Consider the following 46,548-nt stretch of genomic DNA (forward strand, 5'->3'; position numbering starts at 1 on the left):
CCGATGCCCACCCCCAGGCGTGCCATGGGCTTCATGTCCCCCCGCCCCCCCTCGTCGGTCCCCGACGGTACCCATCGGCCCGTGTGCCGATGTCATGGCCCCGACGGAGTCGAGCCAACCGTCGGAGGGGACGTTCAGAGCAACATTTGAGGTTCCCGCCCCCGCGGATCCGCCCACGGCAGGGCAAGATCCGAAAGAGCCGGCCTACAGCCGGGACCGCAGCGCCGGATGGTCGGCGATCACCGTGGCGCTGCCCGGCGCGATCTCCGTGAACCCCGCGTCCCGCACCAGCGGCAGCCCGCTCCCGCTCAGCTCCGCCCACCGCTCGTGCGCGGCCGTCCGTACCGCCAGCCGGAAACCGGACTCCCGCCACGCGGTCCGCTCCGCCCCGGTCAGCTCCCACCAGGCGAGCTGTGCGGCGTGCCCGGCCTGGGCCATCGCCTTGCCGGCCGACATCTCCAGGTCCGGGTTGAGCCACAGCACCACGGTCCCGTCCGCCACCGGGGCGGGCGGGACCGGGTCGTCCAGGTCGGTGCCCGACACCTGGAGCTTGGCCAGCTCCTTGGGCCAGCCGTCCAGCGGCACCGGCGGGTAGACCCGTACCTCCGAGGTGTCACCCTGCACCGTGATGCCCGGCAGAGTGCCCGCCTTGCGCCACTCCGCCCCGCGCGCCCGCCGGACCACCTTGCGGATCCGCGCGTCCTGCCAGTCCCGTACGGCCTCGGCCCACTCGCCCTCGCCGGCCGCCCGCTCGTCGCTCAGCAGCACCAGCACCGCGCGGGCCGCCGTCTCCAGCGCGTCCGTGCGCGCGGGCGGCTCGGCCTTCTCGATGTGCACGACCAGGGGGAGGACGAACTGCGGCGCCTCGTCGCGCAGGACGTGCTCCCGGCGGAAGGGGCTGTCGGCCCCGACCGCCGCCGCGGCTGTGGTGTCGTTCGTGTGCTGGCTGCTCATCCCGCCAAGGATGCCAGCCTCCGCCTTCAGGATGATGCCGCAGGGGTCCTGGCCAGGTGAGGATCTTCCCCATGAAGAGCGATCTTTTTGCGTCCGAGAACCTGGCCCAGCCGTCTGCCGCTCCGGGGATGAGCCTGCAGAACGCCAAGTCCGTCAAGTACACCGGCAACGGTGAAATGCTGGCCCGCCAGGGCTCGATGGTCGCTTTCCGCGGCAACCTCCAGTTCGAGCGCAAGGGCCAGGGCATCGGCGGCATGCTCAAGCGCGCCGTCACCGGCGAGGGCCTGGCGCTGATGTCCGTACGCGGCCAGGGCGACGCCTGGTTCGCGCACCAGGCCGGCAACTGCTTCATCATCGACTTCGAGCCCGGCGACGCCCTGACCATCAACGGCCGCAACGTCCTGTGCTTCGACCCGACCCTGTCCTACGAGATCAAGATGGTGAAGGGCGCCGGCATGACGGGCGGCGGCCTCTTCAACAGCCTCTTCACCGGCACCGGCAAACTCGCCGTGGTCTGCGACGGAAACCCGATCATCATACCCGTCACCGCGCAGTCCCCGGTGTACGTGGACACCGACGCGGTGGTGGGCTGGAGCGCCCAGCTGGAGACCGGTCTGCACCGCTCCCAGTCGGTCGGCTCGATGATCCGCGGCGGCTCCGGCGAGGCGGTCCAGCTGAAGCTGAGCGGCGAGGGCTTCGTCATCGTCCGCCCGAGCGAGCTCACGGAAACCACCACGGCCCACTGAGGCGGCGGGAACCCGAGGAAGGAACACCGACACGGTGGAGGAGAGCGTGGAGCCGGCGGACCTTTTCGAGGAACACCGGGCCCATCTGCAAGCGGTGGCCTACCGGATGCTGGGTTCGCTCAGCGAGGCCGAGGACGCGGTCCAGGACACCTGGCTGCGCTTCGACCGCACCGACACGGGCGACGTCGAGAATGTGGGCGGGTGGCTCACCACCGTCGTCGCGCGCGTGTGTCTGAACCTGCTGCGCTCGCGCGCGACGCGGCGCGAGGACTCCCTCGACGAGTCCTGGGAGCCCGGCGGGAGCCGGATGCCCGACCCGGTGATCAGCCGCGGCGAGGTGATCGATCCCGAGCAGGAGGTCCTGCTGGCCGACTCGGTCGGGCTGGCGCTGATGGTGGTGCTGGAATCCCTGGCGCCGGCCGAGCGGCTGGCCTTCGTGCTGCACGACATGTTCGCCGTGCCGTTCGACGAGATCGCCGCGATGATCGACAAGACCCCGGCCGCGACCCGGCAGCTCGCGAGCCGTGCCCGCCGCCGGGTGCAGGGGCAGGCCCCGCCGCCGGACCCGGACCTCACCCGCCAGCGCGAGGTCGTCAGCGCGTTCTTCGCCGCCACGCGCGACGGGGACTTCGAGGCGCTCGTGGCCATGCTCGACCCGGACGTCGTACTGCGCTCGGACGGCGGCGTCGCGCGGTCCCGGCACACGGTCGTACTGGACGGGGCGCGGACGGTGGCCGGACAGGCGGTCACCTTCGGCGGCCTGGCCCCGTTCGCCCGCCCGGCGCTGATCAACGGCGCCGCCGGCGTCACGGTCGTCGTGGAGGGCCGCCCGATGTCGGTCATGGCCTTCACCGTCGTGGCCGGGAAGATCCTCGCCATCGACGTGATCGCGGACCCGGAGCGGCTGCGCGGGTTCGGCCTCGTCGGCGCGGACGCCTGACCGCGCGGCTCAGGGCCGCCGCCGCGCCGGGCGGCGGCCCTGAGTACGCTCGTAGGCATGGATGAGCGCGAGCACGGCGAGTCGTACTGCCCGGCCCCGGCGACCCCCGCCGGGCGCGTGGAGGGGCCGCCGTACGCCGACTGCCTGGAGTGCGGCAAGCCCACCGAGTACGGGGTCGCGACCCCGGGCGTGGTGCTGTGCCCGGTGTGCGAGTGGCAGGACGCGCAGCGCACGGCCTGCTCCGGCTGAGCGCGCCGTCCTGCCCGGCCGGATCCGGGGCCGGGCTACTTGCCGATCAGCTCGGACACCTTCACGAAGCGGTAGCCGCGCTTGCGCAGCTCCGGCACCACCTTGCGGACGGCCTCCTCGGTGACCGGGGCGGCGCTGCGCGTGCAGTGCATGACCACCACCGAGCCGGGCTTCACCCCGGAGAGCACCTGTTCGGCCACCGCGTCGGGATCCTTGGCGAAGGCGTCCCCGCTGACCACGTCCCACTGGACGGCCGTGACCTTGGCGGCGGACAGGGCCCGCAGCGCCTGGTCGTCGTAGCAGCCGCCGGGGAAGCGGAAGTACGGGACGGTGTTGACGGCCCCCGCCTTGCGGAAGGCGGCGAAGGCCTTGTCCACGTCGGCCCGGGCGGCGGCGCCGTCGAGCGCGGGGAGCCCGTAGCAGGGGGACTTGAAGGCGTGGTGGCTGTACGAGTGGTTGGCGACCTCGAAGTTCGGGTCGGTGCCGATGGACTTCGCCTGGTCCGGGTACTCCTCGGCCCAGCGGCCCGTCATGAAGACCGTCGAGGGCACCTTGAGCGTGCGCAGCGTGGAGATGAGCTGCGGGTTGTCGAAGTGCTCACCGCCCGCGGCGCGCGGGCCCTGGTCGGAGGTCATGTCGGCGTCGAAGGTCAGCGCCACCGTCTTGTCGGTGTGCTGCTTCGCCCGCTCGAAGACCGGGGTCAGACCGTTCGGACCGGGAGCCATGGTCGGGGCCTTGCCGGGCGGACCGGCCTGCGGGGACGCGGGGGCGGACGCCGACGCGGAGGCCGGGGCGGACGCCCGGGCGGAGGCGGAAGGGGAGGCGGATGCGGGGGCGCCGGGGGTGCCCATGCGGGCCTGGCTGCCGGCGTCCGACGTGCCGGTGCCGCCCCCGCATCCGGCGAGGGCGGCACTGAGAGCTGCGACGGCGGCCACGGCCGCCGCTCTACGCGCTGAGATGGTCACATACGCAAAATATATGACTATGTGGCAAGTAGGCGTGTGCGGCACTCGCCCACGTCGAAGTCACCCTTCGGGTACTGCGGATCGATGGCCTCCAGGTGCTCCAGCAGCAGCTTGCTGATGGCCCAGTTGCGGTACCACTTGCGGTCCGCGGGGACGACGTACCAAGGCGCCACCTCGGTGGAGCACCGCTCCAGTGCCAGCTCGTACGCCTCCTGGTACGCGGGCCACGCGGCCCGCTCGTCGATGTCGCCGGGGTTGAACTTCCAGTGCTTGTCCGGATCGTCGAGCCGCTCGAGGAGCCGCTCGCGCTGCTCTTCGCGGCTGATGTGGAGGAACACCTTCAGCACGGTCACGCCGTCGTCCGCGAGGGAGTTCTCGAACCGGTTGATCTCGGAGTAACGGCGGTCCAGCTGATGGCGCGGCACCAGCTCGCGGACACGGGCGATCAGGACGTCCTCGTAGTGCGAACGGTCGAAGATGCCGATCTCGCCCGGCTGGGGGAGGGCCTTCATGACGCGCCAGAGGAAGGGGTGGTTCCGCTCCTCGGGGGTGGGCGCCTTGAAGGCCTTGATCCGGCATCCGGAGGGGTTGAAGAGGCCGATCACGTGCTTGACCGTGCCGCCCTTGCCGCTGGTGTCCATGCCCTGCAGGACCAGCAGGACACGGCGGCGGCCGCCCGCCGTACTGGCCGCGTAGAGCCGCTCCTGGAGGGAGGCGAGGGGTTCGGCCATCCGGGCGGTGGCCGCGACGCCGGCGGCCTTGTCGCGGGGGCCGGCCGGGGTCGCGGAGGGGCGGAGGGCGGCGAGGTCGACGCGCTCACCGGCGGGTACGCGCAGGAGCGGGCCCAGGGGGGTGTCGCGGCCGGACTTCCCGGCGCCCCGGGCCGCCTTCTCCCCGCGCTGTTCCTTCTTCGCCACCGCCACCCACCTCGGTCCCGTCCCGTCGTCTGCCTCCGATCCTCCGGCAGACCGAACGAGAGCGCGAGGTGTCCGCTCACGGCACCAGTGCTGTGGCCGGAAAGGTTTGCCGGGGCGCGTCGTCCGGTGCGGTGCATCGCAAGGCGGAGGACCGCGTCTCGTACTGGACGTACTTGCGCGGTCCGACAACGCGGCGAGGTGCCGTACCGGGCGGCGCGCCCCGGTGAACCTTTCCGGTCGCAGCACTAGCGCCAGGGCCCGGTCACGGCGAAGGTGGTTCCGGGCTGGTAGGCGTTGACGTACATGGTCCGCCGGTCGGGCGAGAAGGTCACCCCGGCGAACTCCCCCCACTCCGGGGCCCCGGGCCGCCCGATGTCGTCGGCGTTGCGGGCCATCGGGTAGACCTCGCCGTCCAGGGCCACCCCGAACACGTACTGCGCGCCGCCGCCGTCCTCGCAGACCATCAGCCCGCCGTCCGGGGCCAGGCAGATGTTGTCGGGGGAGTCCCCGGGGAGCTGGACGTCGGCGGCCGGGCCGAAGACCACGTCCAGCCGGATCCGGTCGCGCAGCGGGTCGTGGAACCACACCTGGCCGTGGTGGTCGGCGGGGGAGCCCTCGCTGCCGCGGGCGTAGCTGGAGACGAAGTGGACGCCAAAGTCCCCCCAGTAGCAGCCCTCCAGCTTCTGCGCGTGCGTGATTCCGCCCCGCCCGAAGTCCTGGAGCCGGACGGGGGTCACGGCCGCCGAGGGGTCCGGTACGGGGACCCACTCCACCGGGAACTCGGCCCCGGGCTCGTCCACCACGGCGAGGTTCGCCACGCCCGGCACGCGCATGGCCTCCAGGGCGCCGCCGGCCCGCAGCGAGCCGAGACCGCCGAGCGGCCGCTCGGGCAGGAAGCGGTAGAACAGGCCGAAGGGCTCGACGAAGGCGTCCTCGGTCTCGTACACGACCCCGCGGTACGGGTCGACGGCGACGGCCTCGTGCGCGAAGCGGCCCATCGCGGTGAGGGGCACCGCGCCGGAGCGGTGCGGGTCGGCGGGGTCGACCTCGAAGACGTAGCCGTGGTCCTTGGTGTAGCCGGAGGTGCCGGTGCGGTCCTCGGTCTCCTCACAGGACAGCCAGGTGTTCCAGGGGGTACGGCCGCCCGCGCAGTTGACGGCGGTGCCTGCGAGGGCGACGCGCTCGGCCGTGACCTGCCCGGCGGGGTCGAGTTCGAGGAGGGTGCAGCCGCCGAGCGCGGCGGGGTCGTACGTGAGGCCGTCGACGGGCGGCACGCGCAGGGTGGCGTAGGTGCGGTTCTCGTGGTTGCGGACCAGGCGGACCCGGCCGGGGGCGCCGCCCGCGGCGAAGGCGGCCATGCCGTCGCAGTTGGCCGGTACGGTGCCTTCGCCGGAGCGCAGGGGATCGCCGGCGCGCGAAAGCACGCGGTACGTGAACCCGGCGGGCAGGTCGAGCAGGCCGGCGGGGTCGAGCACGAGCGGGCCGTAGCCGCGGGCGGCGGGGGCGGCCGTGGCCGGCCCGGCGAAGAGCGCGCCGAGCGCCCCGCCGAAGGTGACGCCGAGCAGGCTGCGTCGGGTGAGGGACATCTGCAACTCCCGGCGGTGGTACGGGCCATGCGACCGCCCCGTGTTACCACGCCGCCGGCCCCGTGACGCTCCCGCCGCGCCGCGCCCCTCCGGGGGGTCGCCTGCGGGCCTGCGTGGTGCGGGGCGGCACGGGAAAATCCAGCCTCGCCGGTGTTTGAGGCGGAGCCCGCGCGGACCCGAGCCCGGGCGGTACCGCCCCCGTCCGGCGCAGCCGAACCGGGCCGACCACCGAGCCCCCGGCAGGGGACCCGGCGGCCGAAGCCGAGCCGCCGAGCCCCTGGCAGGGGCAGGCGGGGTCAGGCGGGGTCAGGCCAGCTTCGCGCTCAGCGTGATCGTCGTGCCCGTCAGAGCCTGGCTGACCGGGCAGTTCTGCTTCGCGTCCTGCGCCGCGGCCACGAACGCGTCGTTGTCGAGGCCCGGCACCTCGCCCTCGACGGTCAGGTGGATGCCGGTGATGCCCTTGCCGGGCACGAAGGTGACGGCGGCCGAGGTGGTCAGCTTGGCCGGCGGGTTGCCCGCCTTCGCGAGACCGTTCGAGAGAGCCATGTTGAAGCAGCTGGAGTGCGCGGCGGCGATGAGCTCCTCCGGGCTGGTCCGCCCGTTCGCCTCCTCGTCGGTGCGGGCCGGCCAGGAGACGGGGTAGCTGCCGAGGCCGGACGAGTCGAGCGTGACGACGCCCTTGCCTTCGAACAGGTCGCCTTCCCAGACGGCGTGTGCGTTGCGGGTGGCAGCCATGGTGGATCCCTTCGCAGAAGCGGAAACGGCCGGTCCGCGGAAACGGGCCGGCGTCACCAAACCTACTGGGACACCAGGGGCTTCGCGTCGCGTGCCAGGGCGGTGAGCCGCGAGATGGCACGGAAGTACTTCTTGCGGTAGCCGCCGTTCAGCATCTCGTCACTGAACAGCCGGTCGAAGGGGACCCCCGAGGCCAGCACCGGTATCTCGCGGTCGTACAGGCGGTCCGCCAGCACCACCAGCCGCAGCGCCGTCGACTGGTCCGGGACCGGGCCGACATCCGTCAGGCAGACCGCCGCCATGCCTTCGGTCAGGGCGCCGTAGCGGCTCGGATGCACCCGCGCCAGGTGTTCCAGCAGCCCGGGGAAGTCGTCCAGGCTCGCGCCCGGGGTCGCGTACGCGGCCTTGGTGACCTGCTCGTCCGAGAAGGGGGCCGGGGCCTCGGGCAGGCCGCGGTGCCGGTAGTCCTGGCCGTCGATGCGCAGCGGCCGGAAGTGCGCGGACAGCCCCTGGATCTCCCGCAGGAAGTCCGCGGCGGCGAACCGCCCCTCGCCCAGCTTGCCGGGCAGGGTGTTGGAGGTGGCGGCCAGCGCCACGCCCTGCTCGACCAGACGGCTGAGCAGGGAGGAGACGAGGACGGTGTCGCCCGGGTCGTCGAGCTCGAACTCGTCGATGCACAGGAGACGGTGCCCGCCCAGGGTCTGCACGGTCTGCTGGAAGCCCAGCGCGCCGACCAGGTTGGTCAGCTCCACGAAGGTGCCGAAGGCCTTCAGCGCGGGCTCGGCCGGAGTGGCGTGCCACAGGGAGGCCAGCAGGTGGGTCTTGCCGACGCCGTAGCCGCCGTCGAGGTAGACGCCGCGCGGCCCGGCCGGAGCCGCGTTCCTGGGGGTCCTCGCGAACCACCGCCGCTTGCCGGCGCCGGTGGCGTGCGCCCCGCCCAGACCGGCCGCGAAGCCGCTCAGGACGGTGACGGCCTCGGTCTGGCTCGGCTGGGTCGGGTCCGGGTCGTACGTGTCGAAGCGCACCGAGTCGAACCGGGGCGGCGGCACCATCTCGGCCACCAGCCGTTCGGCGGGTACCCGGGGCTCGCGGGCGCACAGGGCCAGCGGCCCCGCGTCGGCTATCGGAGGCCGGCCGGAGAGGGATCCGGAGGGCGAGAGTGATGTTGACACAGCACTCAACTCTACGGGCCGTGGCACACTGCACCGATGCGACGCCTGTTCCCTGTGACCGATCAGACATCAGCCCCGGACCCGGCTTCGACCCGCGATGTGCTCGACCGCGAGTGGTCGCTGGACGAGCTCGCCGACGCGTACGCCTACCCGGCGATCGGGCCGGACGGCCACTGGCTGCGGGCCAACATGGTCTCCACGCTGGACGGCGCAGCCCAGCACGAGGGCCGCTCACAGCCCATCTCCGGCGAGAGCGACATGCGGATCTTCGGCACCCTGCGGGCGCTGGCCGATGTGGTGGTCGTGGGCGCGGAAACGGTTCGCCAGGAGGGCTACCGCCCCGCGCGGGCCCGGGAGGCCTTCGAGGCCCGCCGTGCGGCCGCCGGACAGGGCCCCGCGCCCGCCATCGCCGTGGTCACCGCGAGCCTGGAGCTGGACTTCTCGCTGCCGCTGTTCACCTCGCCGCTGGTCCCCACCCTGGTGGTCACGGGCGCCGGAGCCCCCGCCGACCGGATGGCGCAGGCCCGCAAGGCCGGGGCCGAGGTCCTGCTGGCGGGTGACGGCGCCGCGGTGGACCCGGCCCGCGCCGTGCAGGTGCTCGCGGAGCGCGGGCTGCGCCGCCAGCTGACCGAGGGCGGGCCGAGGCTGCTGGGCCAGTTCGTGGCCGCGGACGCGCTGGACGAGCTGTGCCTGACGATCTCGCCGATGCTCACGGCCGGTGCTGCCCAGCGGATCTCCGCAGGGCCCTCAGTCACGGTTCCGCACCGGCTCGCGCCGGCCTGCGTACTGGAAGAGGCCGGGTTCCTCTTCACGAGCTACCGTCGGATCTGACAAGGGGCGGAATTTGTCGTTCCGCTTAGCTTCCGTTGGGCACATATATCTCCGCAGGCCCCGTGCCACAGCGGGGCAGGATGGTTTCCGCAGGGGCCGGCCGGCCGGCCTCGGCCCATGAAGGAGAGGGCGTCCGTGTTCACGAGCGTATTGATGATCGAGCAGCCGCTGACCCCGGTCGACGTGGACTTCGTCACCACCCTTCACGGAGACGAGTCGGTCTCCTTCGTCGTCCTCATGCAACCCCGCGGCGACCGGGACCGGCTGCTGCGCGCCATCGACGACGTAGCGCTCGGTGAGCTTCCCGACGCCATCCGCGAGGGCGACGAACCCGAGGGCGACGCGGCCCGCGGCCCCGCCGAGCTGGCCCTGGAGCTCTCCCTGGCGGCCCTGCGCAAAAAGGGTGCGAAGGCCGTCGGGCAGATCGTCGAGGACCACCCCCTCGACAAGCTCAAGGCGGTCGTCGAGGAGACCGGCGCCGACGAGGTGATCGTCCTGACCGCCCCGCACTACGTGGAGGAGTTCTTCCACCGGGACTGGGCCTCCCGGGCGCGCCACAAGGTCGGCGTTCCGGTGCTCAAGCTCTTCGCCCACAAGGAATAGGGTGTAAGCGGCCGAACCCGCGCACCCGTGCCCCCCGGCTGCCCGCACGTACTCGATCCTGGAGCGACCTGAATGAAGCCCGGCCTGCCGACCGCCATGGAACGGCCCCACTTCATCGGCATCGGCGGCGCCGGCATGTCCGGCATCGCGAAGATCCTCGCCCAGCGCGGAGCAGAGGTGGCCGGCAGCGACGCCCGGGACTCCGAGACCGCCCAGGCGCTGCGCGCCCACGGCGCCACCGTCCACCTCGGGCACGCCGCCGGCCACCTCGCCGACGACGCCACCTGCGTGGTCGTCTCCAGCGCCATCCGCGCCGACAACCCCGAGCTGGCCCGCGCCGCCGAACTCGGCATCCCCGTCGTGCACCGCTCCGACGCCCTCGCCGGCCTCATGGACGGGCTGCGGCCGATCGCGGTCGCCGGTACGCACGGCAAGACCACCACCACCTCGATGCTGGCGGTGTCCCTGTCGGCCCTGGGCCTGGACCCCTCGTACGCCATCGGCGGCGACCTGGACGCCCCCGGCTCCAACGCCCACCACGGCGAGGGCGACATTTTCGTGGCCGAGGCGGACGAGAGCGACCGCAGCTTCCACAAGTACACCCCGCGGGTCGCGATCATCCTCAACGCCGAGCTCGACCACCACGCGAACTACGCGTCGATGGACGAGATCTACGAGTCCTTCGAGACCTTCGTCGGCAAGATCGAGCCGGGCGGCACCCTGGTCGTCGCCCACGGCCAGGCCGGCGCGGCCGAGATCGCCGGGCGGGTCCGGGGCAACGAAGGCCTGACCGTCGTCACGTACGGCGAGGAGCCCGAGGCCGACGTCCGGATCATGAAGATCACCCCGCGCGGCCTGACCAGCGAGGTCACCGTCGTCATCGACGGCCGGATGCTCACCTTCACCGTCTCCGTCCCGGGCCGCCACTACGCGCACAACGCCGTCGCGGCCCTCGCCGCCGGTGTCGCCCTCGGCATCCCGGCGCACAACCTCGCCTCGGCCCTCGGCAAGTACACCGGGGTCAAGCGCCGCCTCCAGCTCAAGGGCGAGGCGGCCGGCGTACAGGTCATCGACTCCTACGCGCACCACCCCACCGAGATGACCGCCGACCTGGAAGCCATCCGCGGCGCCGCCGGGGACTCGCGGATCCTGGTCGTCTTCCAGCCCCACCTCTTCTCCCGCACCCAGGAGCTCGGCAAGGAGATGGGCCAGGCCCTGACGCTGGCCGACGCCTCCGTGGTCCTGGACATCTACCCCGCCCGCGAGGACCCGCTCCCCGGGGTCACCAGCGAGATCATCATCGCGGCCGCCCGGTCCGCGGGCGCCGACGTCACGGCCGAGCACGACAAGGGCGCCGTCGCCGACGTCATCGCGGGAATGGCCAAGCCCGGCGATCTCGTTCTCACGATGGGCGCGGGCGACGTCACGGACCTCGGTCCGGACATCCTCGCCCGACTGTCGAGCTGAAGATCCGAGGGAGCGGGAGAGTCATGTCGTACGAGGTCGAGAAGACGGACGAGCAGTGGCAGGCGGAGCTGACCCCGTCCGAGTACCAGGTGCTGCGCCTCGCCGGCACCGAGCCGGCCTTCCGTGGTGAGTACACGGACACCAGGGCGGAGGGGGTGTACGCCTGCCGCGCCTGCGGCGCCGAGCTCTTCCGCTCCACGGAGAAGTTCGAGTCGCACTGCGGCTGGCCGTCCTTCTTCGACCCCAAGGACTCCGAGGCCGTCGAACTGAAGGCGGACGTCGCCCACGGCATGGTCCGCACGGAGGTCCTCTGCGCCACGTGCGGCTCCCACCTGGGCCACGTCTTCGAGGGCGAGGGCTACCCCACCCCGACGGACCAGCGCTACTGCATCAACTCCATCTCCCTGCGCCTGCATCCCCAGGCGCAGACCCCCGAGGCACAGACCCCCGAGGCCTGACCCGCTGCCACCAACGACCACTGCTCCAGGGCCGGTTCCGCTTCGCGGGGCCGGCCCTTCGGCATGACCTGATCCGGACGCCGAGAAGGGGAAGCGGGCGTGAACCGGTGCGCGAGGGGTTCCGTTCTCCTGGTGTACGGCGCAGTGTCACGCAAGCAACTCCGGCAGGTACACCGGGGGCGCTGTTCTTGGGGCGCCCCTCGACACCCCCCTCACCCCGTAGAGGTCGTCACGCCATGGCAGAACTGAACCGCCGCAGGTTCCTGCAGATCGCAGGCGGCAGCGCCGCCGCCGCGATGCTGAACGAGAGCATCGCGCGCGCCGCCGCCATTCCGGCGCAGGGCAGCACCGGAACGATCCAGGACATCGAGCACATCGTCGTGCTCATGCAGGAGAACCGGTCCTTCGACCAGTACTTCGGCTCGATGAAGGGCGTACGGGGCTTCGGTGACCCGCGGCCCGTCCTGCAGGACAACGGCAAGTCCGTCTTCTACCAGTCCAACGGGACGAAGGACATCCTCCCCTTCAACCCGCAGGTCAACGACCTGGGCATGCAGTTCGTCGAGGGTCTGAACCACGACTGGGCCGGCGGGCACCAGGCGTACAACAACGGCAAGTACGACAAATGGGTGCCTGCCAAGACGGCCACCACCATGTCGTACATGACCCGGAACGACATCCCGTTCCACTACGCGCTCGCGGACGCCTTCACCGTCTGCGACGCCTACCACTGCTCCTTCATCGGTGCCACCGACCCCAACCGCTACTACATGTGGTCGGGGCACACGGGCAACGACGGCGTCGGCGGCGGCCCGGTCCTCGGCAACCAGGAGGCCGGGTACGGCTGGAAGACCTACCCCGAGCGCCTGGAGGCGGCCGGCGTCTCCTGGAAGATCTACCAGGACATCGGCGACGGCCTGAACGCCGCCGGCTCCTGGGGCTGGATCAGCGACTCCTTCCGCGGCAACTACGGCGACAACTCCCTGCTGTACTTCAACAGCTACCGCAATGCCCAGCCGGGCAGCGCCCTGTACGAGAAGGCGCGCACGGGCACCAACGCCAAGGCGGGCGAGGGCTACTTCGACAAGCTGCGCGCCGACGTGGTGAACGGCACCCTGCCCCAGATCTCCTGGATCGCCGCGCCCGAGGCCTTCAGCGAGCACCCGAACTGGCCCGTCAACTTCGGCGCCTGGTACATCTCGCAGGTCCTCGACGCGCTCACCGCGAACCCGGCGGTGTGGGCGAAGACCGCCTTCTTCATCACCTACGACGAGAACGACGGCTTCTTCGACCACGTGGTGCCGCCGTACCCGCCGACGTCCTCGGCCTGGGGCCTGTCCACCGCCGACGTGTCCAAGGACCTGTACGCCGGTGGCGGCGGCTACACGGCCGGGCCCTACGGGCTGGGCCCGCGCGTCCCGATGATCGTGGTCTCCCCCTGGAGCAAGGGCGGCTACGTCTGCTCCGAGACCTTCGACCACACCTCCGTGATCCGCTTCATGGAGAAGCGCTTCGGCGTGCAGGAGCCCAACATCTCGCCGTGGCGCCGCGCCGTCTGCGGTGACCTGACCTCCGCCTTCGACTTCAGCAAGGCGGACGCCTCCCCGGCGGCCCTGCCCTCCACCGCGGGCTACATCCCGCCGGACCACAACGCCCACCCGTCCTACCACCCCGTCCCGCCGGCCACCGGCGCCCTGCCGAAGCAGGAGGCGGGCGGCAAGCCGACCCGTGCGCTGGGCTACAGCCCGTACGTGGACGGCAAGGCGACGACCTCCACCGGCAAGTTCACGCTGACCTTCTCCAGCGGCCCGTCCCTGGGCGCCCACTTCCACAGCACCGCGGGCAACCGCACGGACGGGCCCTGGCCCTACACGGTCGAGGCGGGCAAGACCCTGTCGGACACCTGGAGCACCAGCAGCTCCACCGGCAACCAGATCAACCTCACGGTCTGGGGCCCGAACGGTTTCCTGCGCACCTGGAAGGGCCCGGCCAAGAAGGCCGGACCCGAGGTCACCGCCCGCCACGTCGACTCCACCGGCAGCCTGGCCCTCACCCTGACCAACACCGGCAGCGCCGCCGTCAACCTCACGGTGACCAACGCCTACGGCGGGGCCGCCCAGACCTTCAAGGTCAACGCCGGCGCCACGGTCGCCCACACGGTCGACCTGCGCACCACCGGCCGCTGGTACGACGTCAAGGTCGTCTCCGACGCCGACACCACCTTCCTGCGCCGCTTCGCCGGCCACGTCGAGACGGGCGCCCCCGGCGTCTCCGACCCGGCGCTCAAGACCGTCTGACGCGGTCGTCCGGCGTACGCAGCAGCCGCCGCTCCAGGACCGCGAGGTCGCCCGGGCGGTGGCTGCGGGCGTGCCGGAGCAGCAGGTCGCGGGCCGTGTCGGGGACCTGGCGGCGGCGGGGGTGGCGGGTGGTGAACTCCTCGCTCGCGAAGAACCGCACGGCGCCTTCGAGGCCCGCCCGGTCCGTCTCCCGTACCGCCCGGGCGAGTTCCTCCGTGGACGCCCGGGCCAGCAGCCGCCCGGGGACCCCGGGTCGAGCAGCCGGCCGCGCCCGAGGTCGGGATGGAGGCTCTCGCAGTACTCGCCGACCGTGCAGACGCGGCCGTCTTCGACCGCGTGGGTCGTATCGGTGGCGGCGACCTCGCGGAGCCCTGGAGGCCCGAGTCAGTGGTCCGCGGCCTTGGGGAGCAGGCGGTCGATCAGGGCCAGTGCGATGGCCGAGACGATGAAGGCCAGGTGCACGATGACCTGCCACATCGTCTGTTCCCAGCGCCAGTTGGCGCCGGTGATCTCGATGAAGGACTTCAGCAGGTGGATCGAGGAGATCCCGATGATCGCCGTCGCCAGTTTGACCTTCAGCACGTTGGCGTTGACGTGGCTCAGCCACTCCGGTTCGTCCGGGTGGTTCTTGAGGTTGACCCGGGCCACGAAGGTCTCGTACCCGCCGACGATCACCATCAGCAGGAGGTTGGCGACCATCACCACGTCGACCAGGCCCAGCACGATCAGCATCGTGCGGGTCTCGTCGAGGGAGTCGATGTCGCCCACGAGGTGGGCGAGTTCCTTGAGGAAGATCCAGACGTAGACCACCTGGGCCACGATCAGGCCCAGGTACAGCGGCAGCTGGAGCCAGCGGCTGACGAACATCAGGGCACCGATGCGGTGCCCCATGGTGGGGGAGGGTTTGACGGGAGGCGCGGGCGGCATGCGGGACTTTCGACGGCAGGTCACGGGACCCTTCCAGGCTGCCCTCCGCCCCGGTCCGAAGACCTCGGCCGGAGGTACGGAAGTCCCGCGCCGCCTCCACCGATCGGACTCCCCCCAGAGGGCTACGGCCGCTTTCGCGCCCTGCGGCGGCGCAGGAGTACGCCGACGGCCGCGCCGGCCAGGGCGGTCACGGCGACCCCGGCCGCCGTCCACCAGGCGGCGCTGCGGTCCGTGGCGCCGGGCTCGGCCGCGGGCGTCGGGGAGGGGGGCCCGGCCGGGGACTGCGCCGGCGCGGGGGCCGACGGCGGGCTCGCCGACGGTGTGGCGGGCGCCGGTGTGGCGGGCGCCGGGTCCACCACGGGTACGGCCACTTCGCGGTCCCCGTGCCCCAGAGCCGGGAAGCCGACGTCCACGCTCACCTTCCAGCTGCCGGGCGGCAGTGTCTCGGCGGTGCTCCACCCGGCGGGCGGCGCGGCCGGATCGCGGACCAGGCGCCAGGGCCCGAGCGTGCGTGCGCCGTCGCCGCTCACCGCGTTCACGGTGGCGGCGACCGCGGACTCGACGGCGTCCCCGTCGTTCTCCCAGGTGACGTCGGCGGTGACGTGGCCGCCGCGCTGGCCGGTGACCACCACCTTCACGTTGTCGCCGTGGGCGTGCGCCGCGGCGGGGGACAGCAGGACCAGGCCGAATGCGGCCAGGGAGGCCAGGGAGGTCAGGGAGGCCGGGAAAGCGGTTCGTCTGTGCATCGTCGCTGTGCTCCGGGTGGGGTGAGGGGGAGGAAGGGGCCGGCTGGACGGCCGGGGGAGGCGGCCGTCCAGCCGGTGTCGAGCGGTCAGGCGGTCACGCGGTCAGCCGGCCGGTCAGCCGGCCTTCTGTACGGTCCACAGCTGGCCCGCGCCACCGTCGGCGCGCTGGAGTTCCAGCAGCCAGGTCCCGTAGTAGGGGCGGTTGCTCACGGTCAGGGCGAAGCCGCCGCCCGGGTCCGTGACGGTCACCGCGCCACCGCGGGACGTCAGCCGCCAGGCCTGGGCGCCGCCCGAGCCGCACGGCTGCTGCGCGACCCACATGCCCGCGGCGGGTGCGCCGCCGGGCTGGAGGCACTTGCCGGAGGCCGCGGAGCGGATGCGGACCTGGCCGCCGCCCGCGTCGTCGAAGAACCACTGCTGCTGCGCGTAGCCGTTGGCACGGGACCCCACGAGCACGGTGCCGTCGCCGCTGCGGCCTCCCCACAGCTCGGCGGCCATGCCGGTGCTGCCGTTGCCGAGCACGTAGCGGGTGCCCGGGGTGGTCGCGCCGCCGTCGGTGCGCTGCGTACGGAAGGACGCGGCCTGGCCGGCGCCGCTGTCCCGGCCGGCGCCGTCGCGGACGGAGACGGCGACCGAGTACGAGGTGCCGGGCTGGAGGTTGTAGATCCGCAGCACCTGGGACTGGACCCAGGTCAGGTGCTTACCGTTGAGCAGCACCTGGTACCAGGCGGCGCCCTCGACCTTGGGCCAGCTCACCACGACGGAGTCGGACCGGATCTGGCCCGCCGTCACGGCCGGTCCGCCGGTGGGCTTCTTGGTCGGGGTCGGCGTGGGCTTCTTGGTCGGCGTCGGGGTCGGCTTCGGACCGGGGTCGGTGCCGCCTCCGCCGTTGTCGCGCATCAGGAACTGGTTGTCGGCGATGTTCCAGTGCGTGGCCAGATAGCTGCCCGGCTTCGGGCTGGTGTGGAAGTAGTCGTCGTGGTTGCAGTCCAGGATGTTCTCGGACGCCTGGTTGGTGCAGACGTTGCGCATCTGCGGGTAGTACGGGGTGTCCGAGTAGCACATGACGTCGAACTCGTCGGTGCAGTGGGCGCCGCGGCTGGTGTTCGGGGCGCTGTTGTTGACCGCGCCCAGGTTGTGGCCGAGTTCGTGCGCGGCGGTGTGGCCGCCCCAGCAGCCGGAGTCCGTACGCCCGTAGGAGGGGCCGAAGTTGCTCTGGTTGGCCTGGCCGGGCCGCTCGTCGCCGTTGAAGGTGCCGATGCCGCAGTAGATCTGGGTGTCCGCGAAGATCATGTACTTGCGGTCCCGGCGGTCCAGGCCCTTCGCGGCGAGCGCGGCGTTGGTCGCGCTGAACTCGGACAGCGCCGAGTCCGGGAGCTCGATGTCGAGCACGGTCGGAGTGCAGTCGGCGGCCGTCACGTAGCGGATGTGGCGGATCCCGCCCGTCTCCTGGGCGCTCGTCGAGTAGATGAGGTCGGCGTCGGCCGCCCACTTGCGGAACGAGGCGGCGTACTCGGAGTAGCGGTCCCGGCCGGGGCCGTGGACGTACGCGACCTGCACGCGGTTGCCGGTGCTGCCGTCGCCGTCGCACTGGACGGTCTGGCCCGCGGGACCCGCGGCGACGGCCTTGTCGCCGGACGCGGCGGTGGAGGGGCCGGGCGCGGGCGCGGCGGCGGTCTTGGCGCCTGCGGCGTCGGCGGCGGCGGGCGCGTCCTGAGGACGCCCGCCGTCCTGCGTGGTCGCCGGGTCCTCGGCCGCGGGGCGGGCCGGATCGGCCGCCGCGGCCTTGGTGGCGACGGCCGGGACGATGTCCTTCTTGATGTCGACGCCCGTGGGCGGGGCGTCGGGGCCGTGGGTGCACAGGCCCGCTCCGGTGCGGTAGACGCCGGCGCACCGGTCGCCCTTGGGAGCGGCCTGGAGCCCGTCGTAGACCATGCCGCGTCCGCCGTCGTTGGCGGGCGCGCCCACGATGGGGTCCGGGTCCTGGTCCCGGGCGGGGGCGGCGGCCGGGGCGGCGTCCGCGGCGGCTCCGGATGCCAGTGCGGGCGACGCGGCCTGGGCGCCGTCGCCGATTCCGGAGTAGGCGATACCGGCGGCGATCACCGCCGCCGTGGCCGTGGCGGCGGTGAGAAGTATGAACCGGCGGGGTTTGCGCCGGTGTTCCCGCCGTCTGCGACGTCCTGTCATGCGCACCTCAAATCGTGATCGGAGTGACCGGGTGCTGCGGAAGCCTGCCAGACGGATGCGGAGGAGAATTCGGACAAACGGGAGTGGGCGTCAAGAAATCATTCCGTTACCTGTCGGCCGGATTTGACGAACACTCAATTGTCAATGAAATCAAGGGAGTTGAGCATCCCTTGAGGTAATGGTCCAGGCCTTCATGGCGGCGCAGTTATCGAATCGAAATAATCGACGAGGGTTTATTGACGGGAATTCAGTCAGGGATTCATCTAATTGCTACCTGCCGAATTGGGTCCGTCACGACCCGTCACGAACCGGGCCGGTCGAGCCCACCGCGCCGGTTTCCCAGGCCCAGGCGGCGATCTCCACCCGGTTGCGCAGCCCCAGCTTGGCCTGTACCGAGACCAGGTGGGTCTTGACCGTGGACAGCGAGATGAACAGCTCGCCCGCGATCTCCTGGTTGGTCAGCCCGCGCGCCACCACCCGTACGACGTCCAGCTCCCGCTCCGACAGCGGCTGCCGTCCGCCGCCGCCCGCCGCGTCCGCCGCACCCGCACCCGTGACCGCACCCGCACCCGTGACCGGGGCCGGGCCCCGGCCCGGCTCCGGGTGCTCGCCGAGCCGCCTCAGCAGCCGGACCGTGACCGCGGGCGAGATCAGCGCGTCCCCGCGCGCGGCCGCCCGTACCGCCTCCACCAGCAGCGCGGGCCCCGCGTCCTTGAGCAGGAAGCCGCAGGCCCCGCCGCGCAGCGCCCCGTACAGGTAGTCGTCCTGGTCGAAGGTGGTGACGATCACCACCCGGAGCGGATCGGCCACCCCCGGCCCGGCCAGCAGCCGGGTCACCTCGATCCCGTCCAGCCCGGGCATCCGTACGTCGACCAGGCACACGTCCGGGCGCAGCCGCCGGGCCAGCTCCACGCACTGCGCGCCGTCCCGGGCCTCGCCGACCACCTCGATGTCGCCCTGTGCGCCCAGGATCAGCGCGAAGCCGGTGCGAACCATCTCCTGATCGTCGGCGATCAATACCCGGATGTCCCTGTTCATGCCATTTATCCTGCCAGGCCGGGCAGCAGCGGGAACACGCCGGTCACCCGCCAGCCCCCGCCCTCCGCCGGACCGGCGGTGAGCTCGCCGTCCACCGCCTCGATGCGTTCGCGCAGCCCGATCAGGCCCAGTCCGCCGCGGCCGCCGGGCGGAGTGTGGCCGCGCCGGTCCCCGGCGTCGTTGACGACCTCCACCGTCAGGCGTACGCCGTCTGTGGTGAGCCTCACCCGCGTGGACCGCGCGCCCGGAGCGTGCCGCGTCACATTGGTCAGCGCCTCCTGGACCAGCCGGTGCACCGAGGTCTCCACCTCCGGGGCGAGCTGCACGCCCCGTACCGTCTGCGCCAGCTCCAGTACGGCCCCCGGCCGGTCCGCGACGAGCCGGCTCAGCTCGGCCGGCAGGTCCTGCGGCCGGACGGATCCGGAGTCCTGCTCCCGCAGTACGCGGACCAGCCGGCGCATGGAGTCCAGGGTCTCGGCGCCCGCCTGCTCGATGGAGCGCAGCAGCGGGTCCAGGCGCTCGGGGGCGCTCTCCCGGATCGCCTGGGCGGCCTGGGCCTGCACGACGATCCCGGTGACGTGGTGGGCCACGAAGTCGTGCAGGTCACGTGCGAGTTCGTGCCGCTCGTGCTCCCGTACGGCCGCGACGGCCCGTGCCCGGCGCTGGTCCAGGATCCGCAGGTAGCCGCCGAACCCGGCCGCCGCGGCCGCGGCCAGGGTCAGGGCGAACGCGGCGCTCTCCGCGGTGTCGTCGCTCGGCATCCGCAACGGCGCCGCGGCGGCCGCGGCCCACAGCAGCAGGCACAGCGCGATCACCCGGCGCGGGGGGCTGTGCCGGGCGCACCGGGCCAGCAGCACCAGCAGCGCGGCCGACTCCAGCAGCCCCCAACTGCCTCCGGTGCCCCGGTCCGGCAGCAGCAGCGCGGCGGTGACCGCGAGGGACACGGGGGCGGCGAGCAGCGCCCGGCGGTCGAGGGAGAGCCGGGTCCAGCGGCCCGGCAGCAGGGCCACCGCGCCGACGAGGGCGCCGGAGGCGAGGACGGTCCAGGCGCGCGGCTCGGCCACGGTGATCCAGTCGAGCGCCCACACCAGGACGCAGCCCGCCGCCACCAGCAGCGCGGGGATTCTCTCTCGGCGCATCGTTTTCCTGAGGTGGATACGGACCGTGGATGTGAAAAAGCCCGTGGGGGTACGAGGAAAACCTCGTACCCCCACGGGATCAACAGGGTGAGTGACGGGACTTGAACCCGCGGCCACCTGGACCACAACCAGGTGCTCTACCAACTGAGCTACACCCACCACGACGGGCGGCGGACCACCCGTTCGATGTGCATGCACAGCATAGCCGATCAGCGGGGTGGTCCTGCGACGCGTTATTGCGCCGCAGCGGGGCCGGCGTGCGAATCGGCGCGCGAGGCGGCGTGCTCGACGGCGGCCGCGGCGAAGGCCCGGACGATCGGGTGCGGCCTGGTCCCGTCCCCGGACAACTCGGGCTGGAAGAGGGTCGCCAGGAAGAAGGGGTGCCGGGGCAGCTCCGCGATCCGCACCTGGCCGTCCTCGTCGTGCCCCGACAGCCGCAGCCCGTGCTCGGCGAGCGCCGGCAGGTGGCGCGGCTCGGGCCCGTAGTTGCAGTGGTAGTGCTCCATCGACCGCTCGGCGCCGAGCACGGACTCGGCGAGCGACCCGGGCTCGGCCCGTACGAGGCCCTGGTGCCCGACCAGCGAGCAGGCCAGCGGGGCGATCAGCATGTCCTCGGCGCCGGGGTCGTTCTCGGCGTGTGCGACGGCCGTCAGTCCGCACACGGAGCGGGCGTACTCCAGCAGCGTGTGCTGGAAGCCGCCGCAGGTGCCGAGGAAGGGGATCCCCTCCTCCCGGGCCACCCGGATGGCGGCCAGCGCCCCGGCCTCGCTGGCGTACGGGCTGCCGGGCAGCACCCAGACCCCGTCGAAGCGGGCCAGTGATCCGGAGGCGACCCAGGCCTCGGCGTCGGCGGTCGGGATCCAGTAGGCGTCGACGACGAGGGCGTCGCGGGAGGCGAGCGCGTCGAGCAGCAGGGGGATCCGGACGTGCGACGTGACGTGCGGGGAGCGGTCGCCGACGAGGGCGACCCGGGCGATCTTCCCGGTCCGGGAGGCGGGGGAGGTCTGTGTGATGTCTGCGGCGGTGGTCATGCAGATCATCCTGCGGTCCGGATCCACTTCAGCGCCAACGATTGTTCCTGCACACTCCATAAGCAGCGCTGATGATGATCGGTGACAGGGTGGCCGCATGGATCCGCATCTGCTGCGCACCTTCACCACCGTGGCGCGCCTCGCCTCCTTCTCGGCCGCCGCCCGCGAGCTCGGGTACACCCAGTCCGCCGTGTCCCAGCACATCGCCGCGCTGGAGGGCGACCTGCGGGTGGAGCTGCTCACCCGGCGGCCCGTGGCCCCGACGGCGGCCGGCGCGCGGCTGCTGGAGCACGCCGGCCCGCTGCTGCTGCGGCTCGACGCGGCGCGGGCCGACGTACTGCGGCTGGGCGCCGCGCCGCCCGGGCGGGTCGTGCTCGCGGCCTCCCCGCTGTCCGTCGGGCCCCGGCTGCTCGCCGCCCTGCCCGCCTGCGGGGTCACCCTGCACGTGCTGTCCCCGGCCGATGTCCCCGCCGCCGTCGCCACCGGCGGCTGCGACCTCGGGCTGGTGGACGGGCTCGCCGCGATCAGCGACCCGCTGCGGCTGCCGGACGTGGCCCCGCTCACCGTCACCGGCGTGGCGCAGGAGCCCCTGGCCGTGCTGCTCCCGGCCGGGCACCCGTGCGCGGGCCGGGCGGGGCTGCGGCTCGACGATCTGGCCGACGCGCGCTGGATCGACGCCCCCGGCATCGGGACGGCGCCGCCCGGGGCCCGCACGGCCCTGCGCTACGAGGGCACCGATCTGCACGCGCTGTGCGCCTTGGCCGCGGCCGGGCACGGCCTGGTCGTACTGCCGCTGCGGGTGGCGCGGGCCGCCGGGGCGGGGGTCGCCGTACCACTGACCGGGCCGCGCCTGGTGCACCGCAGCGAACTCCTCTCGCCCGGAACTCCGACCGGCGCGGCCGCTGCGCTCGCCGCACGGCTCACGGCAGGATCCCCGTATGGAATCTGACGTGAAATCCGACGCCATTGCACCCGACGCCCCCGCATCCGACACCTCCGCACCGGACGCCGTCGCAGCGGAGGCGTTCACCTCCGTCGACTACGCCGCCCGCATGGCCGCCGCCGCGCAGAGCGCCGCCGATGCCGGACTGGCCGGCCTGCTGATCGCCCCCGGGCCCGACCTGACCCACCTCACCGGCTACCGGCCCGTCGACACCGAGCGGCTGACCGTGCTCGTGCTCGCCGCCGGGCAGGACCCGGTGCTCGTCGTGCCCGTGCTGGAGGCCCCCGACGCGGCCAAGGCGCCGGGCGCGGCCGCGCTGAGCCTGCGCGACTGGGCCGACGGGAAGAACCCGTACGCGGTGGCCTCCCCGCTCCTGGACGTGGCTGGGCGCTTCGGGGTCAGCGACAACACCTGGGCCCTGCATCTCCTCGGCCTGCAGCGGGAGTTGCCGACGACCTCGTACGTACCGCTGACCGACGCGCTGCCGATGCTCCGCGCCGTCAAGGACGAGCGGGAGCTGGCACGGCTCGCGGCGGCGGGGGAAGCCGCCGACGCCGCGTACGCCCAGATCCTGCACGTCCCCTTCGCCGGGCGGCGGGAGAGCGACGTCGCCGCCGACCTGGCCGCGCTGCTGCGCGTCCACGGCCACTCCCAGGTCGACTTCACGGTCGTCGGCTCCGGCCCCAACGGCGCCAACCCGCACCACGAGGCCGGCGACCGCGTCATCCGGCACGGCGACATGGTGGTCCTGGACTTCGGCGGCCTCAAGCACGGCTACGGCTCCGACATCTCCCGCACCGTGCACGTGGGCGAGCCCACGGCCGAGGAGCAGCGCGTCCACGACATCGTCCGCGAGGCCCAGCAGGCCGGGGTGGCGGCGGTACGGCCGGGCGCCGCCTGCCAGGACATCGACCGGGCGGCCCGCGCGGTGATCACCGAATTCGGCTACGGCGAGCGGTTCATCCACCGCACCGGCCACGGCATCGGAGTCACCACGCACGAACCGCCGTACATGGTCGAGGGCGAGGAGCAGCCGCTGGTCCCCGGCATGTGCTTCTCCGTGGAGCCGGGCATCTACCTCCCCGGCCGCTTCGGCGTCCGCATCGAGGACATCGTCACGGTCACCCAGGACGGCGGCCGCAGCTTCAACCACGCGCCCCGGGAGCTCGCGATCGTCGAGTAGGGCAGATCGTCGGGCAGGGCCGGGCGCGGGATCCCGTCACGGTCCGAGGATCACCGCCGACTCGCCCGGTACGCGGATCCGCCCGTCGGGACCCGGGTGGTCGGCGGGTGTCCAGGCGGCCAGCACCCGCACCCCGTTGCCGCCCAGTGCGATCGTCGTCGGCTCCCCGGCGAGGTTCACCACGACGCGGACGTCCCCCCGCCGGTAGGTCAGCCAGCGCCGCTCCTCGTCATGTGCGACCCGGAGCGCCGCCAGGTCGGGGTCGCGCAGGTCCGGGTGGGTGCGGCGGAGCGTGACGAGGGTGCGGTACCAGTCCAGCAGGCGGGCGTGCGGGGTCTGGCCCGGCTCGGCCCAGTCCAGGCAGGAACGCTCCCGGGTGGCCGGGTCCTGGGGGTCGGGGATCTCTTCGGCCTTCCAGCCGTGCGCCGCGAACTCCCGGCGCCGGCCGGTGCGTACCGCCTCGGCGAGCGCCGGGTCGGGGTGGTCGGTGAAGTACTGCCACGGCGTGCCCGCGCCCCATTCCTCGCCCATGAACAGCATCGGCACGAACGGCCCCGTCAGCGCCAGTGTCGCCGCGCACGCCAGCAGCCCGGGGGAGAGCGAGGCGGCGAGCCGGTCGCCCAGCGCCCGGTTGCCGATCTGGTCGTGGGTCTGCGTGTAGCCCAGGAAGCGGTGCGCGGGGGTGCGGCCGCGGTCCACCGGGCGGCCGTGGTGGCGGCCGCGGAAGGAGGACCAGGTCCCGTCGTGGAAGAAGGCCCGGGTCATCGTCTTGGTGAGGGCGGCGAGCGGGGCCTCGGCGAAGTCGGCGTAGTACGCCTGGGATTCGCCGGTCAGCGCGCAGTGCAGGGCGTGGTGGAAGTCGTCGTTCCACTGGGCGTGCAGGCCCAGGCCGCCGGCCGCGCGGGGGGTGGTCGTACGCGGGTCGCACTGGTCGGATTCGGCGATCAGGAACAGCGGGCGGCCGGTCTCGGCGGCGAGCTCGTCGACCGCCGCCGCCAGCTCCTCCAGGAAGGTCAGCGCCCGGCCGTCGGCGAGCGCGTGGACGGCGTCCAGCCGGAGCCCGTCGATCCGGTAGTCCCGCAGCCAGGCGAGGGCGCTGCCGAGGAGGTACGAGCGGACCTCGTCGGAGCCGGGCGCGTCGAGGTTCACCGCCGCGCCCCAGGGGGTGTGGTGGGTGTCCGTGAAGTACGGGCCGAAGGCGGGGAGGTGGTTGCCGGAGGGGCCGAGGTGGTTGTGGACCACGTCCAGTACGACGCCGAGCCCGGCGGCGTGGGCCGCCTCGACGAACCTGGCGAGCCCGGCCGGGCCCCCGTACGGCTCGTGCACCGCCCAGGGCGCGACCCCGTCGTACCCCCAGCCGTGGCGACCGGGGAAGGGGCAGACCGGCATCAGCTGGACGTGGGTGACGCCGAGGCCGGTGAGGTGGCCGAGGCGGTCGGCGGCCGCGTCGAAGGTGCCCTCGGGGGTGAAGGTGCCGATGTGCAGCTCGTACAGGACCGCGTCCTGGAGCGGGGTGCGGGGCGACGGCGTACGGGGGGTGAGGGAGGCGAAGTCGACCACCGCCGAGAGGCCTTCGGGTCCGTCGGGCAGCCGCCGCCCGCGCGGGTCGGGGCGTACGGGTCCCTCGGCGCCGCCTTCGCCGTCCGCCGGCAGGAATCCGTACCGGGACCCGTCGGCCGCCGGGGCCTCCACGACCCACCAGCCGTCCCGGTCCGGATCGCGCGCCATGTCGTACGTGGCGTCGTCAAGTCGCATGGCGACCCGACCTGTCAGCGGTGCCCACACCTCGAACTGCACGGACGGTCCCCTCGTCTGCGGCGGTACCCCAGCATGCCTGTCCGACCCATCATTCCGGTGCCGGCGGGGCAGTTCTGGACACTCCGGCCCTGACGGGCCGACAATCACCCTGTGACGTCCAGTTTCGAGTTCCCCGCCTACCCCGCGCCGCGGCTCTCCGACGCCGAGCGCGACAGGGCGCTGGGCCAGCTCAGGGAGGGAGCCGCGCTCGGCAAGCTGTCGCACGACACGTTTCTGCGCCGGATGGAACTCGCCCTGGTCGCCCGCCGCTCCGAGGACCTCGCCGTCCTCATCGCCGACCTCCAAGGGCGCGAGGGCGCCGAAAGTCCCTGGACCCATCGGCTGTTCGGCTGGGTGGGGCGCGCCTCCGCCGTGTCGGTGGGCGTGCGGCGCGCCTGGGCCGCCGAGAAGCTGCCCAAGCTGCTGCTGCCGCATCCCGCCGCCGGGCCGCTGCGGATCGGCCGCGACCCGGGCAACGGGCTGCGGCTCAGCCACGAGACCGTCTCGCGGGCGCACGCCGAGCTGAGCATGCGCGGCGGGGCGTGGGTGCTGACGGACCTGGGCTCGACGAACGGGACGACCGTCAACGGGCGTCGGGTGACGGGCTCGGCCGTGGTCCGGGACGGGGACCAGATCGGGTTCGGGCGGATGACCTTCCGGCTGTCCGCGAGCTGAGCGCGTCGGCCGCCGCGGACCCGGGCCGGGTCCGGGTCCGGCCCGGACCCGGCGGGGACCCGCCGGGGCCCGGCCTCACCGCCCGGCTCGGGGCGACCGGCAGGCCCAGGCGCCGGTACGCGCTGCCGGTGACCGGCTGATCACCCGCGGACCGCCGCGAGTCTTTCGTACGCCGCCAGGACGATCCGGGACTGGTGCTCCACCTGTGTGGCCACCGGCACCCAACGGGCCTGGAACCGTGCCGCGAACTCCTCGCACCACCCCGTCACGAGCCGGTCCACCCCGGACGCCGCCGGATGCCCCTGCGCCCGCAGGACCCGCAGCAGCATCGCGGCGGCGCGCAGCGACAGCCTCCGCCCGAAGGCGTCGATGCTCCCGATGTACGCCGAGGTCGCCTCGGCGGGGGCCCCGGGGCCCGTCCACTCGACGGTGATCCGCGGGATCAGCGCGAGCGTCCAGTCCACCGCGCGCAGCAGCGGGGCCGCCAGCGGGTCCGTGGTGCGGATCCCGCCCCGCAGGGCGGCGACCCGGCCCGCCTCCTCGGTGAGCCGCCCGGCCAGCATCCGCAGGGCGCCGCGCGGGTCGGGGTGCGGGGCGGGATCGTCCACCAGGTCCGAGGCCCACATCGGGACTTCGACGATCGCGGTCGTGCCGGCGTACCGGTGGGCGTGGTACCAGGTGCTGAGCCGGGTGTCCTCCGGGTGGAAGGCCCCGGCTGCCGGGGTGCCCGGCTCGGGCATCACGAAGATCCCGGGTCCGGGGGAGGGCCAGCCGGCCGCGTCGGAGGCCCCGGTCTCCACCGGAATGTGCAGCTCGGCGGCGGACTTGCCGAAGGGCTCGGCGAGGCCGGGTATGTCCCGGGTGAGCTGTACCCAGGAACCGCCGAGGTCGGTGCCGTGGAGGGAGACCTGGAGGGCGGGGCGCAGTTCGTCGATGAGGGTGGTGAGGGCGCGGGTTTCCGGCGGCAGCCGGTCCGGGGGCAGTAAAGACGGGGCCCACTCGGGCTGTTCGGGGCCGGGCGGCCGGAAGAAGTTGCGGTGGTAGTCGAGGAGGGAGTACGGGCGGGGCGTGCGGTGCAGGGCCGCGCCGTCGGGGTCGGCGCAGAGCAGGAAGTGCCAGCCGCAGCCGGCGCGGGGCGCGGGGTCGCGGATGACGCGGCGGGCGAGGGCGAGGGCGGTGGCGCCGCCGACGGGCTCGTTGGCGTGGGCCCCGGCGACGACGAGGACGTTGGGTGGGCGGTCTTGACGGTCTCGGTGGTCTCGGTGGTCTCGGTGGTCCGGACGTTCGTGGCCCCCCACGGACAGCAGCCAGAGCGGCTCCCCGGCGCGCGAGGCCCCGGCCTGGCGGAGCCGGACCAGGGCGGGGTGCTCGTCTGCCAGGGCGCGGGCGGCCAGGGCGAGTTCGTGGGGGGTGGGATAGCACATGTCACGGGTGAGGGTCACAGGAGATGCCATGCCCGCCGCGCCCGCCGCCTACCACTCCACACGCCCCGCACGTGCGTCCGCCCGGGTGTTTGAGGCGCGGGGGTCCGGGGGCGGTGCCCCGGCAGCCCGGCCGCGGAGACCCTGGCACCGCCGCCGTCGCCGGGCTACTCCCGGTGGACCAGGACCGTGACGGGCCGGTCCCGGAGCAGCTCGGCCAGCGCCACCTCGCCGTCGTACGAGGCTTCCTGCGCGGCCCCGGGCAGCAGCGGGACCCAGCAGCCCGGCGGCAGCGCGAGCGCCGTGTCCCGCCAGCCGCCCGCGCCCGCGAGCCGGTGCGAGAGCCGGGTCGCCACCGCCACCAGGCCGGCCGAGCGGGCGAAGGCCACGCAGTGCTCCGCCGCCGGGCCCCGCGCCGCGAGCGGGGTGTAGCCGGCGAACAGCCCGGGCCGGCTCCGGCGCAGCCGCAGCAGGGCGGCGGTGAGCGCCAGCTTCTCCTGCGCCGGGCCGCGCGGCGCGGCCCCCGCGTCCAGCCGGCCCAGTTCCTCGCGCGGGAAGCAGGCCGGGCGGCGGTTGTCCGGGTCGACCAGGGCCCGGTACTCGGTCTCCGCGCCCTGGTAGACCTCCGGGACCCCGGGCATCGCCAGGTGCAGCAGCGCCATGCCGAGCTGGTTCGCGCGGGCGGCCTCGGCGAACGCACCGTCGGCCGGGACCGACCGCACGGCCCCGACGTACTGGGCGATGGCGGCCTCGTACGCCGTGTCCTGCCCGGTCCAGCTCGTGTGCAGGGCCGCCTCCCGGGCGCCCTTGAGCAGGGCCTGCTCCAGCCGTTCGGCGCGCTCCGGGGCCTCGCCGAGCCCGAGCGCCGTCTGCCGGGCGACCCAGGCGAGTTGGGGATCCGCCCCGGTCGGCGTGCCCATCAGCTCCGGGTCCTGCGAGAGCACGGAGATCCGGGCCCGCACGTCCGCGCTGCGCTTCGTGTCGTGCGTGGACAGCACCGTCCCGGTCCCGGGCCAGTCCCGTGCGAGCCCGGCGCAGTACGCGTGGAACTCCGCCACCGGCACCGCCGGATCCCCGGGCTCCCCGCCCACCTCGGTGGCCGACAGCAGCGGGGCGTACTGGTAGAACGCCCGGTCCTCCAGGGACTTGGCGCGCAGGGCCGCCGACGTCTGGGCGAAGCGCGCCGCGAACACCGGCTCGCGCAGCAGCAGTTCGCGTACGCCGGCCACCGCGTCGGCGCCGGTCCGTGCGGCGGTCCGCTCCAGGGCCCCGGCCGGCAGCTCGCTCTCCCCGGGGTACGGACGGTAGACGGGGTAGGCGATCAGCAACTCCCGCACGGCATCGGCCAGTTCCGCCCCGGCCAGGCGTTGCAGCGTCGTCAGCTCGGCAGCCAGATCCCCGGTCAGCACCGCCCGGGCGCACGCCTCGGCCGTCTCCTCCCAGCCCGGCAGCCCGGTGAGCTCCAGGTACCGCTCGGCGAGTCGGCCGGTACCCGCCGGGTCGGTGAACACCCCGTCCACCCGGTGCAGCGCGTCGTACCCGGTGGTGCCCGCCACCGGCCACGCGGGGGCGAGCCGCTCCCCGCGGGCCAGGATCTTCTCCACCACCACCCAGCAGTCCTCGCCCACGGCCGTCCGCAGCCGCCGCAGGTACCCCTCCGGGTCCGCCAGCCCGTCCACGTGGTCGATCCGCAGCCCCTCCACGACTCCCTCCCGGACCAGCTCCACCACCTTGGCATGGGTGGCCGCGAACACCTCCGGATCCTCCACGCGGACCCCGATCAGCTCCGAAATCGTGAAGAAGCGGCGGTAGTTGAGCGCGGTCCTGGCCTCCCGCCAGCACGCCGGGCGGTACCACTGCGCGGCCAGCAGCTCGGGCAGCGCGAGGCCCGCCGTACCCTCGCGCAGGGGGAACTCCTGCTCCCCGTACCGCAGTACGTCCCCGTCGGCCTCCAGCTCTCCCCCGGCTCCCTCTTCGAGGGGGGCGGCGAGCACCGGCAGCAGGACCTGCCCGCCGCCCGCCTCCCAGTCGATGTCGAACCAGCGGGCGAAGGGCGAGTCCGGCCCGTCCCGCAGGACCTCCCACAGGGGCCGGTTCAGCCGCAGCGGCGACGGGACCGCCATGTGGTTCGGCACGATGTCGAGCACCAGGCCGAGCCCGTGCGTGCGGGCCGTGCGCGCCAGGGCCCGCAGCCCCGGCTCACCGCCCAGCTCCGCCCGTACCCGGGAGTGGTCGGTGACGTCGTACCCGTGCGTCGAGCCGGGCACGGCCTCCAGGACGGGGGAGAGGTGGAGGTGCGAGACACCGAGCGTGGCGAGGTACGGCACGGCCGCCTCGGCCGCCGCGAAGGGGAACTCAGGACGCAGCTGGAGGCGGTAGGTCGACGCCGGGGCGACCGCTGCCGGAACATCAGATTCCAATTCATGACCTGCGTACGACTGGCTCATGAGAACGTACGTACCCACCCTGCCGGATTCCGTGCCATTACCCAATGCATCCGAGTGACTGCATGGGGTTAACGTCGCTCAAGTGGTTGGAACCGTCAACACCTATCGAAAAGTCATCGCCCTGACCGGCCCCCTACTCCCCCTCGTCTCCTTCTTCGCCCGACTGCCCGTCGCGATGTCCCAGTTCGGAAGCGTGCTGCTGGTCGCCGAGACCAGTGGCTCGATCGCCACCGCCGCCATCGTCGGCGGCACCCTCTCCTGCGGCCAGGTCCTCTGCGGACCCGTCCTCGGCCGGCTCGCCGACCGTCACGGCCAGCGCCCCGTCGTCCTCACCGCGGCCGCGCTCAACTCCGTCGCGACCGCCGCTCTGGTGGCCGGCGCGCTCGGCCACCTCGCCACCCTCCCGCTCGCCGCCGTCGGCGCCGTCACCGGAGCCTCCGTACCGCTCGTCGGGCCGCTCGCCCGGACCCGGTCCGTGGCCCTGGCACACCGCGCCCGGTCCGAGGAGAGCGTGGTGGGCGCCGTCCACTCCCTCGAAGGCACCCTCGACGAGGTTTCCTTCGTGCTCGGCCCGGCCCTCGTCGGGATCGCCTCGATCGTCGCGCACCCCGCCATCGCCCTCGGGGGCGCCGCCCTCCTCGTCGCCGTCTTCGGCACCGCCTTCGCTCTGCACCCGACCGCCGCCGTCTCGGCCGGGGCCCCCGCGCGGGAGGATGCCGGAGCCCCGGCCCGGGCCCGGGTCCGGCCGCCGGGCGTCGTGTACGCCGTGCGCGGTTCCCTCGCGCTCCAGGGCGCCATGTTCGGCGCCTGCCAGGCCGGAATCGCCGCCCTCACCATGGAGTTGGGCGTCCGGGAGCAAGCCGCCGTCGTGTACGCCGCCATGGGCGTCGTCAGCGCCGCCGTCGGCCTCTCGCTCGGCGCGCTGCCCGCCCGCTTCGGACTGCGGCTGCGCTGGCGGGTGGCCACCGGGGCCGCGCTGGTGCTCTCCGTACCGCTGCTCTTCACCGACGCCCTGTGGCCGCTGTACGCGGTCGTCACCGTCCTCGGCGCCGCCTACGCACCCCACCTGATCACCGCGTTCGCGCTCACCGAGCGGGCCGTGGAGCCCGCCCGGCTCGCCGAGTCCATGGCCTTCGCCGCCAGCTCGCTGGTCGCCGGACAGGCCGTCGCGCTGCCGCTCTCGGGGCGGCTCGCCGAGTCGTACGGGCCGCCCGCCGCCTTCGCCGTGGCCGTGGGGGCGGCCGCGCTCTGCCTGGGCCTGGCCCTCTTCACCCGGGTGCCCGCCGCCCGTACGCACGGACCCGGGGCTTCGGGCCCCGCCCGGCGGACCGCCTCCCCGGCCGGGGACGGCGCCGCCTACGCCGGGCGCTGAAGCACCACCAGGCACCGTCCCGTCAGCGCCACCCGGTCGCCGGCCGCGTACTGCGGGCCGGTGCCGGGCGGCATCACTTCGGCCCGGGCCGTGTCGACGACCACCCGCCACTGCGCCCCGTGCCCCGCCGGGATGGTGAAGTCCTGAGGCTCGGCGCCCGCGTTGAACATCAGCAGGAACGAGTCGTCCGTGATGCGCTCCCCGCGGCTGCCCGGCTCCGAGATCGCCTCCCCGTTGAGGAACACCGCAAGCGCCCGCGCGTGCTGCGCCTGCCAGTCGCGGGCCCGCATCTCCTCGCCGTGCGGGGTGAACCAGGCGATGTCCGAGAGCTCGTCGTGCGTCCCCTCCACCGGCCGGCCGTGGAAGAACCGGCGCCGCCGGAACACCGGATGCTCGCGCCGCAGCCACACCATCCTTCGGGTGAACTCCAGCAGGGCGGGCGCAGGTTTGCCCGGCTCCGGCCAGGTCACCCACGACAGCGCGTTGTCCTGGCAGTAGGCGTTGTTGTTGCCGCCCTGGGTGCGGCCGAACTCGTCGCCGTGGCTGATCATCGGCACGCCCTGCGAAAGCATCAGCGTGGCCGTGAAGTTGCGCATCTGGCGCTCCCGCAGCTCCAGGACCTCCGGATCCTCCGTCGGCCCCTCCACCCCGCAGTTCCAGGACCGGTTGTGGGTCTCCCCGTCCCGGTTCCCCTCACGGTTGGCCTCGTTGTGCTTCTCGTCGTACGAGACCAGGTCGTTCAGGGTGAAACCGTCGTGGCAGGTGGTGAAGTTGATGGAGGCGAGCGGCCGCCGGCCGTCGTCCTGGTAGAGGTCGGAGGATCCGGTCAGCCGCCCGGCGAACTCCGCGAGGGTGCGCGGCTGCCCGCGCCAAAGGTCGCGTACGGTGTCCCGGTACTTGCCGTTCCACTCGGTCCACAGCGGCGGGAAGTTCCCCACCTGGTAGCCGCCCTCGCCCAGGTCCCAGGGCTCCGCGATCAGCTTCACCTGGCTCACCACCGGATCCTGCTGGACCAGGTCGAAGAACGAGGACAGCCGGTCCACCTCGTGGAACTGGCGCGCCAGGGTGGCCGCGAGGTCGAAGCGGAAACCGTCCACGTGCATCTCGGTGACCCAGTAGCGCAGCGAGTCCATGATCAGCTGGAGCACGTGCGGCGAGCGCATGAGGAGCGAGTTCCCCGTGCCGGTGGTGTCCATGTAGTGCCGCGGGTCCTCCGCCAGCCGGTAGTACGAGGCGTTGTCGAGCCCGCGGAAGGACAGCGTCGGGCCCAGGTGGTTGCCCTCGGCCGTGTGGTTGTAGACCACGTCCAGGATCACCTCGATTCCCGCCTCGTGCAGCGCCCGGACCGCCGACTTGAACTCCAGCACCTGCTGGCCGCGGTCCCCCGAGGCGTAGCGGTTGTGCGGGGCGAAGAAGCCGATGGTGTTGTAGCCCCAGTAGTTGCTCAGCCCGTCGTCCACCAGGCGGTGGTCGTTGACGGACTGATGGACCGGCATCAGCTCCAGTGCCGTCACCCCGAGCTTGGTGAGGTGCCCGATGACCGCCGGGTGTGCGAGCGCCCCGTAGGTCCCGCGCAGCTCCTCGGGCAGATCCGGGTGACGCATGGTCAGGCCCTTCACGTGGGCCTCGTAGAGCACGGTGTGGTGGTACTCGTGACGCGGCGGCCGGTCGTTGGCCCAGTCGAAGTACGGGTTGACCACGACGGAGCTCATGGTGTGCGGGGCCGAGTCCAGGTCGTTGCGGGAGTCGGGCCGGCCGAAGTGGTAGCCGTACACCTGCTCGCCCCAGTCGACGCTGCCGGCGATGGCCCGCGCGTACGGGTCCAGGAGCAGCTTCGCCGCGTTGCAGCGCTGCCCGCGCTCGGGCTCGTACGGGCCGTGCACCCGAAATCCGTAGCGCTGGCCGGGCATCACGCCCGGCAGATAGGCGTGGCGGACGAAGGCGTCGGTCTCGCGCAGTTCGACCGCGGTCTCCGAGCCGTCGTCGTGGAGCAGGCACAGCTCAATGCGTCGGGCAGCCTCCGAGTAGACCGCGAAATTGGTGCCGGCGCCGTCGTAAGTGGCGCCGAGCGGATACGCCTGTCCCGGCCAGACCTGCATAGATAACGACTCTTCCCTTCGGTGCATCGGGCGTGTTCGGCTGTCGGGCTGATGGTTCGGGCTGATCCGGCGTGGACCACGTCACTGGCAGATCTTCCCCGAAAGAGGGGCCCGACACGGGGACTTGGGATGGTCCTACCGGGTGACCCGGAGAGCTGATATGCGGGTCAGTGGACAATGCGCGCATCGGATAATGGGTCAACGGACAGCCGGTGTACGGACCATCAGGCTGCATCGGGCGGCGCGCGCGGAGTACCCTTCCGTGATCACTGGAGACGGGCGTCCAGACGCAGAAGGCGGTGCACGGGTGAGCTCGGGAGGTCTGGAGCTGCCCCCTGGTGACAGCAGTCACGAGGGCGGCCCGGCGGACGCCGCAGGCGCGGCCCCCGGCGGGATGCCGGCCGGGGCGGTGTCGCTGGCCCCGCCGGAGGCCGGGAGCGCACGGGCCGGGGCCGAGCTGGACTGGGGCACCGAGGCGTGGAGCGAGGTCCGTACGCGGGCGCAGCGCGCGGGCCGTGCGTACATCTGGCTGAACCTCATCGAACAGCGGCTGCGGTCGGTGATCGGGGCGGTGCTGCGGCCCGTCTACCAGCCGGTGCACGGCGACGACGACTGGGTCGTGGCGGCCGCCGGACCCGCCGGACAGGAGTGGGTGCAGCGGGCCGTCGCCGTCCGCGAGGTCAGCCGGCGCAAGGGCTACCTGCTGGACCCCGCCGACGACAACGTGCTGAGCTTCCTGACGCTGCCGCAGCTGCGCGAGCTCATGGTCCAGCACTGGCCCTGCTTCGAGCCCTACTTCGACGACCGGCGCGAGATCGAGCTGGCCCTCGACGAGCTGGAGGTCACGCGCAACGTCGTCTCCCGCAACCGGGCCCTGTCGCGGCCCGTGCTGGAACAGGCGGAGCGCGCCTCGGCGCGGCTGCTGGAGGTACTGGGCGGCGGCGCGGGCTCGCCGGCGGCGGACCGGCTGCCGATCGACGCCGTCGAGGACCTGGTGGGCGACCGGTACGCGGACGTCATCTCGGTCCACCCGGACCGGGTGCGGCTGCAGCGGCAGCTCCCGGCGGAGGACCTGTTCGGCGGCGCGCGCCGGCTCGACGCCATCGGCATAGGCCTGAACCTGCTGGTGCAGAACTTCTCCGGCCGAAGACTCGTGCGGCTCACGGAGGCAGGCTGCCGGGTGCGGCTGCTGTTCCTGAACCCGGCCAGCAGCGCCGTCAAGCGGCGCGAGCGGGAGCTCGGCCTGCGCAAGGGCGAGCTGAGCCGCTCGGTCGAGATGAACATCCTGCACGTGCGCCGGGTGCGGGCCGGACTGCGGGACCCCTCGCGCTTCGACATCCACGTCTTCGACGAGACCCCGCGCTTCACGGCGTACCTCGTGGAGGGGGAGTCCTCGGGCATCGCGGTGGTCCAGTCCTACCTGCGCCGGGCGCGCGGCATGGAATCCCCCGTCCTGGTCCTGCGCGGCGGCGGGCGCGGGGTTCCGAAGGACGCGGACCACGGGCTGTTCACGACGTACCGGGAGGAATTCGAGTCGGTGTGGGAGGACTCCCGCCCGGTCTCCTGAGGGGGCGCCGTCCGACTGTCAGAGGGCCGTGGCAGGCTGAAAGGCGTTGACCGAAAGTACGGGGACGTACGGGGGAGGGGCGCGGCATGGGGGACTGGCACGGCGGTGTGCTGATCGGGTTCGACCTGGAGACGACCGGCACGGAGCCGGGGGAGTCGCGGATCGTGACGGCCGCGGTCGTCGAGGTGCGGGGCGGCGAGGTGCGCGAGCGGCGCGGCTGGCTCGCGGACCCGGGCATACCGATCCCGCACCAGGCGTCGGCGATCCACGGAATCAGCACCGAGCGGGCGGTCGCCGAAGGGCGGCCGGCCCGGGAGGTCGCGGACGAGGTCGCGGCGGCGCTGGTGCGGCACTGGCGCGGCGGCGCGGTCGTGGTCGCGTACAACGCGGCCTTCGACCTGACCCTGCTGGCGGCGGAGCTGGCCCGGCACGGGCTGCCCTCGCTGGCCGACCGGCTGGGCGGTGCGCAGACCGGGCCGGTGGTGGATCCGCTGACCATCGACCGGGCCGTGGACCGCTACCGGCGGGGCAAACGGACGCTGGAGGCGGTGTGCGGGGTGTACGGGGTCACCCTCGACGCCGCGCACGACGCGGGCGCGGACGCCCTGGCCGCGGTCGGGGTCGCGCGGGCGATAGCCGTCCGGCACCCGGAGGTCGCCGGCCTCTCCCCGGCGGACCTGCACAGCCGCCAGGGCACCTGGCACGCCCGCTGGGCCCGGGACTTCCAGGCGTACCTGCGCGGCCAGGGCACCCCGGACGCGGTCATCGACACGGCATGGCCGCTGCGCGGGCTCGTACCGGCCTGACGCCTCACGGTCAGAAGGGGTGCCAGCGCATTGCGCGGTCGCCGGTGCGCAGGGAGGCCACGCGGCGGCGGAATTCGGCCAGGGCGCCCGGGTTGGCGGGGGCGTGCTGGGCAACCCAGGCGCAGCTCGCCGTCTCGCGGGCGCCGCGCAGGACCGGGCAGCCGTCCCAGTCGCGGACGTCCCAGCCGTACGCCGTCGCGAAGGCCTCGTAGTCCTCGGCGGGCAGGCCGTAGCGGTCGCGGGCGAGGGCCATCACGACCAGGTCGTGCTCCCGCAGGTCGTCGGAGACCGTCTCCAGGTCGACCAGGACCGGGCCGTCCGGGCCGACATGGACGTTGCGGGGGAGGGCGTCGCCGTGGATCGGGCCCGGGGGCAGGTGCGGGGTGAGGGCGGCGACCTCGGCGGCGTAGCCGTCGCGCCGGGCCCGCAGGTACGCGGCGTCCGCCGGGTCGATGGCGTCGCCGGCGAGCCGGAGCCAGCGCTCGACCCCGCCCAGCAGGTCGCGCGGGGGCAGGGCGAAGGGCGGTGCGGGCAGCGCGTGGATCTGCCGCAGCACTGCCGCGAGGTCCTCGGGGCCCGCCGGGCGGACCGCGTCCGGGAGCCGGTCCCACAGGGTCACCGGGTGCCCGTCCACCAGCCGGGGCTTCGGCTCGGCCGCGCGGACCGCCCGTACGCCCGACTCGGCGAGCCAGCCCGCCACGGCGAGCTCCCGCTCGGCCCGGGGCAGCAGGGATTCCTCCCGGCCCACCTTCGCCACGAGGCCTCCGACACCGAAGACGGCGTTCTCGCCGAAGGCGATCAGCGTGGCCCCGCCGCCCAGACCCGCCGCCGTCAGTACGTCCCTGGCCCGCGCCTCGTCCATGCCGTTCGTCTCGCCCTTCGCCGGATCGTCGTGAATCCGCCAAGTCTCGCATCCCGGTGTGCGCTGTCTTGACGCGCCATCAGGCCCTGCGCACGATGACCGGGGCGGATCCGGATGATCCACCCGGAAGGCGGTGAAAAGTGACCTCGGCCGTCACGGACCCGGCGCGCCCCCGCCGCACCGACCGCACGGGCGGGAGCGGTACGCGCCGCCGGCTCGACCGCAGGGCCGACAGCCACCCCGCTCACGCCGATCGCGGGGCCTGGTTCCTCGTCCTGCCCGCGCTCGTCCCGATCCTCCTGCTCAGCGTCGGCCCGCTCCTCTACGGCATCGCCCTCGCGTTCACCGACTCCCAGTCCGGCCGCACCTCCCCCACCCAGTGGGTCGGCGTCCTCAACTTCCGCGACCTGCTGCACGACCGGCTCTTCTGGGAGTCCTTCCGGATCGGCCTGCTGTGGGCCGTCGGCGTCACCGTGCCGCAGTTCCTGCTCGCGCTGGGCCTCGCCCTCCTGCTCAACTTGAACCTGCGCCTGCGGGGCCTGGCCCGGGCCCTCGCGATCATCCCCTGGGCCATGCCCGAAGTGGTCGTCGCCGTCATGTGGCGGCTCGTTTACCACCCCGACGCCGGGGTCCTCAACGAGACGCTGTCCGGCCTCGGCCTCGGCGGGGACACCGACTGGCTGAGCGGCCTGGCCACCGCCCTGCCCGCCGTCATCCTCGTCGGCGTCTGGGCCGGCATGCCACAGACCACGGTCGCCCTGCTCGCCGGCCTGCAGAACACGCCGCACGAACTCCACGAGGCCGCGGCCCTCGACGGCGCCGGGGCCTGGCGCCGCTTCCTGACCGTGACCTGGCCCGCGATCAGACCGGTCGCGCTGTCCGTCACCGCCCTGAATTTTATTTGGAACTTCAATTCCTTCGCCCTGGTCTACGTGCTGACCGGCGGCGGACCCGGCGGCCGCACCCGGCTGCCCATGCTCTTCGCGTACGAGGAGGCCTTCCGTTACGGCCAGTTCGGCTACGCCGCCGCCATGGGCTGCGTGATGGTCGCGGTGATCTCGGTCCTGCTCGCGGTGTACCTCGCCGGCCGGCTGAAGGGAGGGGACGAGCAGTGAACACCCGGACCGGGCGCCCCGCGCGCGCCGCCCAGTACCTGGCGCTCGCCGCCTACCTCGTCTTCCTCGCCTTCCCCTTCCTCTGGCTGGTCTCGACGGCCTTCAAACCGCCGCGCGAGCTGAGCAGCCTGCACCCCACCTGGATGCCGAAGGACCCGACCCTCGGCAACTTCCGCCAGGCCTTCGCCGAACAGCCGCTGCTGCACGCCGCCCTGAACAGCCTGGTCGCCGCGGTGTGCGCGGCCGTGGTGGCGGTGGCGCTGGCCACCCCGACGGCCTTCGTGCTGGCCCGCCGCCGGGGCAGGCTGTCCACCGCCGCCACCGGCTGGGTCGTGGTCAGCCAGGCCTTCCCCTTCGTACTGGTGATAATTCCGCTGTTCCTGGTGCTCAAGAACCTGCACCTGATCAACTCGGTGCCCGGGCTGATCCTCGTCTACGTCGTCTGGTCTCTGCCGTTCGCGCTGTGGATGCTGACCGGTTACGTCCGGGCCGTGCCGCGGGAGCTGGAGGAGGCGGCGGCGATGGACGGGGCCGGGCGGCTGCGCACGCTCGTCTCGGTCGTGGCGCCGCTGCTGGCGCCGGGGATCGTGGCCACCGCGCTCTTCTCGTTCATCACCGCGTGGAACGAGTTCTTCTTCGCCCTCGTCCTCCTCAAGTCCCCGCAGCGGCAGACCCTGCCGGTCGTCCTGACCCACTTCCTGGGCGCGGAGGGCGCCGCCGACCTGGGGCCGCTCGCCGCGGCCGCGTTCCTCGCCACCCTGCCCTCGCTGGTGATCTTCTCGGTCATCCAGAAACGGATCGCCGGCGGCCTGCCGGCCGGGGCGGTGAAGAGCTGATGGCCCGCTTCCGCAAGGCCCTGGCCGTCTCCGTCGCCGGGGTACTCCTGCTCGTGGCCGGCTGCTCCGGCGGCGGATCCGCCCGTACCGGCGCCGACGGGAAGATCAGGATCCGGTTCCAGTCGCTCGCCTGGCAGAAGGAGTCCGTCGACGCCAACAAGGCGCTGGTCGCCGAATGGAACGCCGCCCACCCCGACGTCCAGGTCCAGTACGTACAGGGCAGCTGGAACAGCGTCCACGACCAGCTGCTGACCTCCTTCGAGGGCGGCGAGGCCCCCGACGTCATCCACGACGCCTCCGACGACCTGGCCGACTTCGCGTACGGCGGCTACCTCGCCGACCTGCGGCCGCTGCTCTCCGACCGGCTCACCTCCGACATCCCGGCCGGGAGCTGGGAGTCCACCACCGTGGCCGGCGGGGTCTACGGGGTCCCCTTCCTCCAGGAGCCCCGGGTGCTGATGGCCAACACCGGGCTGCTGCGCGCCTGCGGTGTCCGCATCCCGACCCCCGAAGCCCCCTGGAGCTGGGCGGAGTTCCGCGCGGCCGCGAAACAGCTCACCGCCGAGGGGCGCTACGGCGTGGCCTGGCCGCTCAAGGACCCCGTCTCCGCCACCCTCAACCTCGGCCTGTCCACGGGCGGCCGGCTCTTCGCGCGCGAGCCGGGCGGGAAGGTCGAGATCCGCTGGGGCGAAGGCGACGCCGTCGTCCCGGAGACGATCCGGGCCCAGGTCGACACCGATCACAGCGCCTCGCGCGCGACCCTCGGGATGGGGGGTTCCGACACGCTGCCCGGCTTCTTCGGCGGCAAGTACGCGATGGTGCCGCTCGGGTTCTCCTACCGTCAGCAGATCGTCCGGCAGGCCCCGCCCGGCTTCGCCTGGCAGGTGCTCCCGCCCCCGGCGGGCGCCGACGGCACGGCCCAGGGAGTGAGCCCGCAGACCCTCTCGATCGCGCAGGACAGCCCGTACAAGAAGGAGGCCGCCGCCTTCATCGACTTCCTGCTGCGCCCCGCGAACATGGTCCGCCTCGCCCGCGGCGACTGGATGCTGCCCACCGGTACGCAGGCCCTCGCCGACCCCGCCCTGCGCACCCCGGAGCTGGGCTGGGCGACCGGCGCGGCCCTGGCCGACCGGCTGCGCCCGGCGCCGGCCCAGTCGGTACGCGGCTATCCGGAGTGGAAGGACAAGGTGGCGACCCCGGCGCTCCAGGAGTTCTACAGCGGCGCCATCGGTCTCGACGAACTGGAGAAACGCCTGGTCAGGGACGGTAATCGGGTACTGGCCCGGTACCAGCGCTGAGCCGGGATCCGGGAGCTCGTCGCCCGCGGTCACCGGGTCAGTTGTGCCGTCCCCGCCGCCTTCGCCCAGAAGATCGCGGAGACCGGCGCCACGCCCGTGATCTGGACCTCCACCCTCCCCACCGGGGACGATCCCGAGGCCTGGGGCACCGAGCTCATCGACAACCTCGAACCCTTCCTGGCCGACGCCCGCCAGGCGCTCCCGCAGCTCGCGGCCGCCTTCGAGGGCGACGAACCCGACCTCGTCATCCACGACATCACCTCCTACCCGGCCCCCGTGCTCGCCCACCGCTGGGGCGTGCCCGCCGTATCCCTGTCCCCGAACAGGGGTACGAGGAGGAGGTGGCCGAGCCGATGTTCGCCGAGCTGAAGGCGTCCGAGCGCGGGCAGGCGTACTACGCGGCCTTCGCCGCCTGGCTCACCGAGAACGGCCTCGCCGACGACGTCGACCGCTTCCAGTCCCGCCCGCGCCGCAGCATCGTCCTGATCCCGGAGGTGCTCCAGCCGAACGCGGACCGCGTCGACGCGTCCGTGTCCACCTTCGTCGGCGCCTGCCAGGGCGACCGCAGCGCGACGCAGGGCACTTGGCGGCGTCTCGCTCGGCGTGGCCCGGTACGTCCCGATGGACCGGGCCGACGCGGCGACCCTGCGGGCGGCGGTCCTGGACCTCGTCGCCGACCCCGGGGCCGCCGCCCGCATCGAGGCCCTGCGCGCCAGGATGGCCGCCGAGGGCGGCACGCGCCGGGCCGCCGACCTCATCGACGCGGAACTGTCATAGCCGCCACCTAGGGTGCGGCCATGACGAAGAAAGTCGGGACCAGGAAATACGCCGCGCTGCTGCGCGGGATCAACGTCGGCGGCCACAAGAAGGTCCCGATGGCGGAGCTGCGCTCCGTACTGGAGGGCCTCGGCCACGGCGACGTACAGACGTACCTGCAGAGCGGCAACGCCGTCTTCAGCGCCGCGCAGAAGGACCCGGCGGCCCTGGCCCGGGAGCTGGAGGCGGCCATCGAGGCGCACTTCGGCTTCCGGGTGGCGTGCCTGGTGGTGGACGGGGACCACCTGCGTGCCGTCGCCGACGCCTGCCCCTTCCCCGCCGCCGAACTGGAGGGCAGGCAGCTCCACGCCACGTTCTTCTCCGAACAGCCCGCCGCGGACCGGTTCGCCGCCCTCGCGGCGGCGGACTTCCTTCCGGAGGAGTTCCGCCTGGGCGACCGCGTCCTGTACCTCTACGCCCCGCAGGGCCTCGGCCGCTCGAAACTGGCCGAGGCCCTCGCCAGGCCCGCCGTCGTCAAGGGCATCGACGCGACCACCCGCAACTGGAACACCGTCGCCAAGCTCGTTGAGCTGACACGGGCCTGAGCGACCCGCGTTCTGGTCATTCTCACGGCCCCGCGGGCGGCCGGCGGCGGCCGGCCGGGGCGGGAGCGGCCTGATGAGGGGGCGGCCGGGCGGGCGCGGGCCTTGCGGGAATCGGCCAGAGAATTCGGCGGGGGGCCGTTGGCCGTATCGCGTCCTTCCCCGCCCCCGTCCTTTCGTGATGGCATGTGCATGTCTAATTCACAGCCCGGTCCGCACGAATGGAGAAAACGCGATGTTGCTCCGCAGACTGATCGTCGGCGCGGCGGTGGCGGCGTTATCGGCCGTGACCGCACCCGCGCAGGCCGATGCCGCGTACATCCCGCCCGGGAGAATTACGGTCGACGTGGTCGGAGTCAACGGCTCGGGGTGCCCGCAAGGGACCGCGGACGTGGCCGCGGCCTCCGACAACACCGCTTTCACCGTCACGTACAGCAATTACCTGGCCCAGGCGGGAGCCGGCGCGGGCGGGACCGAGTTCCGCAAGAACTGCCAGCTCGCCCTGCGGATCCACGTGCCCCAGGGGTTCACCTACGCCATCGCCCGCGCCGACTACAGGGGCTTCGCGCACCTCCAGCGCGGGGCCTTCGGCCAGGAGCGCGCGAACTACTACTTCCAGGGCGCCGCGCAGACGGCCCGCACGACCCACCAGTTCACCGGCCCGTACACGGACAACTGGCAGGCGAGCGACGAGACGCAGTACGCCGAGCTGGTCTGGGCGCCGTGCGGCGAGGAGCGCAACCTCAACGTCAACACCGAACTGCGCGTCTACGCGGGAACGTCGAACCCGCAGGCCCTGAGCTTCATGAGCATGGACTCGACGGACGGCAGCGTCAGCACGGTCTACCACTTCGAGTGGAAGGAATGCGCAGCAGTCTGACAGCGCGTGAGCGCAGGAACCCGACTCATGGTCAGGAGTGACAACGATGTCCCATTCCCTGTCCCGCACCCTGCTCACCGCCTGTGCGGCCGCCGCCCTGGTCGCCACGGCGACGCCGGCCGGAGCCGTCGGCCACGGCCCGCTGATCACCGTGCCGCCGGACAAGATCGTGATCGAGCTCGCCACCGTGAACGGATCGGGCTGCCGGGAAGGCACCGCCCAGGTGGCCGTCGCCCCGGACAACACCGCCTTCACGGTCACCTACAGTGAATACCTCGCGCAGGTCGGCCCCGGCGCCCCGCCCACCGCGTTCCGCAAGAACTGCCAGCTCAATCTCCGCGTTCACGTACCGTCGGGCTTCACCTACGCCATCGTCCAGGCCGACTACCGCGGATTCGCATTTCTCCAGCCGGGAGCGTCGGGCCAGGAACGGGCGAACTACTATTTCCAGGGAATGCCCCAGACTTTCCAGCGGACCCACCAGTTCAACGGGCCGCTGAACGACAACTGGCAGTCGACCGACAAGACGGAATACGCCGATCTGGTCTGGGCGCCGTGCGGTGAAAAACGCAACTTCAACATCAATACCGAACTGCGCGTGAATGCGGGCACGTCCGGCCCGACGGCCACCAGCTTCATGGCCATGGACTCCACGGACGCCAGCGTCAGCACCCTCTACCACCTCGCCTGGCAGGTGTGCCCGACCCCCTAGCACTAGGAGGTCTCCGCCGAGGGGGTGCATCCCGTTCGGATCAACCATGGCCCGACGGTGGCCCGGGGCCGCGGATGTGCCAGGCTCCCGGGTATGCGTTACATCATCATCGGCGCCGGGGCGATCGGCGCGGCCATCGGCGGACGGCTCACGGAAGCGGGAGCCGAGGTCGTCCTCGTCGCGCGGGGCGCGCACGCGCAGGCCCTGCGTGCGGACGGGCTGCGGCTCACGACCGCGCACGGGACGGCCGTACACCGGTTGCCCGTGGTCGGCGACCCGGCGGAGCTGGGCGAACTGCGGCCCGAAGACGTGCTGTTGCTCGCGGTGAAGACCCAGGACGCCCTCGCCGCGCTCGACGCGTGGGGTGACGCGGAGGTCGCGGGCGGCGGCACGGCCGCGCAGCGGCTGCCGGTGCTGTGCGCGCAGAACGGCGTGGAGAGCGAACGGCTGGCCCTGCGCAGGTTCGCCCGCGTGTACGGGGTCTGCGTGTGGCTCCCGGCGGACTTCCTGGAACCGGGGGTGATCTCCGCGAGGTGCGCTCCGCTGACGGGGATCCTGCACATCGGGCTGGCCGCCGGGGGCGCCGACGCGCGGGCCCGGAGCATCGCGGCCGACCTGGAGAAGGCCGGGTTCGAGGCGCCGGTGGTCGAGGACGTGATGCGGTGGAAGTACGCGAAGCTGCTGGGCAACCTGAGCAACGCGATCCAGGCGACCACCGGTGCGGAGCCCGATCCGGCGAAGGCGGCGCTGCTGCTGCGGGCGGTCCGGGAGGGCAAGGCCGCCTTCGAGGCGGCCGGGATCGCCTACGCCTCCGAAGCCGAGCAGGCGGCGGCCCGGGGCGGCAAGGTCGAGCTGCCGCCGGGGATTCGGGGCGGGTCCTCCTGGCAGTCCCTGTACCGGGGAACGGGCTCGATCGAGGCGGACTATCTGAACGGCGAGATCTGCTTGCTGGGCCGGCTGCACGGGGTGGCCACGCCGGTCAACGACGTGCTGCGGCACGCGGCCAACATCTTCGCCCGCGAGTCCCTTCCGCCGGGGGCGATGTCCATCGCCGACCTGACGGCCCTGGCCGACGAGGCCGCGGCCCGGTCACAGCACTAGCTAGCGGGGCTGATTTTTGCGCGGCATCAGCCAGACGGGTTACGCCGCCAGGGCCGGGAGTGCGGCCGGCGACGAGGACGCCGCGTCGAAGCGGCGCAGCAGCAGGCGGGCCAGTTCCGGGGAGGGGCCCAGGACGGCGGACAGGACGTCCGCCCCCGCGGCTTCGGCGCCGGCCGCGATGCGGTCCGGCAGCCGCCCGGGGGCGATGACGTACGGCGCCACCGCCACCCGACGCACGCCCTCGGCGCGCAGGGCCCGTACGGCATCCTCCGTACGGGGAAGGGCCGCGGAGGCGAACGCAGGCCGCACGGCGCACCAACCGGTGTGCCGCCACTCCCGCGCGATTTCAGCGATCACTGCGATCGCCTCCGGGTCTGTGGATCCGGCGGACGCGAGCACCACTCCCGTGGTGGCGCGGTCCGCCGCTGTGATGCCCGCCTCGGCGAGGCGCCGCTCCAGGGCCGAGATCAGGAGCGGGGACGGGCCGAGGACGTCCGCCACCGTGACGGACAGGCCGGGCAGGCGGGCGGCCGACTCGGCCAGCACCGCCGGGACGTCGGACTTCGCGTGGAACGCCCGCGTCAGGAGGAGCGGGAGGGCCACGGCCTCCCGTACGCCCGACCGGTGGAGCGAGGACAGCACCTGCCCCACCGTCGGCGTGTCGAAGTCGAGGAAGGCCGTCTCCACCCGCAGCCCGGGCCGCAGCGCCCGCGCCCGCCCGACGAGGGCGTGCACGGTCGCCGCGTGCCGCGGGTCGCGGCTGCCGTGGGCTATGACGAGGAGTGCGCGGGACACGGGACTCAGCTCTTGACCAGCAGGCCGCGGCTGCGCAGCACCCACCGCTCGACCGGGCTGAAGATGAGCAGGTCGATCGCGATGCCGACGACCAGGATCAGGATGATCGCGAGGAAGACGCCCGGGAGGTCGATGTTGTTGCGGCCGTTTTCCAGCAGCTGGCCCAGGCCCAGGCCCAGGTCGGGGGAGGAGGCGATGATCTCGGCGGCCATCAGCGAGCGCCAGGAGAAGGCCCAGCCCTGCTTGAGGCCGGCGAGGTACCCGGGCAGCGCGGCCGGCATGACCACGTGCCACGCGCCGCGCAGGCCGCTCGCGCCGAGGGTGCGGCCGGCTCGCAGGAACAGCGGGGGGATCTGGTCGATGCCGGAGACGAGGCCGTTGGCGATGGAGGGGACCGCGCCGAGCAGGATCACCGTGAACATCATGGTGTCCTTGAGGCCGAACCAGAGCACGGCCGGGGGCACCCAGGCGACCGAGGGCAGGGACTGCAGGCCCTGGAGGATCGGGCCGATCGCGGCGCGCACGAACTTCACCCGCGCGACGACGAGGCCGAGCGGGGTTCCGATGGCCAGGGCGAGGAGGAAGCCGAGCAGACCGCGCGAGACGCTGGTCCAGATGACCTCCAGCAGGGTGCCCTTGAGCCACATGTCGGCCAGGCTGTCCCACACCGCGGACAGTGCGGGCAGCTTGGTCTCCTCGGTGACCTTCATCGAGACGAGGATCTGCCACACCAGCAGCACGAGGCTGACGGCGAGCACCGGGGGCAGGATCTTCTTGGTGAGGATCTCGCGGAGCGGGGTGCGGTGGGTCTGGACGGCGTCGAGGGCGTCGAGGCCGGCCTCCAGGCCCGCCAGGTCGTCCGTCTTCGCCTTCGTGTCAGTGCTGGCCATGGCGGCGGATCTCCCCACGCAGGTGTTCGGTGATCTCGAGGGACAGCTCGGCGACGTCGGCGTCCTCGATGCGGCGGGGCTGTGGGATGTCCACGGTCCATTGCTTCGCGATTCGGCCGGGGCGCGAGGAGAGGAGGACCACGCGCTGGGCGAGGCGCACGGCCTCGCGCACGTTGTGTGTGACGAAGAGGACCGACAGGTTCGTCTCGGCCCAGATGCGGGTGAGTTCGCCGTGCAGCACGTCGCGGGTGATGGCGTCGAGGGCCGCGAACGGTTCGTCCATCAGCAGTAGTTGGCTGTCCTGGGCGAGTGCCCGGGCCAGGGCCACGCGCTGGCGCATGCCGCCGGACAGTTCGTGGACGCGTTTGCCGTAGGCGCCGCCGAGGCGGACCAGATCCAGCAGCCGCTCGGTCTCCAGGCGGCGCTCGGCTTTGGCCATCCCGCGCAGGCGCAGGGCCAGTTCGATGTTCTTGCCCGCGGTGAGCCACGGGAAGAGGGCGTGTTCCTGGAACATGAGCGCCGGGCGGCCGCCGGGGGTCGCGATGGAGCCCGCGGTCGGTTTGTCGAGTCCCGCGACCAGGTTCAGCAGGGTGGACTTTCCACATCCCGAGGCCCCCAGGATGGTGACGAACTCTCCGGGAGCGACATCGAGGCTGATGTCGTCCAGGACGAGCTGCGATCCGGCCGGGCCGGAGAAGGACTTCGAGACGTGCCCGATGCGGGCGGCGTGCGTCTGCTCCGCTACGGTGCCCTCGGCAGCCTTGGCAAGTGTGGTGGCCATGGTCGTCACCTCCTGGGGTTGCTGGACTGGACTGGACTGCGGGCTTACTTGGCGCCCAGACCGGCGTCGGAGACCGCGGGCTTGCCGGCGGCCTTGAGGACCTTGTTCAGGAGCGTCAGGTCGTAGATGCCGGCCAGGTCGGGCTGTTCGATGAGCTTGGCCTTGACCGCCCAGTCGGACTCGGTCTTCAGCGTGCCGGCGAGCGGGTCGTCGGTGACCAGGATGCTCGGCCACGACGGGTCGATGATCTTCGCGTCGAGCGGCTTGCCGCCGTCCGCCGCCAGCTTCGCGTTCGCGGAGGCCTTCGCCTTGTCCGGGTTGGTGTTGATCCACTCGTTGGTCTTCACCGTGCCCTTCAAGACGGCCTCGACCACGTCCGGGTGCTCCTTGAGGAACTTCTGCGACACGATGACGTTCGTGATCACGAACTTCTTGTCGGGCCACAGGGAGGTCTCGTCGAGGAGGACGGAGCCGCCGTCCGAGACGAGCTTGGAGGCTGTGGGTTCCGGCACCCAGGCGCCGTCGATCGAGCCCTGCTTGAAGGCGTCGGGGGTCACCTTGTTGTCCGTGCGGACGACGGAGACGTCACCCTTGCCGGACTCCGGGTCGACCGTCCAGCCCT

Annotated in this window: 44 protein-coding genes, 1 tRNA gene and 1 pseudogene (1 of these 46 cut by a window edge); 22 read left to right on the plus strand and 24 right to left on the minus strand. The window is 73.0% G+C overall.

All coding sequences use genetic code 11. The features are described 5' to 3' along the window. Together ACFWBF_RS12170 and ACFWBF_RS12175 are read right to left on the minus strand one after the other, a co-directional pair. On the minus strand, positions 1-35 hold the beginning of the coding sequence (locus tag ACFWBF_RS12170) for a DUF692 domain-containing protein (RefSeq protein WP_385599196.1). The gene continues 1,309 nt to the left of window position 1, outside the view; 35 of the gene's 1,344 nt are visible here — the first part of the coding sequence; the start codon lies at positions 33-35; its stop codon lies beyond the left edge, outside the window. A 169-nt stretch (positions 36-204) separates the two neighbouring features. Further along, positions 205-954: an aminoacyl-tRNA hydrolase gene (locus tag ACFWBF_RS12175; protein ID WP_385599199.1), complete on the minus strand. Its 750-nt coding sequence runs from the start codon at positions 952-954 to the stop codon at positions 205-207. Positions 955-1,025: 71 nt separating this feature from the next. On the opposite strand from ACFWBF_RS12175, the gene ACFWBF_RS12180 reads away from it, so the two are divergent. The 3 genes from ACFWBF_RS12180 to ACFWBF_RS12190 are packed head-to-tail and all read left to right on the plus strand — an operon-like array spanning position 1,026 to position 2,889. Next, complete coding sequence (locus ACFWBF_RS12180) at positions 1,026-1,700, plus strand: AIM24 family protein (RefSeq protein ID WP_385599202.1); 675 nt, start codon at positions 1,026-1,028, stop codon at positions 1,698-1,700. A gap of 34 nt (positions 1,701-1,734) precedes the next feature. After that, positions 1,735-2,640, plus strand: coding sequence for a sigma-70 family RNA polymerase sigma factor (locus tag ACFWBF_RS12185; protein WP_385599205.1), 906 nt, complete (start codon positions 1,735-1,737; stop codon positions 2,638-2,640). A gap of 57 nt (positions 2,641-2,697) precedes the next feature. Continuing rightward, a complete protein-coding gene (locus ACFWBF_RS12190; RefSeq protein ID WP_385599208.1) occupies positions 2,698-2,889 on the plus strand; it encodes a hypothetical protein in 192 nt (63 codons plus the stop codon). A gap of 35 nt (positions 2,890-2,924) precedes the next feature. On the opposite strand, the gene ACFWBF_RS12195 is transcribed toward ACFWBF_RS12190, so the two are convergent. The 5 genes from ACFWBF_RS12195 to zapE form a co-directional block, all read right to left on the minus strand. Further along, a complete protein-coding gene (locus tag ACFWBF_RS12195; RefSeq protein ID WP_385599210.1) occupies positions 2,925-3,854 on the minus strand; it encodes a polysaccharide deacetylase family protein in 930 nt (309 codons plus the stop codon). A 17-nt stretch (positions 3,855-3,871) separates the two neighbouring features. After that, complete coding sequence (locus ACFWBF_RS12200) at positions 3,872-4,771, minus strand: PPK2 family polyphosphate kinase (protein WP_385599213.1); 900 nt, start codon at positions 4,769-4,771, stop codon at positions 3,872-3,874. A 245-nt stretch (positions 4,772-5,016) separates the two neighbouring features. Continuing rightward, positions 5,017-6,357 (minus strand): alkaline phosphatase PhoX, encoded by a 1,341-nt coding sequence (locus tag ACFWBF_RS12205; protein ID WP_385599216.1) that lies wholly within the window; start codon positions 6,355-6,357, stop codon positions 5,017-5,019. Between the two features lie 306 nt (positions 6,358-6,663). Then, a complete protein-coding gene (locus ACFWBF_RS12210; RefSeq protein WP_385599219.1) occupies positions 6,664-7,092 on the minus strand; it encodes an OsmC family protein in 429 nt (142 codons plus the stop codon). A 62-nt stretch (positions 7,093-7,154) separates the two neighbouring features. Then, complete coding sequence (gene zapE / locus ACFWBF_RS12215) at positions 7,155-8,264, minus strand: cell division protein ZapE (RefSeq protein WP_385599222.1); 1,110 nt, start codon at positions 8,262-8,264, stop codon at positions 7,155-7,157. Positions 8,265-8,300: 36 nt separating this feature from the next. Between zapE and ACFWBF_RS12220 the strand changes: the two genes are divergently transcribed. From ACFWBF_RS12220 to ACFWBF_RS12240, 5 genes are all read left to right on the plus strand, one after another. Next, positions 8,301-9,095, plus strand: a complete 795-nt coding sequence (locus ACFWBF_RS12220; protein WP_385599224.1) for a pyrimidine reductase family protein — start codon at positions 8,301-8,303, stop codon at positions 9,093-9,095. A 135-nt stretch (positions 9,096-9,230) separates the two neighbouring features. Further along, a complete protein-coding gene (locus tag ACFWBF_RS12225) occupies positions 9,231-9,698 on the plus strand; it encodes an indole-3-glycerol phosphate synthase (RefSeq protein ID WP_385599227.1) in 468 nt (155 codons plus the stop codon). A 72-nt stretch (positions 9,699-9,770) separates the two neighbouring features. After that, complete coding sequence (gene murC / locus ACFWBF_RS12230; protein WP_385599230.1) at positions 9,771-11,165, plus strand: UDP-N-acetylmuramate--L-alanine ligase; 1,395 nt, start codon at positions 9,771-9,773, stop codon at positions 11,163-11,165. A gap of 23 nt (positions 11,166-11,188) precedes the next feature. Beyond that, positions 11,189-11,623, plus strand: a complete 435-nt coding sequence (gene msrB / locus ACFWBF_RS12235; RefSeq protein ID WP_385599233.1) for a peptide-methionine (R)-S-oxide reductase MsrB — start codon at positions 11,189-11,191, stop codon at positions 11,621-11,623. 236 nt (positions 11,624-11,859) lie between these two features. Further along, positions 11,860-13,920, plus strand: a complete 2,061-nt coding sequence (locus ACFWBF_RS12240; protein ID WP_385599236.1) for a phosphocholine-specific phospholipase C — start codon at positions 11,860-11,862, stop codon at positions 13,918-13,920. On the opposite strand, the gene ACFWBF_RS12245 is transcribed toward ACFWBF_RS12240, so the two are convergent. The 8 genes from ACFWBF_RS12245 to ACFWBF_RS12280 form a co-directional block, all read right to left on the minus strand. Then, positions 13,907-14,080 carry a hypothetical protein gene (locus ACFWBF_RS12245; protein WP_385599239.1) on the minus strand — a complete coding sequence of 58 codons (174 nt, stop codon included), beginning with the start codon at positions 14,078-14,080 and terminating at the stop codon, positions 13,907-13,909. The two genes, ACFWBF_RS12240 and ACFWBF_RS12245, sit on opposite strands and share 14 nt — an antisense overlap. A gap of 224 nt (positions 14,081-14,304) precedes the next feature. Further along, a complete protein-coding gene (locus ACFWBF_RS12250; protein WP_385599242.1) occupies positions 14,305-14,811 on the minus strand; it encodes a TIGR00645 family protein in 507 nt (168 codons plus the stop codon). Positions 14,812-14,969: 158 nt separating this feature from the next. Beyond that, positions 14,970-15,593, minus strand: a complete 624-nt coding sequence (locus tag ACFWBF_RS12255; RefSeq protein ID WP_385599245.1) for a hypothetical protein — start codon at positions 15,591-15,593, stop codon at positions 14,970-14,972. Between the two features lie 114 nt (positions 15,594-15,707). After that, on the minus strand, positions 15,708-17,780 hold the full coding sequence (locus ACFWBF_RS12260; protein ID WP_385599247.1) for an RICIN domain-containing protein: 2,073 nt from the start codon (positions 17,778-17,780) through the stop codon (positions 15,708-15,710). 291 nt (positions 17,781-18,071) lie between these two features. Then, positions 18,072-18,818, minus strand: coding sequence for a response regulator (locus ACFWBF_RS12265; RefSeq protein ID WP_385599250.1), 747 nt, complete (start codon positions 18,816-18,818; stop codon positions 18,072-18,074). A 5-nt stretch (positions 18,819-18,823) separates the two neighbouring features. Beyond that, positions 18,824-19,957, minus strand: a complete 1,134-nt coding sequence (locus ACFWBF_RS12270) for a sensor histidine kinase (RefSeq protein WP_385599253.1) — start codon at positions 19,955-19,957, stop codon at positions 18,824-18,826. Positions 19,958-20,043: 86 nt separating this feature from the next. After that, a tRNA-His gene (locus ACFWBF_RS12275) sits at positions 20,044-20,116 on the minus strand. Between the two features lie 74 nt (positions 20,117-20,190). Continuing rightward, positions 20,191-20,988: a hypothetical protein gene (locus tag ACFWBF_RS12280; protein ID WP_385599256.1), complete on the minus strand. Its 798-nt coding sequence runs from the start codon at positions 20,986-20,988 to the stop codon at positions 20,191-20,193. A gap of 97 nt (positions 20,989-21,085) precedes the next feature. Here ACFWBF_RS12280 and ACFWBF_RS12285 point away from each other — a divergent pair, with 97 nt between their 5' ends. Then, on the plus strand, positions 21,086-21,937 hold the full coding sequence (locus tag ACFWBF_RS12285; protein WP_385599258.1) for a LysR family transcriptional regulator: 852 nt from the start codon (positions 21,086-21,088) through the stop codon (positions 21,935-21,937). Positions 21,938-22,040: 103 nt separating this feature from the next. Beyond that, on the plus strand, positions 22,041-23,114 hold the full coding sequence (locus ACFWBF_RS12290; RefSeq protein ID WP_385599319.1) for a M24 family metallopeptidase: 1,074 nt from the start codon (positions 22,041-22,043) through the stop codon (positions 23,112-23,114). A gap of 36 nt (positions 23,115-23,150) precedes the next feature. Here the strand turns inward: ACFWBF_RS12290 and treZ are convergent, their stop codons facing one another. Further along, on the minus strand, positions 23,151-24,911 hold the full coding sequence (gene treZ / locus ACFWBF_RS12295) for a malto-oligosyltrehalose trehalohydrolase (protein ID WP_385599261.1): 1,761 nt from the start codon (positions 24,909-24,911) through the stop codon (positions 23,151-23,153). A 111-nt stretch (positions 24,912-25,022) separates the two neighbouring features. Here treZ and ACFWBF_RS12300 point away from each other — a divergent pair, with 111 nt between their 5' ends. Next, positions 25,023-25,586 carry an FHA domain-containing protein gene (locus ACFWBF_RS12300; RefSeq protein ID WP_385599264.1) on the plus strand — a complete coding sequence of 188 codons (564 nt, stop codon included), beginning with the start codon at positions 25,023-25,025 and terminating at the stop codon, positions 25,584-25,586. 140 nt (positions 25,587-25,726) lie between these two features. Here the strand turns inward: ACFWBF_RS12300 and ACFWBF_RS12305 are convergent, their stop codons facing one another. Both ACFWBF_RS12305 and treY read right to left on the minus strand, forming a co-directional pair. Next, positions 25,727-27,028 (minus strand): M14 family zinc carboxypeptidase, encoded by a 1,302-nt coding sequence (locus ACFWBF_RS12305; RefSeq protein WP_385599322.1) that lies wholly within the window; start codon positions 27,026-27,028, stop codon positions 25,727-25,729. A 146-nt stretch (positions 27,029-27,174) separates the two neighbouring features. Further along, positions 27,175-29,454 carry a malto-oligosyltrehalose synthase gene (treY, locus tag ACFWBF_RS12310; protein ID WP_385599266.1) on the minus strand — a complete coding sequence of 760 codons (2,280 nt, stop codon included), beginning with the start codon at positions 29,452-29,454 and terminating at the stop codon, positions 27,175-27,177. Between the two features lie 82 nt (positions 29,455-29,536). Here treY and ACFWBF_RS12315 point away from each other — a divergent pair, with 82 nt between their 5' ends. Then, positions 29,537-30,826, plus strand: coding sequence for an MFS transporter (locus ACFWBF_RS12315; RefSeq protein ID WP_385599269.1), 1,290 nt, complete (start codon positions 29,537-29,539; stop codon positions 30,824-30,826). Here the strand turns inward: ACFWBF_RS12315 and glgX are convergent. Next, positions 30,811-32,925 (minus strand): glycogen debranching protein GlgX, encoded by a 2,115-nt coding sequence (gene glgX, locus ACFWBF_RS12320; protein ID WP_385599272.1) that lies wholly within the window; start codon positions 32,923-32,925, stop codon positions 30,811-30,813. The two genes, ACFWBF_RS12315 and glgX, sit on opposite strands and share 16 nt — an antisense overlap. 307 nt (positions 32,926-33,232) lie before the next feature. Between glgX and ACFWBF_RS12325 the strand changes: the two genes are divergently transcribed. Both ACFWBF_RS12325 and ACFWBF_RS12330 read left to right on the plus strand, forming a co-directional pair. Beyond that, positions 33,233-34,492: an SAV2148 family HEPN domain-containing protein gene (locus ACFWBF_RS12325; RefSeq protein ID WP_385599275.1), complete on the plus strand. Its 1,260-nt coding sequence runs from the start codon at positions 33,233-33,235 to the stop codon at positions 34,490-34,492. A gap of 86 nt (positions 34,493-34,578) precedes the next feature. Continuing rightward, complete coding sequence (locus ACFWBF_RS12330; RefSeq protein WP_385599278.1) at positions 34,579-35,298, plus strand: 3'-5' exonuclease; 720 nt, start codon at positions 34,579-34,581, stop codon at positions 35,296-35,298. 10 nt (positions 35,299-35,308) lie between these two features. On the opposite strand, the gene ACFWBF_RS12335 is transcribed toward ACFWBF_RS12330, so the two are convergent. Next, positions 35,309-36,160 carry a phosphotransferase enzyme family protein gene (locus ACFWBF_RS12335; RefSeq protein WP_385599281.1) on the minus strand — a complete coding sequence of 284 codons (852 nt, stop codon included), beginning with the start codon at positions 36,158-36,160 and terminating at the stop codon, positions 35,309-35,311. A gap of 140 nt (positions 36,161-36,300) precedes the next feature. On the opposite strand from ACFWBF_RS12335, the gene ACFWBF_RS12340 reads away from it, so the two are divergent. From ACFWBF_RS12340 to ACFWBF_RS12375, 8 genes and pseudogenes are all read left to right on the plus strand, one after another. Next, positions 36,301-37,275 (plus strand): carbohydrate ABC transporter permease, encoded by a 975-nt coding sequence (locus ACFWBF_RS12340; protein ID WP_385599284.1) that lies wholly within the window; start codon positions 36,301-36,303, stop codon positions 37,273-37,275. Beyond that, positions 37,272-38,111 carry a carbohydrate ABC transporter permease gene (locus ACFWBF_RS12345; RefSeq protein ID WP_385599287.1) on the plus strand — a complete coding sequence of 280 codons (840 nt, stop codon included), beginning with the start codon at positions 37,272-37,274 and terminating at the stop codon, positions 38,109-38,111. Before ACFWBF_RS12340 ends, ACFWBF_RS12345 begins: the two co-directional genes overlap by 4 nt. Next, positions 38,111-39,409, plus strand: a complete 1,299-nt coding sequence (locus tag ACFWBF_RS12350; RefSeq protein WP_385599290.1) for an ABC transporter substrate-binding protein — start codon at positions 38,111-38,113, stop codon at positions 39,407-39,409. Before ACFWBF_RS12345 ends, ACFWBF_RS12350 begins: the two co-directional genes overlap by 1 nt. A 6-nt stretch (positions 39,410-39,415) precedes the next feature. Further along, a pseudogene (locus ACFWBF_RS12355) lies at positions 39,416-40,186 on the plus strand (hypothetical protein); the annotation flags it as partial. Between the two features lie 20 nt (positions 40,187-40,206). Further along, entirely contained in the window at positions 40,207-40,770 is a 564-nt protein-coding gene (locus ACFWBF_RS12360) for a DUF1697 domain-containing protein (RefSeq protein WP_385599293.1), read from the plus strand. 232 nt (positions 40,771-41,002) lie between these two features. Beyond that, positions 41,003-41,647, plus strand: a complete 645-nt coding sequence (locus tag ACFWBF_RS12365; protein ID WP_385599296.1) for a DUF4360 domain-containing protein — start codon at positions 41,003-41,005, stop codon at positions 41,645-41,647. Between the two features lie 46 nt (positions 41,648-41,693). Further along, positions 41,694-42,359, plus strand: coding sequence for a DUF4360 domain-containing protein (locus tag ACFWBF_RS12370; protein ID WP_385599299.1), 666 nt, complete (start codon positions 41,694-41,696; stop codon positions 42,357-42,359). Between the two features lie 93 nt (positions 42,360-42,452). After that, positions 42,453-43,460, plus strand: a complete 1,008-nt coding sequence (locus ACFWBF_RS12375) for a ketopantoate reductase family protein (protein WP_385599302.1) — start codon at positions 42,453-42,455, stop codon at positions 43,458-43,460. Between the two features lie 39 nt (positions 43,461-43,499). Here ACFWBF_RS12375 and ACFWBF_RS12380 read toward each other — a convergent pair whose 3' ends face one another. The 4 genes from ACFWBF_RS12380 to ACFWBF_RS12395 all read right to left on the minus strand — a co-directional run. After that, the gene (locus tag ACFWBF_RS12380) at positions 43,500-44,255 is read right to left on the minus strand and encodes a sirohydrochlorin chelatase (protein WP_385599304.1); all 756 of its coding nucleotides are present in this window, start codon (positions 44,253-44,255) and stop codon (positions 43,500-43,502) included. Positions 44,256-44,260: 5 nt separating this feature from the next. Beyond that, positions 44,261-45,145 (minus strand): ABC transporter permease, encoded by an 885-nt coding sequence (locus tag ACFWBF_RS12385; protein WP_385599307.1) that lies wholly within the window; start codon positions 45,143-45,145, stop codon positions 44,261-44,263. After that, the gene (locus ACFWBF_RS12390; protein ID WP_385599310.1) at positions 45,132-45,926 is read right to left on the minus strand and encodes an ABC transporter ATP-binding protein; all 795 of its coding nucleotides are present in this window, start codon (positions 45,924-45,926) and stop codon (positions 45,132-45,134) included. The genes ACFWBF_RS12385 and ACFWBF_RS12390 overlap by 14 nt, the downstream gene beginning before the upstream one ends. Before the next feature lie 44 nt (positions 45,927-45,970). Beyond that, the coding region (locus ACFWBF_RS12395; protein WP_385599313.1) for an ABC transporter substrate-binding protein at positions 45,971-46,548 on the minus strand (578 nt) is incomplete at its 5' end.

This window comes from Streptomyces sp. NPDC060028, assembly GCF_042736725.1.
Taxonomy (GTDB): domain Bacteria; phylum Actinomycetota; class Actinomycetes; order Streptomycetales; family Streptomycetaceae; genus Streptomyces.

Coding starts and splice junctions, on each gene's coding strand:
- ACFWBF_RS12175 (WP_385599199.1), bottom strand. CDS start 954: ATGAGCAGCCAGCACACGAACGACACCACAGCCGCGGCGGCGGTCGGG.
- ACFWBF_RS12180 (WP_385599202.1), top strand. CDS start 1,026: ATGAAGAGCGATCTTTTTGCGTCCGAGAACCTGGCCCAGCCGTCTGCC.
- ACFWBF_RS12190 (WP_385599208.1), top strand. CDS start 2,698: ATGGATGAGCGCGAGCACGGCGAGTCGTACTGCCCGGCCCCGGCGACC.
- ACFWBF_RS12205 (WP_385599216.1), bottom strand. CDS start 6,357: ATGTCCCTCACCCGACGCAGCCTGCTCGGCGTCACCTTCGGCGGGGCG.
- ACFWBF_RS12210 (WP_385599219.1), bottom strand. CDS start 7,092: ATGGCTGCCACCCGCAACGCACACGCCGTCTGGGAAGGCGACCTGTTC.
- ACFWBF_RS12220 (WP_385599224.1), top strand. CDS start 8,301: ATGCGACGCCTGTTCCCTGTGACCGATCAGACATCAGCCCCGGACCCG.
- murC (WP_385599230.1), top strand. CDS start 9,771: ATGAAGCCCGGCCTGCCGACCGCCATGGAACGGCCCCACTTCATCGGC.
- msrB (WP_385599233.1), top strand. CDS start 11,189: ATGTCGTACGAGGTCGAGAAGACGGACGAGCAGTGGCAGGCGGAGCTG.
- ACFWBF_RS12240 (WP_385599236.1), top strand. CDS start 11,860: ATGGCAGAACTGAACCGCCGCAGGTTCCTGCAGATCGCAGGCGGCAGC.
- ACFWBF_RS12250 (WP_385599242.1), bottom strand. CDS start 14,811: ATGGGGCACCGCATCGGTGCCCTGATGTTCGTCAGCCGCTGGCTCCAG.
- ACFWBF_RS12255 (WP_385599245.1), bottom strand. CDS start 15,593: ATGCACAGACGAACCGCTTTCCCGGCCTCCCTGACCTCCCTGGCCTCC.
- ACFWBF_RS12260 (WP_385599247.1), bottom strand. CDS start 17,780: ATGACAGGACGTCGCAGACGGCGGGAACACCGGCGCAAACCCCGCCGG.
- ACFWBF_RS12265 (WP_385599250.1), bottom strand. CDS start 18,818: ATGAACAGGGACATCCGGGTATTGATCGCCGACGATCAGGAGATGGTT.
- ACFWBF_RS12270 (WP_385599253.1), bottom strand. CDS start 19,957: ATGCGCCGAGAGAGAATCCCCGCGCTGCTGGTGGCGGCGGGCTGCGTC.
- ACFWBF_RS12280 (WP_385599256.1), bottom strand. CDS start 20,988: ATGACCACCGCCGCAGACATCACACAGACCTCCCCCGCCTCCCGGACC.
- ACFWBF_RS12285 (WP_385599258.1), top strand. CDS start 21,086: ATGGATCCGCATCTGCTGCGCACCTTCACCACCGTGGCGCGCCTCGCC.
- ACFWBF_RS12290 (WP_385599319.1), top strand. CDS start 22,041: ATGGCCGCCGCCGCGCAGAGCGCCGCCGATGCCGGACTGGCCGGCCTG.
- treY (WP_385599266.1), bottom strand. CDS start 29,454: ATGAGCCAGTCGTACGCAGGTCATGAATTGGAATCTGATGTTCCGGCA.
- glgX (WP_385599272.1), bottom strand. CDS start 32,925: ATGCAGGTCTGGCCGGGACAGGCGTATCCGCTCGGCGCCACTTACGAC.
- ACFWBF_RS12330 (WP_385599278.1), top strand. CDS start 34,579: ATGGGGGACTGGCACGGCGGTGTGCTGATCGGGTTCGACCTGGAGACG.
- ACFWBF_RS12335 (WP_385599281.1), bottom strand. CDS start 36,160: ATGGACGAGGCGCGGGCCAGGGACGTACTGACGGCGGCGGGTCTGGGC.
- ACFWBF_RS12350 (WP_385599290.1), top strand. CDS start 38,111: ATGGCCCGCTTCCGCAAGGCCCTGGCCGTCTCCGTCGCCGGGGTACTC.
- ACFWBF_RS12360 (WP_385599293.1), top strand. CDS start 40,207: ATGACGAAGAAAGTCGGGACCAGGAAATACGCCGCGCTGCTGCGCGGG.
- ACFWBF_RS12365 (WP_385599296.1), top strand. CDS start 41,003: ATGTTGCTCCGCAGACTGATCGTCGGCGCGGCGGTGGCGGCGTTATCG.
- ACFWBF_RS12370 (WP_385599299.1), top strand. CDS start 41,694: ATGTCCCATTCCCTGTCCCGCACCCTGCTCACCGCCTGTGCGGCCGCC.
- ACFWBF_RS12375 (WP_385599302.1), top strand. CDS start 42,453: ATGCGTTACATCATCATCGGCGCCGGGGCGATCGGCGCGGCCATCGGC.
- ACFWBF_RS12385 (WP_385599307.1), bottom strand. CDS start 45,145: ATGGCCAGCACTGACACGAAGGCGAAGACGGACGACCTGGCGGGCCTG.
- ACFWBF_RS12390 (WP_385599310.1), bottom strand. CDS start 45,926: ATGGCCACCACACTTGCCAAGGCTGCCGAGGGCACCGTAGCGGAGCAG.